The organism is Brevibacillus daliensis (assembly GCF_021245735.1).
Taxonomy (GTDB): domain Bacteria; phylum Bacillota; class Bacilli; order Brevibacillales; family Brevibacillaceae; genus Brevibacillus_B; species Brevibacillus_B daliensis.
This window is the reverse complement of the sequence record NZ_JAJISB010000022.1, coordinates 57672-115342: the sequence shown is the minus strand read 5'-3', so window position 1 is coordinate 115342 and position 57671 is coordinate 57672. Positions and strand designations below refer to the sequence as shown.

General features: G+C 40.9%; 63 protein-coding genes, 2 pseudogenes and 2 riboswitches. Of the genes and pseudogenes, 55 read left to right on the top strand and 10 right to left on the bottom strand.

What is annotated here, in order from left to right; genetic code table 11:
• Positions 1-1218 precede the first annotated feature (1218 nt).
• On the top strand, positions 1219-1560 hold the full coding sequence (locus tag LM917_RS16110) for a hypothetical protein (RefSeq protein WP_232698580.1): 342 nt from the start codon (positions 1219-1221) through the stop codon (positions 1558-1560).
• A 541-nt stretch (positions 1561-2101) separates the two neighbouring features.
• On the opposite strand, the gene LM917_RS16105 is transcribed toward LM917_RS16110, so the two are convergent.
• Positions 2102-2335, bottom strand: a complete 234-nt coding sequence (locus LM917_RS16105) for a hypothetical protein (protein WP_232698579.1) — start codon at positions 2333-2335, stop codon at positions 2102-2104.
• A 427-nt stretch (positions 2336-2762) separates the two neighbouring features.
• On the opposite strand from LM917_RS16105, the gene LM917_RS16100 reads away from it, so the two are divergent.
• Complete coding sequence (locus tag LM917_RS16100) at positions 2763-3017, top strand: hypothetical protein (RefSeq protein WP_232698578.1); 255 nt, start codon at positions 2763-2765, stop codon at positions 3015-3017.
• Between the two features lie 35 nt (positions 3018-3052).
• Here the strand turns inward: LM917_RS16100 and LM917_RS24450 are convergent, their stop codons facing one another.
• Complete coding sequence (locus LM917_RS24450; RefSeq protein ID WP_255668345.1) at positions 3053-3181, bottom strand: hypothetical protein; 129 nt, start codon at positions 3179-3181, stop codon at positions 3053-3055.
• Positions 3182-3357: 176 nt separating this feature from the next.
• On the opposite strand from LM917_RS24450, the gene LM917_RS16095 reads away from it, so the two are divergent.
• On the top strand, positions 3358-3747 hold the full coding sequence (locus LM917_RS16095) for a GNAT family N-acetyltransferase (RefSeq protein WP_232698576.1): 390 nt from the start codon (positions 3358-3360) through the stop codon (positions 3745-3747).
• A gap of 233 nt (positions 3748-3980) precedes the next feature.
• Here LM917_RS16095 and LM917_RS16090 read toward each other — a convergent pair whose 3' ends face one another.
• The 3 genes from LM917_RS16090 to LM917_RS16080 form a co-directional block, all read right to left on the bottom strand.
• Positions 3981-4118 (bottom strand): hypothetical protein, encoded by a 138-nt coding sequence (locus LM917_RS16090; protein ID WP_232698575.1) that lies wholly within the window; start codon positions 4116-4118, stop codon positions 3981-3983.
• A 720-nt stretch (positions 4119-4838) separates the two neighbouring features.
• A complete protein-coding gene (locus LM917_RS16085; protein ID WP_232698573.1) occupies positions 4839-5450 on the bottom strand; it encodes a hypothetical protein in 612 nt (203 codons plus the stop codon).
• A 465-nt stretch (positions 5451-5915) separates the two neighbouring features.
• Positions 5916-6941: an alpha/beta hydrolase gene (locus LM917_RS16080; protein WP_232698572.1), complete on the bottom strand. Its 1026-nt coding sequence runs from the start codon at positions 6939-6941 to the stop codon at positions 5916-5918.
• A 507-nt stretch (positions 6942-7448) separates the two neighbouring features.
• On the opposite strand from LM917_RS16080, the gene LM917_RS16075 reads away from it, so the two are divergent.
• The 5 genes from LM917_RS16075 (at position 7449) to LM917_RS16055 (ending at position 12462) form a co-directional block, all read left to right on the top strand.
• A complete protein-coding gene (locus tag LM917_RS16075) occupies positions 7449-8933 on the top strand; it encodes a pyridoxal phosphate-dependent decarboxylase family protein (protein ID WP_232698571.1) in 1485 nt (494 codons plus the stop codon).
• Between the two features lie 101 nt (positions 8934-9034).
• Complete coding sequence (locus LM917_RS16070; RefSeq protein ID WP_232698570.1) at positions 9035-9973, top strand: ABC transporter permease; 939 nt, start codon at positions 9035-9037, stop codon at positions 9971-9973.
• A gap of 5 nt (positions 9974-9978) precedes the next feature.
• Positions 9979-10773: an ABC transporter ATP-binding protein gene (locus tag LM917_RS16065; RefSeq protein ID WP_232698569.1), complete on the top strand. Its 795-nt coding sequence runs from the start codon at positions 9979-9981 to the stop codon at positions 10771-10773.
• 33 nt (positions 10774-10806) lie between these two features.
• Positions 10807-11817 carry an ABC transporter substrate-binding protein gene (locus LM917_RS16060; protein WP_232698568.1) on the top strand — a complete coding sequence of 337 codons (1011 nt, stop codon included), beginning with the start codon at positions 10807-10809 and terminating at the stop codon, positions 11815-11817.
• Between the two features lie 150 nt (positions 11818-11967).
• Positions 11968-12462: a MarR family winged helix-turn-helix transcriptional regulator gene (locus LM917_RS16055; RefSeq protein WP_232698567.1), complete on the top strand. Its 495-nt coding sequence runs from the start codon at positions 11968-11970 to the stop codon at positions 12460-12462.
• Positions 12463-12532: 70 nt separating this feature from the next.
• Here the strand turns inward: LM917_RS16055 and LM917_RS16050 are convergent, their stop codons facing one another.
• Positions 12533-13345, bottom strand: coding sequence for a fumarylacetoacetate hydrolase family protein (locus LM917_RS16050; RefSeq protein WP_232698566.1), 813 nt, complete (start codon positions 13343-13345; stop codon positions 12533-12535).
• A 35-nt stretch (positions 13346-13380) separates the two neighbouring features.
• Entirely contained in the window at positions 13381-14175 is a 795-nt protein-coding gene (locus LM917_RS16045; RefSeq protein ID WP_232698564.1) for an acetoacetate decarboxylase family protein, read from the bottom strand.
• A 225-nt stretch (positions 14176-14400) separates the two neighbouring features.
• Here LM917_RS16045 and LM917_RS16040 point away from each other — a divergent pair, with 225 nt between their 5' ends.
• The 8 genes and pseudogenes from LM917_RS16040 to LM917_RS16005 all read left to right on the top strand — a co-directional run bounded on the left by LM917_RS16040 (position 14401) and on the right by LM917_RS16005 (position 22059).
• Positions 14401-15879 (top strand): aldehyde dehydrogenase, encoded by a 1479-nt coding sequence (locus LM917_RS16040; RefSeq protein WP_232698562.1) that lies wholly within the window; start codon positions 14401-14403, stop codon positions 15877-15879.
• Positions 15880-15892: 13 nt separating this feature from the next.
• Complete coding sequence (locus LM917_RS16035) at positions 15893-16771, top strand: DODA-type extradiol aromatic ring-opening family dioxygenase (protein WP_232698561.1); 879 nt, start codon at positions 15893-15895, stop codon at positions 16769-16771.
• Positions 16772-16883: 112 nt separating this feature from the next.
• Positions 16884-18224, top strand: a complete 1341-nt coding sequence (locus LM917_RS16030) for a glutamine synthetase family protein (RefSeq protein WP_232698559.1) — start codon at positions 16884-16886, stop codon at positions 18222-18224.
• Entirely contained in the window at positions 18208-18996 is a 789-nt protein-coding gene (locus LM917_RS16025) for a gamma-glutamyl-gamma-aminobutyrate hydrolase family protein (protein WP_232698558.1), read from the top strand. Before LM917_RS16030 ends, LM917_RS16025 begins: the two co-directional genes overlap by 17 nt.
• Complete coding sequence (locus LM917_RS16020) at positions 18962-20455, top strand: aldehyde dehydrogenase family protein (RefSeq protein WP_373688796.1); 1494 nt, start codon at positions 18962-18964, stop codon at positions 20453-20455. Before LM917_RS16025 ends, LM917_RS16020 begins: the two co-directional genes overlap by 35 nt.
• 103 nt (positions 20456-20558) lie before the next feature.
• Entirely contained in the window at positions 20559-20864 is a 306-nt protein-coding gene (locus tag LM917_RS16015; protein WP_232698632.1) for an ArsR/SmtB family transcription factor, read from the top strand.
• A gap of 80 nt (positions 20865-20944) precedes the next feature.
• Positions 20945-21343, top strand: a pseudogene (locus tag LM917_RS16010) (DMT family transporter); the annotation flags it as partial.
• 434 nt (positions 21344-21777) lie between these two features.
• Positions 21778-22059 (top strand): EamA family transporter, encoded by a 282-nt coding sequence (locus LM917_RS16005; RefSeq protein WP_373688795.1) that lies wholly within the window; start codon positions 21778-21780, stop codon positions 22057-22059.
• Positions 22060-22168: 109 nt separating this feature from the next.
• A riboswitch (cobalamin riboswitch) is annotated at positions 22169-22355 on the top strand.
• Between the two features lie 335 nt (positions 22356-22690).
• Here the strand turns inward: LM917_RS16005 and LM917_RS16000 are convergent.
• Entirely contained in the window at positions 22691-23587 is an 897-nt protein-coding gene (locus tag LM917_RS16000) for a PocR ligand-binding domain-containing protein (protein ID WP_232698556.1), read from the bottom strand.
• Between the two features lie 421 nt (positions 23588-24008).
• On the opposite strand from LM917_RS16000, the gene pduA (LM917_RS15995) reads away from it, so the two are divergent.
• From pduA (LM917_RS15995) to LM917_RS15915, 18 genes are all read left to right on the top strand, one after another.
• Positions 24009-24290 (top strand): propanediol utilization microcompartment protein PduA, encoded by a 282-nt coding sequence (pduA, locus tag LM917_RS15995; protein WP_232698555.1) that lies wholly within the window; start codon positions 24009-24011, stop codon positions 24288-24290.
• Positions 24290-25096, top strand: a complete 807-nt coding sequence (pduB, locus tag LM917_RS15990; RefSeq protein WP_232698554.1) for a propanediol utilization microcompartment protein PduB — start codon at positions 24290-24292, stop codon at positions 25094-25096. Before pduA (LM917_RS15995) ends, pduB begins: the two co-directional genes overlap by 1 nt.
• Before the next feature lie 23 nt (positions 25097-25119).
• Positions 25120-26781, top strand: coding sequence for a propanediol/glycerol family dehydratase large subunit (locus LM917_RS15985; RefSeq protein WP_232698553.1), 1662 nt, complete (start codon positions 25120-25122; stop codon positions 26779-26781).
• Positions 26782-26798: 17 nt separating this feature from the next.
• Positions 26799-27461, top strand: coding sequence for a propanediol/glycerol family dehydratase medium subunit (locus LM917_RS15980; RefSeq protein WP_232698552.1), 663 nt, complete (start codon positions 26799-26801; stop codon positions 27459-27461).
• A gap of 13 nt (positions 27462-27474) precedes the next feature.
• Complete coding sequence (locus tag LM917_RS15975; RefSeq protein WP_232698551.1) at positions 27475-27981, top strand: diol dehydratase small subunit; 507 nt, start codon at positions 27475-27477, stop codon at positions 27979-27981.
• Positions 27982-28000: 19 nt separating this feature from the next.
• On the top strand, positions 28001-29827 hold the full coding sequence (locus LM917_RS15970; RefSeq protein ID WP_232698550.1) for a diol dehydratase reactivase subunit alpha: 1827 nt from the start codon (positions 28001-28003) through the stop codon (positions 29825-29827).
• A complete protein-coding gene (locus LM917_RS15965; RefSeq protein ID WP_232698549.1) occupies positions 29824-30171 on the top strand; it encodes a glycerol dehydratase reactivase beta/small subunit family protein in 348 nt (115 codons plus the stop codon). Before LM917_RS15970 ends, LM917_RS15965 begins: the two co-directional genes overlap by 4 nt.
• Before the next feature lie 41 nt (positions 30172-30212).
• Positions 30213-30665, top strand: a complete 453-nt coding sequence (locus LM917_RS15960; protein ID WP_232698547.1) for a BMC domain-containing protein — start codon at positions 30213-30215, stop codon at positions 30663-30665.
• Entirely contained in the window at positions 30658-30933 is a 276-nt protein-coding gene (gene pduA / locus LM917_RS15955; RefSeq protein ID WP_232698545.1) for a propanediol utilization microcompartment protein PduA, read from the top strand. Before LM917_RS15960 ends, pduA (LM917_RS15955) begins: the two co-directional genes overlap by 8 nt.
• A gap of 61 nt (positions 30934-30994) precedes the next feature.
• Positions 30995-31207: a PduL/EutD family phosphate acyltransferase gene (locus LM917_RS15950; RefSeq protein ID WP_309241955.1), complete on the top strand. Its 213-nt coding sequence runs from the start codon at positions 30995-30997 to the stop codon at positions 31205-31207.
• Between the two features lie 115 nt (positions 31208-31322).
• Positions 31323-32147: an ethanolamine utilization protein EutJ gene (gene eutJ, locus LM917_RS15945; RefSeq protein WP_232698543.1), complete on the top strand. Its 825-nt coding sequence runs from the start codon at positions 31323-31325 to the stop codon at positions 32145-32147.
• 11 nt (positions 32148-32158) lie between these two features.
• A complete protein-coding gene (locus LM917_RS15940) occupies positions 32159-32314 on the top strand; it encodes a hypothetical protein (protein WP_232698542.1) in 156 nt (51 codons plus the stop codon).
• Positions 32269-32421, top strand: a complete 153-nt coding sequence (pduM, locus tag LM917_RS24795) for a microcompartment protein PduM (protein ID WP_373688794.1) — start codon at positions 32269-32271, stop codon at positions 32419-32421. Before LM917_RS15940 ends, pduM begins: the two co-directional genes overlap by 46 nt.
• Before the next feature lie 5 nt (positions 32422-32426).
• Positions 32427-32687, top strand: coding sequence for a EutN/CcmL family microcompartment protein (locus LM917_RS15935; RefSeq protein ID WP_232698631.1), 261 nt, complete (start codon positions 32427-32429; stop codon positions 32685-32687).
• A gap of 17 nt (positions 32688-32704) precedes the next feature.
• Positions 32705-33688: a cob(I)yrinic acid a,c-diamide adenosyltransferase gene (locus LM917_RS15930; protein WP_232698541.1), complete on the top strand. Its 984-nt coding sequence runs from the start codon at positions 32705-32707 to the stop codon at positions 33686-33688.
• Positions 33689-33693: 5 nt separating this feature from the next.
• A complete protein-coding gene (locus LM917_RS15925) occupies positions 33694-35109 on the top strand; it encodes an aldehyde dehydrogenase family protein (RefSeq protein ID WP_232698540.1) in 1416 nt (471 codons plus the stop codon).
• Positions 35110-35117: 8 nt separating this feature from the next.
• Positions 35118-35375: an iron-containing alcohol dehydrogenase gene (locus LM917_RS15920; protein ID WP_232698539.1), complete on the top strand. Its 258-nt coding sequence runs from the start codon at positions 35118-35120 to the stop codon at positions 35373-35375.
• 100 nt (positions 35376-35475) lie between these two features.
• Positions 35476-36177, top strand: coding sequence for an MIP/aquaporin family protein (locus LM917_RS15915; protein ID WP_232698538.1), 702 nt, complete (start codon positions 35476-35478; stop codon positions 36175-36177).
• A gap of 152 nt (positions 36178-36329) precedes the next feature.
• Here LM917_RS15915 and LM917_RS15910 read toward each other — a convergent pair whose 3' ends face one another.
• Positions 36330-37709: a sensor histidine kinase gene (locus LM917_RS15910; RefSeq protein ID WP_232698537.1), complete on the bottom strand. Its 1380-nt coding sequence runs from the start codon at positions 37707-37709 to the stop codon at positions 36330-36332.
• Positions 37710-37712: 3 nt separating this feature from the next.
• A pseudogene (locus LM917_RS15905) lies at positions 37713-38427 on the bottom strand (response regulator transcription factor).
• A 177-nt stretch (positions 38428-38604) separates the two neighbouring features.
• Between LM917_RS15905 and LM917_RS15900 the strand changes: the two are divergent.
• The 21 genes from LM917_RS15900 (at position 38605) to LM917_RS15800 (ending at position 57657) form a co-directional block, all read left to right on the top strand.
• Positions 38605-39522: an ABC transporter ATP-binding protein gene (locus LM917_RS15900; protein ID WP_232698536.1), complete on the top strand. Its 918-nt coding sequence runs from the start codon at positions 38605-38607 to the stop codon at positions 39520-39522.
• Positions 39522-40271: an ABC transporter permease gene (locus LM917_RS15895; RefSeq protein WP_232698535.1), complete on the top strand. Its 750-nt coding sequence runs from the start codon at positions 39522-39524 to the stop codon at positions 40269-40271. Before LM917_RS15900 ends, LM917_RS15895 begins: the two co-directional genes overlap by 1 nt.
• Before the next feature lie 13 nt (positions 40272-40284).
• Entirely contained in the window at positions 40285-41016 is a 732-nt protein-coding gene (locus LM917_RS15890) for an ABC transporter permease (protein WP_232698533.1), read from the top strand.
• A gap of 148 nt (positions 41017-41164) precedes the next feature.
• Positions 41165-41315: riboswitch (adenosylcobalamin (AdoCbl) riboswitch) on the top strand.
• Between the two features lie 636 nt (positions 41316-41951).
• Positions 41952-43091, top strand: coding sequence for a 1-propanol dehydrogenase PduQ (locus LM917_RS15885; RefSeq protein ID WP_232698531.1), 1140 nt, complete (start codon positions 41952-41954; stop codon positions 43089-43091).
• A gap of 194 nt (positions 43092-43285) precedes the next feature.
• Positions 43286-43639: an ethanolamine utilization microcompartment protein EutS gene (gene eutS, locus LM917_RS15880; protein ID WP_232698523.1), complete on the top strand. Its 354-nt coding sequence runs from the start codon at positions 43286-43288 to the stop codon at positions 43637-43639.
• An 18-nt stretch (positions 43640-43657) separates the two neighbouring features.
• On the top strand, positions 43658-44089 hold the full coding sequence (locus LM917_RS15875) for a EutP/PduV family microcompartment system protein (RefSeq protein ID WP_232698522.1): 432 nt from the start codon (positions 43658-43660) through the stop codon (positions 44087-44089).
• An 81-nt stretch (positions 44090-44170) separates the two neighbouring features.
• The gene (locus LM917_RS15870; RefSeq protein ID WP_232698521.1) at positions 44171-44743 is read left to right on the top strand and encodes an ANTAR domain-containing response regulator; all 573 of its coding nucleotides are present in this window, start codon (positions 44171-44173) and stop codon (positions 44741-44743) included.
• Positions 44739-46154 carry a sensor histidine kinase gene (locus LM917_RS15865; RefSeq protein WP_232698630.1) on the top strand — a complete coding sequence of 472 codons (1416 nt, stop codon included), beginning with the start codon at positions 44739-44741 and terminating at the stop codon, positions 46152-46154. Before LM917_RS15870 ends, LM917_RS15865 begins: the two co-directional genes overlap by 5 nt.
• A 142-nt stretch (positions 46155-46296) precedes the next feature.
• Positions 46297-47727, top strand: coding sequence for an ethanolamine ammonia-lyase reactivating factor EutA (gene eutA / locus LM917_RS15860; protein WP_232698520.1), 1431 nt, complete (start codon positions 46297-46299; stop codon positions 47725-47727).
• Positions 47728-47756: 29 nt separating this feature from the next.
• Complete coding sequence (locus tag LM917_RS15855) at positions 47757-49121, top strand: ethanolamine ammonia-lyase subunit EutB (RefSeq protein WP_232698519.1); 1365 nt, start codon at positions 47757-47759, stop codon at positions 49119-49121.
• Positions 49122-49139: 18 nt separating this feature from the next.
• Positions 49140-50063, top strand: a complete 924-nt coding sequence (eutC, locus tag LM917_RS15850) for an ethanolamine ammonia-lyase subunit EutC (protein WP_232698517.1) — start codon at positions 49140-49142, stop codon at positions 50061-50063.
• Positions 50064-50082: 19 nt separating this feature from the next.
• Entirely contained in the window at positions 50083-50736 is a 654-nt protein-coding gene (eutL, locus tag LM917_RS15845; RefSeq protein WP_232698516.1) for an ethanolamine utilization microcompartment protein EutL, read from the top strand.
• 11 nt (positions 50737-50747) lie between these two features.
• Positions 50748-51419 carry a BMC domain-containing protein gene (locus LM917_RS15840; protein ID WP_232698514.1) on the top strand — a complete coding sequence of 224 codons (672 nt, stop codon included), beginning with the start codon at positions 50748-50750 and terminating at the stop codon, positions 51417-51419.
• 71 nt (positions 51420-51490) lie between these two features.
• On the top strand, positions 51491-52954 hold the full coding sequence (locus LM917_RS15835; RefSeq protein WP_232698628.1) for an acetaldehyde dehydrogenase (acetylating): 1464 nt from the start codon (positions 51491-51493) through the stop codon (positions 52952-52954).
• A 44-nt stretch (positions 52955-52998) separates the two neighbouring features.
• Positions 52999-53280 (top strand): BMC domain-containing protein, encoded by a 282-nt coding sequence (locus tag LM917_RS15830; protein WP_232698512.1) that lies wholly within the window; start codon positions 52999-53001, stop codon positions 53278-53280.
• A 168-nt stretch (positions 53281-53448) separates the two neighbouring features.
• Entirely contained in the window at positions 53449-54264 is an 816-nt protein-coding gene (locus LM917_RS15825) for a cobalamin adenosyltransferase family protein (protein WP_232698511.1), read from the top strand.
• A gap of 10 nt (positions 54265-54274) precedes the next feature.
• The gene (gene eutD, locus LM917_RS15820) at positions 54275-54910 is read left to right on the top strand and encodes an ethanolamine utilization phosphate acetyltransferase EutD (RefSeq protein ID WP_232698509.1); all 636 of its coding nucleotides are present in this window, start codon (positions 54275-54277) and stop codon (positions 54908-54910) included.
• A 12-nt stretch (positions 54911-54922) separates the two neighbouring features.
• Positions 54923-55666, top strand: a complete 744-nt coding sequence (locus LM917_RS15815; protein WP_232698507.1) for a TIGR02536 family ethanolamine utilization protein — start codon at positions 54923-54925, stop codon at positions 55664-55666.
• A gap of 12 nt (positions 55667-55678) precedes the next feature.
• Complete coding sequence (locus tag LM917_RS15810) at positions 55679-55957, top strand: EutN/CcmL family microcompartment protein (RefSeq protein ID WP_232698505.1); 279 nt, start codon at positions 55679-55681, stop codon at positions 55955-55957.
• A gap of 121 nt (positions 55958-56078) precedes the next feature.
• Positions 56079-57179, top strand: a complete 1101-nt coding sequence (gene eutH / locus LM917_RS15805) for an ethanolamine utilization protein EutH (protein WP_232698503.1) — start codon at positions 56079-56081, stop codon at positions 57177-57179.
• 13 nt (positions 57180-57192) lie between these two features.
• The gene (locus LM917_RS15800; protein ID WP_232698501.1) at positions 57193-57657 is read left to right on the top strand and encodes a EutQ-related cupin domain-containing protein; all 465 of its coding nucleotides are present in this window, start codon (positions 57193-57195) and stop codon (positions 57655-57657) included.
• Positions 57658-57671: the final 14 nt, after the last annotated feature.

The following is a 57671-nucleotide window of genomic DNA, read 5'->3' as shown; positions in this document are numbered from 1 at the left end:
AGATGACTAAATCAACAATTTGAAAAAACTGAAATCTACCCATATGCACAAATGCAGATAGGAAGTAAATACTCGTCAGAAGAGAGCGGCATTGCAAATTTGTTAGTAGTAAGAAGGAACTTATTGTTACAGAAGGGAGAAGAACAATGACGGAAAAAGAGATCATCGTAACGCTGGTAAATAAGGTGATGGTAGCCGTGAAATAGAAATTACTACGACGATGTTTGGATTGTGAAAATATCGAAGTGTGAGGAAATCGATAGCGAATTTGTTTTTGATCGAACTTACACAGCACATTCGGAGTACAAGTCATTGCCCGAAGCAATTTGTAAGGCAGCATATGAATTTGTTGCTTAACAAATCGGTAATTAATTTATCTAATTAAATAAAAAGCCCCCCAATAAGGGGGCCTTTGGTGCAATTAATGTTAATGTGAATGCATCATCTTCCTATGGTGATGCATCATCATTCTATGGTGATGCGCTCTCATGCGATGGAAATGTTCTCTTTCAGAAAACTCGTGATGCCTCATTCGGTCATGCCGATGCATCATACTTAAAGAGCGAAAGTGATCGGCATGCCTTAAATGATGGTGCATTCTCTCCTGATGGTGTTCAATAGGATCCATAAATCGATCCCCCTTCCTTACCATGATAGTTATGGTATGAGGGCAGCTTTAGAATTGATTATCCTGAAAACAAAAATGGGTTAATGTCGGTAACGTACATGCTAAAGCATTGCTTCTACAAGCAATAAAACAAAACACACGATTTGTAAAAGGGAAGGGAATTTACATGAAAGTTAACACAACGTACGATGTGATAAGGAAGATGTGGAATGACGTACAGCGTTACATCTATAAGTTGCCATAACATATTCGGAATCAAATATTTCGAGGTCCTTTTCACATGTGGAGCGAGTTTGAAGTTGGGACTAGATCCAAGCTATAAAACTTATAAAAAGGAAATGGATAACCGCCATTATGTTTCTATGAATCAAGCACCTTATGGAGCACAGACGCTTACTTATATAGGGTACACTTCATATAAGACAACTTTTACTGATCGTTTTTATTTTGATAGGGAGTATGACAACAAATTTATTGTAGTGAACGATCATTAGGCTACCACCAGTGGCGATGCGTATTTATATTTAGGTAGATCAGCATCAAGCCTATGGTATTTTACAGTAATTAATCCAAATTAGTAAGGAGAAAAAATGAAGCGAACCATTTTATTGTTGATAAGCTTTGTGGTGACGATAGTACTTTTATATTTTCTTCATTTCGTGCCACCGTTAGGTTTTGCTTATTTTATGAATATAGGTAACCTCGAGAGGTATCTATATGCTACTATGGTTTTTTTTCCTATTATTCTAATTGGTTATTTAATTGGTAAAAGCCTATTGTTGCCAACGTTTATTTGTTCATATTTTTATTATTATGCTGAAGTGGCTTTTGACATGTTATCTTCATATGTGTTAGCTGCAATTACAGCTGCTGTACTTGTATTTTTAGTAAAAATTTTATGTAAGAAAATATTTAAAATAAAAGGATTTTAGCTAATCGAATATTTAAACGAATATTTAAACTCCGAGTATTGTAAGAAATCAGTTGTTGAAAGGTAAAATATCTGTAGACAACATTAACAGAACCTATCCCATAAGGAATAGGTTCTATTTATATTTAGGCGGAACAACTAAGGCAGCAAAAGCTACCCCTTGTCTGACCTCACTTTCATCCCATGCCTAAAGGCGGACTAAAGTCCTGCATGGGCTTTCCCGTTCGGAAAATCTGTAAAAAGGCCAACTATTGTACTTACAAAGATAATTATTACAATGACGTTCACCCAAAGAGGGTTCTTTTTCATTTGGCACACCGATTTTCCTTTTTTTGTAAATTCTAACATAAGAATATATATGCATGTAAAAAAACGGAAACGGATGAGAGCAAAGACTTATTTGGAGCAAATAAATAAAAACGCAGAACAACTCCGACTAGCTGCATTAATAGACATTAATCAACATGTAGGAGATTAGCTTGCGAGTGGTGGAAAAGAAGACGAACCATACAGTGACCAAACACAAAACACGATTTGTATATTCATTTCTTTGGAGTCATGAAATAAACGGTGACAAATGCATCTTCATTGAATCCAAATTGACGTTTATCAATAATGTATAACGTACCATCCCTAAGCTCTAATTCATCCCCGGGGGATAAAGTTGGTAGAGAGAAAGAGGTTTCTTGTTCGAAGATACATTCTGTTCTAACAAAAAATCTAGTAAGGAAGAGAGTGATAGATGGATATTCAGGTTCATGATAGCGGAATTCCATGAATGTACACCTCACTTTCGAATACGTCCATTATATGTTCGAAGGCAGTTAATTAACAGTATGTATCAAAACATTACGATAGTTACTCAGAAAATATCTTCTTACGTTTAATATCCACAAGTGTTCCTATCACTCCAACTAAGCCGCACAAAGTAAACAAGATAGGGACGAATGATACTGGTTCTGTTAAAAGACGATAAACGCCATTGATAGATATAATTAAGCCGCTGATCAATAGGAGAATTAGTCTCATTTTTGTTTTCATCATGTGAACACCTCAGAATGATTGTATCACATTTGAAGGGAAGGGACTTAGGGATGCAAGAAGGATGTAAATTTGATGCTAAAGTTGCGAAGTGTTTAGGGTGGAAAGTAAAAGACGAGTCAGTCTACATTAACGAAAGAGTGGGAGGACTGGCTTGATAAATTGATATTTTCAACAACAGGTGATGGCATGCTTCAGATGATGGAAGAATCCAAGAAACGAGATAATTATCTTTGTATGAGACCAACAATAGGCGGTTACAACTATTGGGCAGAGAGTATATTGGACCTTTGGGACAGAGGATCATCGAGAGGAATGATAGTAGCTGAAAGAGGATACGAATCTGCACCGACTAGTGTAACACTAACATTTCTAAAAGCCAAAGCCGTGGATATTACTGCTTATATGGAGAAATAAGAAAAGCCCCCGCTAGGAGGCAATTCTCTCAATAACTAATTTGGTATACAGCAAGGTCCCCATGGTCCTTTGCAACAACCACTTGGTTCATTAGCAGCAGATGCAGCACCAGAAATAGACATAACCATCATAACTGCAAATGCTATAGCCAAAAACTTTTTCATAATCTCACCTCCAAAAATAAGAATTTATAGAATGTTATGACAATAATATAACATATTTGTAATTCTTTGGGAATATATGAAAATAAAAAAGTATCCAAGGTACAGTAGGTTAGTCGAAGAAGGAATATGGTTTATTTTTATTGAACTCTATTGATCTTGAAGAAATGAGGGATTAGATGAAATATGAAGTTATTATTAATATGCCAATATGTAATCACGAAGTACCAGATTTAAGAGAACTTGTTGGATGGGGAAGACGTGATAAAGAATATCCTACTTTATTTGAGCGTTGCAATTTCTGGGCAGGGGTTAGAGACGCTGATAATAAACTAATAGCATTTGGATATGTTTGTGGAATGGGCTTAGAACATGGATACATGGAAGATATTATCGTTCATCCCGATTATCAAAAGAAGGGAATCGGAGTTGAATTGGTAAAAGAATTATTACGAGAATCTGAACGGTTTGGCTTAGGGATTGTAACCGTTTCATATGAGGAGCACAATACTAATTTTTATAGAACTTGTGGCTTTTCTTCTTCCTCAGGAGGAGTATGGCAAATATAGATTAAAAGATTTTTTATTGAACTATTGTGGACAATAGCAGAACAAGGCTGTCATTAGGCAGTCTTGTTCTTATGCAACAAAAAGGGCAGGTTAATCAGAAATGAGCGAACTTTTCTAGAAAAGAATCATTCATTTAACAGAGAAGGAGCATGTGTTGCTTAATCTTTTTCAAAACACGTTCTTTCTGTTTGTATATTTATTAAGGTTATTAGTATTGTTTTGATCAAACTTTTTTATAAAGCTACAGCAGCATTCGTTACAGCAAAGCTTCCAGACATATAGGGAAGGATAGCAACAATAGCAGCCATTCTTTCGAAGTTGTCAGCTACATCTTTTTGCATGTCCGGCATGACATGACTAAAAACGTCCATTGTGACTCCAACTCTACTATGACCTAACCGTTCCGATACGATTTTAGGGTGCTCACCAAGCTGATATATAGCATTATTGCATGTGTGTCTTAAATCATAAAAAGTGGAGGGGTGGTCTCCCTCCACTTTTTATGTAATCGTATTAAATCATTCAGGAATAGGTCGCATAGATGTGGTGAACTGGGTTCAAATTCGACAAATAATTCAGCATAGTTTTCTGATGATTCCTCAAGAACAGTTGCATTAAAGTTGTTGAGGGACGAATTCGGCGAGGACTGAATAACTTCATGTTATTTTTGAGAGGGTGAACTACTGCTAAACCGTGATCAGCAAAGACTATCGGTCTAAGCCTCTTGTTGAGCAATTTCTTAATAATGTACTTAATGGTGTTCCAGTATTGGGGAGCCAGCAAGCGGCAGCGTTAAAGTGAATGAAGAGACACATGCGAAGGATTTTTATTTGAGGAAAAGGCTAAATTATTGTGTGTTTCAAAAAGAAATGTACAAGCAATGGTGACTAGAGCACAGAAAAAAATTGCAAATTGTGTAGCGACGAACCTATTCCTTGTGGGATAGGCTCGTCTGTCTAAGAAAAAACTCTTAAATGCAAGAGAAATTACTTAGATTATGAAATTTGGCTCTCAGACATTGTGACTAGGCAAAATGACATTCGAATTTGTGTAGCTAGGAGATATGCTTTCTAGGGTAGATTTATTTTTAATTATCTTCTGAACAAGTTATACCAACCTAGTGTAGCAATATCATCAACTTTTGATGAAATAGCCTCTTGTTGTAACTTTATGTTTCGTAATTCTCTCATTCTTGCATAGTGCTGCTCTTCATGTTCAAAGAGATTTATACATTCTTTAAGAGAGTCAGCACGATTATTGTTAATGTATTTCTTCATTTTTTCGAGAGCATATAAGTACCAATAGTCCTCTGGAATGTCGCTTTTAGATTTAAGCTCTTGAAATAATTTCTTTTGTAGGATAGGTATTTCTTGTATCCTTTTTGCATATTTTCTTTTCTTTGCTACTATTGCATTTCTATTAATAATGAAAATAGATAGTGGGTAGATCACAAGGAAAAAGAATGAAAATAAATCGGGTAGCACATCAAAGATAAATTTTCCATCCTTACGTCCAAATATTATTAAAGTAATGATAGCAGTGACTAACGGAAGTGCAATAAAAATTTTAATATGATCATTAAATCTAAGGTTTATTGGTTTTTTAAAGTAATAATTTAATTCATCTTGGAGCTTGTGCCAATCTTTAATTAAAGATTCTGTAAAATCTAAGTTTAGTAGAGTATATTTTTTTTCTGATGACAAACTTCTCTCCTCCTTAAAATATGAAAGAAAATAATAATTGATCCTAATTTACTATTATAACTCCCTCTATATAGTAAAAATATCTTATATTTAATTTAATATAAATATAATAATTTGTAAATTTTTTTAGAGTAAACATTATTTATGAGAAAAATATTTGAATAGTTTATATATTATTTCAAACTGATTTCAAATAAAATAATGTTGCTTGATTATAATAGATTGCTAATTTATTTTGAATATTTCCCCATGTAAAACGATTTGGTCCAGAGCCAGTTAATCGATAATAGATGGAGCCCTCTGACGATAATAATCCGTTAGAGGGCCTTCCTGTTATAAGTTATTCTGCTGACTTAATAAATTTGAAATAGTATATAGGCTTTTTAAAACTTGTATGTTTTGTTTGATTCGCTAAGGCGTCCCCTTAGCAGAAAAGAAGCTGGTAGATTTTAAGTTATATTAATCTCATAAACCATTGCTATGCTTATGTAAAAACTCAATTGTTCTCCCTAACGTCTTTTCTGCATGTGATGAGGAAAAATCAAATTGATACTCATGTCCTAATTCAGATTTGGTTCCATCAAATAAAACACTCTCCACTTCCACGTTATTTCTTTCGAGAGCCTCTATAAGATCTGTTGAGTGCGGGGCCAAAGGGTCAGCATCTCCAACTGTCAAAAAGACAGGTGGATAATTAGGTGTTATCTGTTTAACTGTTGATATTTCATCTATTTTAGGGAATGATTTGATATCTTTTTCTCCTGTGTATGACCAAAACATTGTATCAACAAAAAACTTTCCTAATGTAGATGCTTGATGCTCTTCAAATCGATACATGTTATAAGGCCCGCAAAACAAGAGTAGGCCTTTTATTTGTTTGTTATCAATATGAGGCTGTATATTCATAGCTTTTGCTAGTTTTTCATTAGAGATGACTGCTGCAGTTTGACTGGCAATTTGAGCCCCAGCGGAATCGCCACCTATAAATAATCTATTCATATCGCCACCATATATTGCGATATTACTCTGAAGGTATTTCAGAGCCTGATTAGCTTGGATGACTGGACCGGGGTATTTTTGTCCAGGTGCAATGGCATAGTTTATATTTGCCACTACATATCCTTCATTAGCTAGTGCCATTCCATATTCCTGCGTTTGTTCCTTGCTACCTGACACGAACCCTCCTCCATGTATCCACATAATAACAGGAAGGATTTTATTAGCGTTTTTCGGATAGTAAATATCTAAAATACTATTTTCAAGTCCATCCTCGTCATAAACAACATCTTTTTTTACAACAACTTGCTTTTTAATCGTTTCAATGTTTTTAGGTGATGCAAACGGTTTTGCTTCGAATAATTGTTTGATTACAAAAGCCCTAAATGTAGGCGTAAACTGATTAATAATGGGTATAAGTAAAATAGGAATGACAATGATAGAAATCGGAATCATCCATCTTTTTTTTTGATAAAACTTTTTCTTTGTTGTCAATTGTGTTTCACCCCTTCTTTGTTAGTTATTATCTTCCACGTATCCGCCAAACATGTACAGTCTGTAGGAACAAGGAGATAGAAGAAGATGAAAGCCCCATCAAATACTGATGGGGTAATTCTTTTACCTTTTGATTATATAGCTGAGTACTTATCTACCGCTTAATCCAACAAGCTATTCAGTGGTGAACCGCCGTATACCGATCGGTACGTACGGTGGTGTGAGAGGACGGGGGCTAGTCACCCCCTTCTACTCGATTGCGCCTAGCAAGGGAGCAGAGTTCTTTTTCCTTCGGGAGCGATGGTTGAAACTACTTGACAGTGTGCAAAGTATGCACTAATCTTATCGTATCAAACATTTAATATCAAACAATTCACACTATTCTCTAAATTAAAAAATATTAATTCAGGGAGGGGCATGGTGACAGGATTATAATGAAGAAATGAACGGAAGAAGGATTTCGAGAGTAACGAATCTACTAATTGATTGAATAAGAGGTGACGTCATATGGACAAGATCAAAAACAGAATTACGGATCGATCTCCACTAGATTTGGATTATGACACCATGAAGGAAATGGGTTATCAAGTTACCGATATCGTTGCCAAGCATCTGTCAAGCCTACGATCACAGCCTGTATACGTCACGATGCCACGTGATGAAGCGGAAAAATTGATGCCAAAGGAACCGCCAATGGAAGGCTCCTCATTTGACGCTATTATGCAAACATTGAACCATGATGTTTTACCAAATACGGCACGAGAGCCTCATCCTGGTTATATTGCTTATGTTCCGAGCTGTCCGACTTTTCCTGCCGTGCTGGGGGATTGGTTCGTATCCGGTTTTAACTTCTTTACGGGACTTTGGGATATGGCGGCCGGCATCAATCAGATGGAGCTTGTTGTGATTGATTGGTTTCGACAATGGTTTGGGATGCCCCAAGGTACCGGAGGACTTATGACGCCTGGGGGATCTGCAGCAACTCACACCGCTGTTGTTGCAGCCAGACATCATGTCCTCGGAACAGATTATGCAGACATTACTCGCCTTGTCATTTATGCCTCGGATCAAGCGCACTCTTCTGTCATGAAAGCAGCGTGGATGGCTGGGATACCTCGCTCGCAGGTAAGAAAAATTTCGGTGGATGATCAGTTCAAAATGAAGGTAGAGGAACTCATCACTACTATTCATCAAGATCGGGAATCAGGATTACTGCCACTCATGGTAGTTGCTAGTGCTGGGACAACCAATACCGGGACGGTTGATCCTTTGCACGAAATTGCCGATTTCTGTGAGAATGAGAAAATTTGGCTTCATATAGACGCAGCCTATGCGGGATTTTCTATTCTTACAGAACGTGGAAAACAAGCACTGAGCGGGATAGAGAGGGCAGACAGTATCACGATCGATCCCCATAAATGGCTGTTTGTTCCGTTTGAATGCGGCTGTTTATTGGCACGAGATCCAAGTCTTCTAAGGGACGCCTTTCAAGTCAACCCGGAATATCTTAAGGATGCCGCTGCATCACAGTCCAAAGTGAATTTTTCTGAATACGGCGAGCAGCTGACAAGAGCATCTCGCGCGTTAAAAATATGGATGTCCGTGAACTACTTTGGGATGCAGGCGATTACCGAGGCCATTGACCGAGCGATGGATCTTACTCTGTTTGCAGAAGAATTGATGAAGGAAAATCCGGACTTTGAAATATTATCTCCTGCCCAATTCGGAATTCTTTGCTTCCGTATTCATCCAAAAGGAATGGACCATTCCAGCGAATTAGAAACGTTAAATCAAGAAATTTGTAACCGTGTTGTTGCTGAAGGTTCTTATCTCATTGCAACTACCCGTCTGCGCGGAGAATTAGCGCTGCGCATCTGTATTTTAGGATTTAGAACCGGCAAAGAAGATGTTGAGGGAGTCGTAAGCAGTGTCGTATCGAATGCGAAAGCGATTCTCGCTGAGTCGAGAGTAGTTGCTGATCATTCCTTGTAGAAAAAATAGAGGTCACTGAAGTAGCAGTGATCTCCATACACCTTTAATTTACGGAAAATTCAGATTTATTGTTAGCAACAAAACATGAAGGGGTGTCTTCATTGTATAACGCTTTAATCGGTTCTTTAGAAGCTGGTTTAATCTTTAGCATCATGGCGCTTGGGGTGTATCTTACTTTTCGGATATTAGATTTTCCCGATTTGACGGTGGACGGGAGTTTTACAACAGGAGGGGCAGTGGCAGCTGCGATGATCACCAGTGGGCTTTCTCCGCTGTTAAGTACAGTAACTGCCATCGTTATTGGATGCCTTGCAGGAGTTTTTACAGGCATTCTGCATACGAAGGGAAAAATAAATGCGTTACTTGCCGGGATATTAACCGCTATTGCGCTGTATTCGATCAATTTAAGAATCATGGGAAAAGCAAATATCCCCTTACTCAATCAGGAAACGATTCTTTCACAAATGAACGCTCTATCCCAATCCCTGTTTTCCACGGAGTCGTTTGCTATTCTAATTGGCATTGGTGTTCTGGTGCTTTTGGCAAAATTATTCATAGACTGGTTCTTGCGTACTGAAATCGGCTTGTGTATCCGGGCTACTGGTAATAACCCGCGGATGATCCGAAGTTTTTCGGTTAACACGGACAATATGATTATTTTGGGACTTGCTATATCCAATGGTTTTGTTGCACTTGGGGGGGCTTTATGGGCTCAGTATCAAGGGTTCGCTGATATATCGATGGGGATTGGTACGATCATTGTTGCTCTTGCCTCCGTGATTATCGGTGAAGTATTATTCGGCAGCCGGAGCATTGCTGTGGCAACCCTTGCAGCCATTGGCGGAGCGATTGTTTATCGTATTGTTGTGGCTATTGCCTTACGGGTAGGTTTGAATCCTTCAGACATGAAGCTGATGACCGCTTCGATTGTCATTCTTGCCCTGATTGCGCCAAAATTAATTGCTATTATCAGAAAAAAAAGAAAAAAGAAGTACAGAAGCGTAATAAGCAATGTTAATTCTAAAATGGAAGCGAAGTGACTCCCATGCTGAAACTATCTATGATTCATAAATCTTTTAATCAAGGAACTGTAGATGAAAGAGTAGCTTTAAACAACATACAGTTGCAATTAGCAGAGGGGGACTTCGTAACCGTTATTGGAAGCAATGGAGCAGGTAAGTCCACCTTGATGAATATCATTTCCGGTGTGTTGCAGCCTGATGAAGGTACGATTGAGATAGATGGTCGGGTGACGAACCGCATGCCAGAGTATGACAGGGGTAGATTGATCGGACGTGTGTTCCAAGATCCGATGGCAGGCACATCTCCTGCCATGACGATCGAAGAAAACATGGCGATCGCTTACGGTCGGGATAAGCAGCGTACCGTAAGAATTGGTGTTAATCGTAAACGAAGAGAAATGTTCAAGGAGACATTAGAAACACTGCATCTGGGGCTTGAAAATCGATTATCCGCAAAAGTAGGATTACTGTCTGGAGGTGAACGGCAGGCATTAAGCCTTGTCATGGCAACCTTCACGAAACCAAAAGTATTACTGCTGGATGAACATACCGCTGCATTGGATCCTTCAAGGGAACAGATTATTACGAAGCTGACCAAAGAAATTGTTGAGAGGGACAAACTGACTACCTTAATGATCACCCATAATATGCAGCAAGCTTTGGATCTGGGAAACAGGCTGATCATGATGGACAGTGGGACGATCATTCTTGACGTTCCTCAAGAGAAGAAACAAAACCTGACGATTCAAGGGCTTATTAATGAATTTTCGCGGATTCGCGGGGCAAATTTCGTATCTGATCGAACAGTGTTAGCTTAGCATGTACATACCAAATTAGAGGGGGCGTTTGATTTGAAAAGCAAAGGTTTCATTTTCATGTTGCTGATCGCAATCGTTTTACTAGTGACAGCTTGTGGGACAGATACTACTACTACGACGACAACGACAGAAAAGAAAATCGTTCAAATCGGAATCACGCAAATTGTTGAGCATCCTGCACTCGACGCGGAACGAGAAGGATTTATCCAAGCGTTTATAGATGCCGGCTATATGAAAGATCAAGATATCGTCTTTGATGTTCAAAGTGCTCAAGGCGATATGAACAACAACAAGCTTATCGCCCAGAAGTTTGCGCAAGATAATAAGGATCTGATCTTTGCGATAGCGACCCCCACTGCACAGGCGATAGCAAATGAAACAACTACTATCCCGATTCTCTTCGGGGCAGTGACAGATCCAGTAGGTGCGGGCCTCGTTAAAGATCTGAACAAACCGGAAAAAAATGTAACAGGCTCATCGGATTCGTATCCTGAAGCAATCGAGAAAACAATGACAACAATCAAAGAATTTTTTCCACAAGCAAAAAGTGTAGGTATTATCTTTAATACCGGAGAGCAAAATTCAATCGTGCAGGTGGAACAAGCCAAAAAAGTATTAGAAACACTAGGATTAACTACGATTGAAGCAACTGCCACCAACAGTTCAGAAGTAAAGCAAGCGGCTGAATCGCTTGTAGGAAGAGTGGATGTGTTTTATGTTCCACTGGATAATACGGCTGCGTCTGCATTAGATTCCATTATAAAAGTCGCAAACAATAGTCGTATTCCTGTTATCGGAGCAGATACGGACTATGCGAAGAAAGGAGTTTTTGCAGCTTATGGAGTTGATTATCATGCATTAGGCTACCAGACTGGAACACTCGCTCTGGATATTATCAAAAACGGGAAAAAACCTGGTGAGATTGCCATTCATTTTCCGAAAGATGGGAGCCTTGTGATCAATGAAAGTGCAGCCGCCGCTCAAGGTGTAGATATTCAGAGTTTGCCAAAAGAAATCGTAGATAAGGCGCAGATCATTAAATAAGTGTTGAGTGACCAAACAAAAGACTCTCTATAACTGGAGGGTCTTTTGTTTACTTAAAGGGCCTCCTCAATAATTTCTGATTATCATGCACATTTATGCTATGATCGTATTATAGCTAACGATTAAGAAAATTAGAAATGAGGAGGTACCATGAATATTTTTGAAGAAGATTTGCTGCCTGAGGAAGTCGATACACTTAAACGATTAACCGACTTCCCGATTGATTTTGCCGCGATGAGCATTTGTTCAAATATTTATCGTGCAGCTCAGCGACTAAGAGTAACTATGGAGCGGGATCTCCTTGCCAATTATTCGCTTTCTTGGACAGGCTTTGACTTGCTGCATAATTTATGGATATGGGAATGGATGGAGTCGAGAGGGTTAGCAAAATCCATGGGCGTGACCGTTGCGACAATCAGTAGTATCTCAAACACGCTGGAACGAAAGAATTTAGTGCAACGTAGAGTAAATCCGAGAGATCGACGATTGGTAGAGTTGGGAATTACCGATCAAGGAAGACAAGTGATGGAAGATCTGTTCCCGAAATTTAATCAGGGAGAAGTGGACATGATTAAAGGATTAACGGAAGAGGAGCAGAAAAAACTGCTGAAATTGTTAAGACGTGTGATTAAGAATATTGAATAATTCAGCGTAATGGAATAGCATCAAACCAAAAGCCCATCTGGATCAAACTAGATGGGCTTACCTATCACCATTATTCAATTTCAAAAGCGGTGTTTCTTGCGTTATCGGAATCCTCAGGTTGAGCGCCATAATCCCCGAAGTCTACTTCACTTTCGACGACTGTGGTCGTCAAGCGACCATGACCTACGATTTCCACCTCCACAACATCTCCTGGCTCTACAGGTCGGGAATTAGCTGGTGTGCCTGTCATGATGACATCCCCTGGTTCAAGAGTTATGAGCCTGGACAAATCAGCAATTAACACGTCAAAGGGAAACATGAGTGTGCTGGTATTGTCTTCTTGTACGACTTCTCCGTTTACATAGGTTTTTATCGTCAGATTAGTAGGATCAACGTCTTTTGCTGGAATCAATGCAGGGCCGATTGGACAAAATCCGTCTTGCCCTTTTACGCGCAGCATGGAACCTGCATCTGAGGTGCGAAAATCGTGGAGGCCATAATCAATGGCAGGGCTGTATCCTGCAATGTAGCTCCAAGCATCTTCTCTGGAGACATTTTTTGCCCTTTTGCCAATGACAAGCGCAATTTCACCTTCGTAGTTCAGATATAAGGTATTGCGAGGTTTCGCTACTTGGGCACGATGCCCGGAGAGTGAGGACAACGGTTTCATGAAATAAGATGGCCATCTTGGAGTTTTCGCGCCAAAAGCGTGCAGACGGCTCGGATAGTTTAAGTGGACAGCGATGATTTTAGTCGGTTCAACGGGTTCCAGGAAATGAGCCTCAGATTCAGGTATTCTTTCTCCATTTTCTAAATGAAGCATCTCTTCGTTCATATACCCTTTTACAATTTGATCGTCGCGTTTTACACGTACGAATTGCATCTTTTGTTTCCTCCTAACATTTTTGGAATGACTGTTTAGCGTTTTTGTTGTTGAATCACTTTTCCACCATGCAGGGTATAGCCAAAGGAATGGTAGTAAGCACCTAGGATCTCCTTGGGTTCCAATGATTTCAATTCCTCAATCGGTGAATCAAAAATATTGATCTCAGCGGTTCCTTCCCAAACTGGACTAAATTCTTTATCTACTCCAGCAACATTGACCAATTCATAGACAGCAGGTTCCAAGCTGTCCCATCTCGGAAAATAGCGGCTGTTATACAGGGGCGGAGCACTTACTTGTGGTCCCTTTTCAGAAAGTCCTGTCAAGGTTACTTTTCCTTCAACTAAGCGTCTTCCTCCAACTGACAACGTACCTGCAAAAGTCTCACCAGGGGCTAAGCGAGGACCGGCTTTACCCACTGTAACAGGTCGTGACATCCATACATCTCCATGTTTTTTAGGAAACCCTTGAACCCATCCACGCACCATTGCAAAATCTTTATCCACCCAGATGTAGACACAACGGCTAACCGGTTCTCCCTTATACTTTGCTCCTACAAAAACTATTAATTCTTTATATTGCGAATAATAAGGGTCTAGCAGTTCTTGTCCGCCATCCGTGCAAGATTGCCAATCGGCAAAGACGACGGAAACAGCGCCAGGATCTTCGGCAGGTTCCAATTCGTCAGGTAATAAAGCAATGACCGCATCGGGATTGGTACGATATTCAATATGAAGCATATCCCCTGAATAGTGCCAAGGTGGTGCAGGTAATAAATTCGCTTTTCCTTCAGGTGAGAGGGGGAGTGAAAAACCTTGTAGTCTTGCCATGAATGACCACTAACCTTTCTAGTTTGATTTTTGCTTTTTTCGTTGCTTGACAGAGCACTAAGTTGTGTACTAATCTTATCATATCAAACGTTTAATATCAAATGATTTAATCTATTGTTTAAATTCAGAAAATTCTATTATTACAAGGTGGTGAATCGATCCACACCTGAATTTTCAGCTGAAGTTTCTTTAGATAAACGCCTCGAGGCAAAAGGGGAGCTAGTAGTGAGTATTCTATCAAGCGAGAAAATACTTGTCGCGAATGTACCAGTTTCACCACAGCATTACATTGATGGTAAGCGTGTAAACTCGGCAAATAGTTTTGAAGTGATTTCGCCAATCGATGAAACGAGTCTAGGATCTGTAGCAGCTGGCGGGGCTGATGAGGTTCATGCCGCAGTAGCAGCTGCGAAGAGAGCATTTCCTGAGTGGGCAGCGCTAGGTCCAAAAGGACGAGGAGTCTATTTACGAAGATTGGCTGACGTGATCGAATCTCATATTGAAGAACTTGCGATTGTTGAAACCACGAATAACGGTTCTTTGCTGGAGGCGAGCCGTCTGCGCGTGATGAAACGGGGAGCCCATAATATTCGTTTCTTTGCAGAGTGGGCAGAAAAGCTGGAAGGCGAATGCTGGGAATCGAACGGAGTTCAGTACCAGGTAAAATATCAACCTACTGGTGTGTCAGCACTGATTACACCTTGGAATGCACCGTTCATGCTTACCACGTGGAAGGTAGGTCCAGCTTTAGCGGCAGGGAACACGATTGTGATCAAACCACCAGAATGGGCGCCTTTCACATGTTCGTTGCTAGCTGATTTTGCGGAAGAAGCAGGTTTACCGCCAGGGGTCCTTAATGTTGTCCAGGGAATTGGGGAAGAAGCAGGAGCAGCTCTTACTCAACATCCCGATGTTGCGAGAATTTCGTTCACAGGCTCTAGTGAAACGGGACGAATTATTGGCAAAGTGGCAGCGGAACGAGTAGTTCCTGTTAGTTTTGAATTAGGGGGGAAATCACCTCTTGTTGTCTTTGCGGATAGTAATTTTGATCTGGCAGTACGTACTGCTGTTGGGCAATACGACAATGCTGGCCAGGTTTGTCTGGCAGGTACCCGTATTCTTGTGCAAGAGGAAATCGCAGATACATTCCTAGAAGCATTAAAAAACGCAGCAAATAATCTTATACTTGGTGATCCACGAAAACCTGAAACGAATGTAGGACCACTGATTACACGTGAGCATATGGAGCGTGTGAAAGGATTTGTAGAACGGGCAAAAGCAGAAGGGGCAACAGTTGCCTATGGAGGAAATGTTTCTGAAGATGTAGGTGGTCTATATTTTGAACCCACGCTATTTGTTGATATCCCTGCGCATGCAGAAATTCTGAAGGAAGAAGTGTTTGGGCCTGTCCTGACATTGCAGACATTCCGGACGGAAGAAGAAGCCATTGCGATGGCAAATGATACGGAATATGGTTTGGCAGCAACGGTATTTACAGGCTGTGAAGAGCGGGCCGCCAGAGTCGGTTCTGCGATCCATGCGGGAACCGTTTGGATCAATACATTTTTCGCTCGCGACCTGAAAGCTCCATTTGGCGGCAGTAAGAAGTCAGGTATTGGGCGAGAAGGTGGCAATTGGAGCTTTGAATTCTTTTGTGACATTACCACAATATCAAGCCGAGTAGGGTCCTTTACCAAAAAATAAGGAGGTTTTTCAAATGGGCGAAATTATTGGAGCAGGTTTAGTTTCTCACGTTCCAACAATTATGTTGTCAGAGCAGATAAGACGTGAACTTAACCATGGAAAAGATACGACACTGGTCCCTGGTCTTCATCAAATAAGATCAGAAATTTTAGATGAGTTAAAGCCTGATACGATTGTTATCTTTGATACGCATTGGCATACAACATTTGAGCATGTGGTGGATGGGCGAGATCACTATAAAGGGTTCCATACATCGGATGAGCTGCCACGAAGCTTGCGTGACGTTCCGTACGAATATGATGGAGATCCTGAGCTGGGTCTATTAATCGAAGAGGAAGCTTCAAAGCGAACGGATACTTGGGTCCATGTAAGCAGAAATGCTCATCTTCCCATTCATTACGGAACGGTCAACCTCGTTCATTATTTGCATCGCGGAGAAAAAATTCTCTCTGTGAGTACGGCACAAACAGGGGAACCACATGACTTTTTGAAGTTTGGTGAGATTCTGCAAGAAGCGATTAAAAGGATGGACGGAAGGGTTGTACTTTTGGCTTCTGGAGGATTGTCACATCGATTCTGGCCGCTTAGTACGATTAGAGATCACGAAGCGACAGATTTATCGCATGTATTTACACAAGAGGCAAGAGAAATGGATGAAAAAGTGATCAGCCTTTTACTCGAAGGAAAACACGCGGAAGTCATTGCATTGATGCCTGAATATCGAAAGCACGCACCCGAAGGCAGATTTGGCCACTATCTCATGATGGCTGCGGCATTGGGCGGAGAAGCATGGACAGCCCCGGGAAGAAAAATGTCGGAGTACGAAGCTTCCGTTGGTACTGGACAAGTGCATATCTGGTTCGATAAACCTGCTGCTGGTTGGAATGCATAATAGATCATTGTTATTTCGGTTGCTGGCAAAGCCTAAACGATTTTGGTTATGCCAGCTTCTAAAAAAAATCACGTAACCCAGCAATACATAGATGAGCTTGGGGGAGGTCCACATGTCAGTAAATGAGGAATTAATACGACAATTGCAAGATAGTGGAGTAGAATTTGTCCGCATTACCTATAGCGATATGCATGGGTATCCACGCGGAAAAGATATTCCTCTGGAATATTTCAAAGACGTCATAGAAGACGGACAGGCATTTTGTATCGCCAATATTGTCGATGGTCTGGCTAGCAATCCATTACATGCACCCGGTTTGGCTCCAGATCGCGGGTATCCTGATATGCGAGCTATTCCAGATTTGACGACAATCGCTCCAGTTCCGTGGGAAAAAAATACGGTTCAATGCATGGTGGATCTATTGGATAGCAGCAATGGAGCACCGGTGAGTATTTCACCTAGACAATTCTTGAAGAGGGCTACAGAACTGGTGAAAAGCAGCCTTCATCTAACACCCGTTTTTGCACATGAATTGGAGTTTTACCTTCTTCAGAAAACGGAATCGGGCTTTGCACGATACAGCGACCATCGCTCTATGCAGTATACCGTGGGACGTCGCTCTGATGAGTTGGGGGTCATGCATCATATTCTCCAAGCGGGGAAAACGATGGGGCTTGGTTTGACTGCAGCCAATCATGAGTTTAGCGGAGGTCAATTTGAAGTCAATATGCTTCACGGTGAGGCTGTTCAATCTGCAGATCGAGCGTTTCGTTTCAAAAACATGGTGAAAGAGGTTTCCGCCAGTCATGGGTTACTTGCTACTTTCATGGGTAAACCTTTTAGCGATCATGCTGGATCAGGGTTTCATCTACACGTAAGTCTCATAGATCAGGAAAACCAAAATGTATTTCATGATCAGTCCCAAACGGACGGTTTAAGCAAACTTGCCAGGCATTTCATGGCGGGTATTCTCCATCATGGACCAGCTCTCATGGCCTTTATTGCTCCTACCATAAATGCATACAAAAGATTTGTTCCAGAAAGCTTGGTTCCTCTGGCCTCGAATTGGGGATACGATAACCGCACGACTTTTATCAGGATACCAGGAGAAAGAGGTTCCGGCACCCGATTGGAATTACGAGCTGGAGATGCTTCCGCGAATCCTTATTTAATTTCTGCCGTCTCTCTATTGGCTGGATATAACGGTATCGTACAAGAGATGGAACTTCCTTCTCCTATATCGGGAGACATTTCTCTTAAGGCAGGGCATGGAGCTGATTTGCCTTTGACTCTTGAACAAAGCATAAATACTCTCCTTTCTGACGAGAGTTTATGCGAACTGATCGGCACTCCCATGATAAATGCCTATACTGCGATGAAACGAGTGGAACTTGAACGCTTCCGAACCTATGTGACAGATTGGGAGATGAATGAATATGTCTACCATTTATAAGAAACCCAGGATCGGCATTACCACCTGGAGACGTGATTTGCCAACGTTTTTGGGAGAAAAGACCGATCTGTATACATTAGGTGAAGAGTATGTACGCTGTGTAATCGAAGCTGGGGGGTTACCCATCCTTTTGCCACATGGTCCTGCGGATAATATCATGGCCTATCTGGATCTCTTGGATGGATTGATCGTTTCGGGTGGTGGAGATATCGACCCGCTTAGCTATGGAGAACAGGATCAGGGTAAATCTTATGATGTGAGACGTAGTGCAGATTATTTTGAAATCAATTTGGTGCAGGAAGCTAGTAAAAGAGCCATGCCAACGATGGGGATTTGCCGCGGATTCCAATTACTCCAAGCGGCATTTGGTGGAAAACTTGCTCAAGATCTTCACGCTATTTATCCAGAACATCCCAAAAATGAGGGAGATGCTGCGTATATTCTTGGTCAAAAGCACCGTGTTGATCTGGAAGAAGATTCGATCCTAGCTGAAATATACGGAAGCACGCAGCGGCAAGTGAATACCATTCATCATCAATGTGTAACAAAGGCAGGAGACGGGTTTAAGGAAATTGGTTGGAGTGAAGACGGGATGATAGAGGCCGTTCAATCCCAATCGGATTGGTTTGCTTTTGGCATGCAGTGGCATCCGGAAAAAATGGAAGATCCTACGGAACAGAAGGTATTTGATTACTTTATCCGTTATGTAGGAGATCAAGTTTTGAGGGGGGATCGCGGTGGAGACAAGAGCTATTTCCGCAACGGTTGCTAGATTTTTGCTAGAGTCTAAAAAACTTTTAATCAATGGCGAATGGATGGAATCTTCATCATCAGACTTACTCCCCGTTATGAATCCTGCTACAGGTGAGAGGCTAACGTACATCGCTGCAGGGAATGAGGAAGATGTTGATCGTGCGGTTGCAGCTGCCAGAGCCGCTCTTGAAAAAGGGGATTGGAAGAAAATGACCCCGATGGACCGAAGCAAGCTGCTTTGGAAAATCGCCGATCTCATCGATTTACATGCAGATGAACTAGCTGAGCTGGAGACCTTGGATAATGGAAAGCCTATTTCGATCTCAAGAAATGGTGATGTCAAAGCATCAAGCAATGTTTTCCGATACTATGCTGGTTGGCCTACGAAGATTGTGGGAGAAACCAATCCTGTTTCGAACGGAAACTATCTGAACTATACAGTGCGTGAACCAGTTGGGGTAGTAGGTCAGATTATTCCTTGGAATTATCCGCTCATGATGGCTGCGTGGAAGCTTGCGCCTGCATTGGCTGTGGGAGCGACAGTCATTCTCAAACCAGCCGAACAAACATCACTTACGGCCATTCGCCTGGGAGAACTGTTGATCGAGGCAGGAGTACCGGCTGGCGTGGTCAATATAGTGACAGGTACAGGTAAAAAAGCGGGAGCCGCAATTGCAAACCATCCTCGCATTGACAAAGTAGCTTTCACAGGCTCAACGGAAGTGGGACGACACATCATGCAAGCGGGAGCTGTGAATATAAAAAGAACCTCTCTGGAATTAGGTGGGAAATCTCCAAATATTATTTTTGCAGATGCCGACTTGGAAGCGGCTTCGCTGGGTGCCAGTGAAGGGGTTTTTTACAACATGGGCCAGGATTGTACGGCAGGCTCACGCGTTTTTGTACAAAGACAGGTATATGAACAGGTTCTGGAGAGAATCGTACAATATGCTGAGAACTTGCGAGTGGGCAATGGTTTGGACCCTCTAACGGATATTGGACCCATCGTTTCCGAAGAACAAGTAGAACGGATTTCTTCCTATGTTGAGATTGGATTGGAAGAAGGGGCGACTCTCATGAGCGGCGGCAAGCGGGTAACAGACGGAGTGTTGAAGCATGGTCATTTCATCCAGCCCACTGTCTTCGCCAATGCTCGCAATGACTCACGCATCGCACAAGAAGAGATTTTTGGGCCTTTTGTATCCGTCATTCCATTCGACGATGCCGAAGAAGTGATTTCTCTAGCGAATGATTCAATTTACGGACTTGGAGCGGGGATCTGGACAAGAGATATAGGTAGAGCCCATAGTATGGCAAAATCTATCAAGTCCGGCATGATCTGGATTAATTCCTACGGTGCAGTAGATCCTGCCTCACCATTTGGAGGATATAAAATGAGTGGCTACGGAAGAGAAATGGGAGCTTATGCGATTGACCTTTACACAGAGACAAAGACAGTCTGGGTAAAAATGGATTAATGGAATACACCGCAAAAAAGTCGGGAGAGATACTGTTCATCTCCCAGTCAAGTAGACTTAACTAAAAAGACACCTTATGTAGCAACCGTTTTCCGGTATAAAACTGGGGAATGGTTGCTGCATTTCTGGAATTGATTCTGGTCCTTTCAGGGAAAACATAAATTTGGGAGATATTAATCGTCAACAAATTATTATGATTTTGCTTGAAAATGATACCCTCAATGTTAATCAGTTAACAGAAAAAATGGATATTTCAAGACCAGCTGTGTCTCACCATCTGAAAATATTAAAACTGGCAGGTTTAATTATCTCTAATAAGAATGGAAAAGAAATGTATTATTCATTAAGTACTATGGAGTTTCTAAAACATATAAAGGAATTAATTTCAACAATCGAAGCAGGTTACTAATTTTTTTGATCAACAGGTTTACAAGTTTAAACCTATAAACTCGAATGATAAAAAAGAAGAATAAAATGGGAGATTGGAAAATGGAGAATAATAATAAAGCAAACAGTATGTATGTATTAATGTTAGCAGTGCCATTATTTTGGGGCGGATCTTTTTCAACAGCAGAGCATGTAGTTACAGAAATACCACCTCTTGTGGCAGCGACACTTCGTTTTGGGATAGCAGGAATCATTTTAATGATGTATGTTTCGATTAAATCTGAATGGGACATAGGGGCTTTAAAAAAACGATGGAAGGGTTTATTACTTGTTTCATTGACTAGTATTTTTGGATACAATGCACTTTTCTTTTTTGGTCTCACTTATACTTCTGCAATTAATGGTTCATTAATTATTGCAACAATGCCTGTGTTTGTTGCATTAGGGGCAATCCTATTTTTAAAAGAAACATGGAGTAGTAAAATAGGCGTCAGTTGTCTGAAATATGCTACAATTAAGATAGGACAAGGATACAAGTCCCTAACACCCGTCATGCAAAAGACGTTAAAACGATATGTGTTCATTGAAAATTGGATATAGTATGAGGTTGCACGGACTAAATCGCTTCGTGCGTAAAACTATATGTGTCGTCAAGAACAAGACGTTAAAACATTTAGAACACTCAACTAGCTAACTCGTTTGGTAAAAGAACGAGTGCCGTATCTGCTATATGCACTGGATACGGAGGGGTAATGGCATACCCCAATCTTGCACGTCAACCGTAGCAGAAATGCACTCGGTCTTTGGTAGCAAGAATCCCACAGACGTTAGTCTGCTTGCCCCTTTAGGGATGGGAGTGTCAAAAAAGGTTCGTTAGATTTACTTCTTTCCTTATCATTTAATAAGGGGGATTTATTATTCCTTGCAGCCTTAGCATGTGGAGTTCTTTATGGCTTATTTGGAAAATCGGTGATGAAAGATGTATCACTCTAGTTGGGTATATTATTTTTAATAAAGGGGTTGAACAATTAGGAGCAAGTAAGGCAAGTATTTATTTAAATCTCACTCCAATTGTTACTACATTAATTTCTGTTTTATTATATAGCTCGACTATGACATGGAAACAAACAATAGGAATGTGTATGGTATTGATAGGAGTTTATATTGCTACAACAAATACGACGAGTAAAAACGAAAATATAGCATTGCATGAGTAAAATATGAAACAATACCTACTCCAGATAAATGTACAAATAATCGCCATGATATCAATTATCTTTATAAAAAAATGAAACGGTTGTATGCTATGATAGTAGAAGGAAAATTGAATAATTATCTTTTACTGTGTTAAAGCTTTGTAGCTTATTATGAGGAAATCGGTGTAATGCCGATACTGCCCCCGCAACTGTATGGTTGACTGTTGTTAGAAATGCCACTGTACTTTGAAGTATGGGAAGGCCTAACAAGTAGAATGATGCCAAGTCAGTATACTCACCAGTAAAAGAAAGCAACTCTTTTTCGGGGACTAGAAAGCGTTTGCGAGTTCATTATATGTAGGTGGGGATAAGTTCTTCATCGTGTTGACTCTCATTCGTTTTTGAATGAGTGTTTTTGTCGTTGTCATGATAAAAAACTACTTGATGTTGGAATTATTATATTACGGTAGACGGTAATCCGACACGTCTATCTACCTAAAGTTTAGAAGCGTAGGAAATACATTACAAAATATATTCTAGCATACCACCAGATAATCTTAGGCGACCGCTACTAGTTTAATACCATAAAGCGATCGCCGTATACGAATCAGTTTTATTATTGTCTATTTGACGGGGGTAAGACCATCTCAAATTATAGCGAAGTATTTTTTTGTAATAGATCACGATAATGATTTGGAGTTATATGGAACTCTTTTCGAAACACTTTGCAGAAGTAACTGGTTTGTGTATAGCCTAGGCTTTTGGAGATCGTTTCTATTGACCAGCCTGGATTTCGTAATAATTCTTTCGCTCGCTCCATCTTCTTTTGATTTACATACGTGATGAAATTCACATTCATTTCCTGCTTAAAAAGCTTACTAAAGTAATATGGACTGAGATATACATAATTCGAAATTTCTTCCAGTGTAATTTGGCTGTTTAAATTTTTATCAATATATTTAAGAGCTTTTTTAATTTCCTTATTACCTTCTAAAGGTACTTTATTTACGTGCGCTTGAGTAATTAGTTTTTTCTCTTGTTGCTGTTTCTGTTCCATTTCTGTTTTCAGATAGTAATTTGAAATAATAGTTAATAATTCAGCAGCAGACTCGACTTGTTTGGATGGAATAGATGGGAGATTCCGATATGCTGCCATTAACTCTTTATTATTGTGCCAGGATGTTTGATTATCTTGAATGAAAGTAATAGATTCATCATTGTCACTGAGAACTTGTCCACTTAATAAGAAGCCGATCAATTGATTTTGCACAACGATTGGAACAGAAAAATCAGTCAAACCAGCATGACAACGGTAAATGACAGGCTTACCAAATTTTGAAGCTTCCAAACCACCAAAAAGGTCGCATTTCTGGCAAAGTGATCGATATTCAGGGTTTGAGCGAATTAATTGGCAAAAGGGAGTAAAATTACAATGGCGCGTTACTTCGATACCTTGAATGTCGACAACAACAGAAGCTAACTGTGTTGCTGCTGAAAACTCATCAATCACTCTATCTAGTAATAGGGCGGTTGATTTAGAAGCGAGCATATAAAGACCTCCTTACCCAGGTATGTTGATTAGCCAAATTATGTAACCCAAATAACCCCGCAGGTGTTGTCTAACTGAATCATTACAACTCATTAAATCGGTAGTCTATTATGACAAAATAAACTTTTTCAAGAATCAGAACGGATAGTGTAACAAGTATATATTACTATAATACACCAGCATGAAGAATATATTGATTTTTTAATAACAATATATTCATATCGTCCATTCGTAATAGTATTAAGTGAAACTATTATCAATACACGCTTGATTTGTCGTTAATTCAAAAGCGGTAACAAAAATGTGCTAAGAAGGCATTTTTGTTACCGCTTTTTTTATAGTAATATAGCAATTTTTTAAAAAGTGATTTACCTATACTGAGAAATGAGAAGAGAGTTTGAAATTGAAGGAGGAACATCCTATGCAGGAAGCCTTGGGCCTTGTAGAAACAAAAGGGCTTGTTGGAGCAATTGAAGCAGCAGATGCTATGGTGAAGTCTGCCAATGTTACTCTAGTGGGTTACGAGAAAATTGGTTCTGGACTGGTAACAGTTATGGTTAGAGGTGATGTTGGTGCTGTCAAAGCAGCAACAGAAGCAGGAGCATCAGCTAGTAGAAATGTTGGTGAGGTTGTTTCTACACACGTCATCCCACGTCCTCATACAGATGTGGAGAAAATTCTACCTCGTAAAGGAGAATCTTGATGAGTGATAAGGAAAAGCTGATTGAAGAAATTATGGCGAAGTTCACAAAAATGTCGGCTAATTCAACTCCAGAAAAAAATGATAAGGACGGAGAAATAATGCGAATGAGTGAAAAAACTTGCCCATTGACAGAATTTGTTGGGACAGCTATTGGCGACACGATCGGATTAGTCATTGCAAATGTAGATAGTCATTTATTAGAAGCGATGAAGTTAGAAAAGAAATATCGTTCCATCGGTATCCTCGGTGCAAGAACAGGTGCAGGTCCACATATTATGGCGGCTGATGAAGCGGTTAAAGCAACAAATACTGAAATAGTAAAAATTGAATTACCACGCGATACAAAAGGCGGAGCAGGGCATGGATCTCTCATTATTTTTGGTGGTAATGATGTGTCAGACGTAAAACGTGCGGTAGAAGTGGCACTGAATGAATTAGATCGAACCTTTGGCGATGTATATGGAAATGAAGCGGGTCACCTTGAATTTCAATATACAGCACGTGCTAGCTATGCGTTACATACAGCTTTTGGAGCTCCTGTTGGAAACGCATTTGGTCTTATTTGTGGGGGCCCTGCAGCGATTGGTGTTGTAATGGCTGATACAGCCATGAAATCAGCAAATGTCGAGGTTGTTGCTTATTCATCTCCAACAAGTGGAACAAGCTTTTCTAATGAAGTAATCCTTTGTATTTCTGGGGATTCTGGAGCAGTTCGCCAAGCAGTTATTTCAGCTAAAGAAGTTGGTAAAAAATTATTGGGAGCATTAGGAGAAGAACCTACAAACGATCGACCATCTTATATTTAGAACGGAACGGAGGGTTACATCCTATGAAATCGAAACGTTTTGAAGTATTAGCTAACCGCCCTGTAAATCAGGATGGTTTCGTAAAAGAGTGGATTGAAGAAGGCTTAATCGCAATGGAAAGTCCAAAAGACCCTAAGCCAAGTATTCAGATAGTAAATGGTGAAGTAGTTGAACTGGATGGCAAAGCGAAAGCAGATTTTGATTTAATCGATCATTTTATTGCTAGATACGGTATTAATTTGGAACGTGCAGAAGAAGTAATAAAAATGAATTCATGTGAACTAGCGAAGATGTTGGTAGATCCTAATGTTCCGCGTCGTGAAATTGTTACATTAACAACTTCAATGACACCAGCAAAAATCGTAGAAGTTGTATCGCATATGAACGTAGTAGAAATGATGATGGCGATGCAAAAAATGCGCTCTCGTAAAAGACCAACGACACAAGCTCACGTAACAAATTTGCGTGATAATCCTGTACAAATCGCAGCAGATGCTGCTGAAGCGGCGATTCGTGGGTTTGACGAACAAGAAACAACAGTTGCGGTTGTACGTTATGCACCATTTAACGCACTAAGCTTGCTGGTTGGTTCCCAAACTGGACGTGGTGGCGTATTAACACAATGTTCTCTAGAGGAAGCTACAGAGCTTGATCTTGGTATGCGCGGCTTAACCTGCTATGCAGAAACAATATCTGTATACGGTACGGACCCTGTATTTACAGACGGTGACGATACGCCTTGGTCAAAAGGATTCTTGGCAAGTGCTTATGCATCTCGTGGGTTAAAAATGCGATTCACTTCAGGAACAGGGTCTGAGGTTCAAATGGGTTATGCAGAAGGAAAATCAATGTTGTATCTTGAAGCTCGCTGTATTTTCATTACAAAAGCTGCAGGTGTACAAGGGTTACAAAACGGTTCCATTAGCTGTATTGGTATTCCAGGATCTGTGCCATCAGGTATTCGGGCAGTACTTGCAGAAAACTTGATTACTACCATGCTAGATTTGGAAGTTGCTTCTGGTAATGATCAAACGTTCTCACACTCTGATATTCGTCGTACAGCAAGATTGCTCATGCAATTCTTACCTGGAACAGATTATATTTCTTCTGGTTATAGTGCGACTCCAAACTATGACAATATGTTTGCTGGTTCTAACTTTGATGCAGAGGATTTTGATGATTACAACATTTTGCAACGTGACTTGAAGGTAGATGGCGGTTTGAATCCAGTAACAGAAGAAGAGGTAGTTACTGTCCGAAATAAAGCTGCGCGTGCTCTACAACAAGTATTTGAAAAGCTTGGTTTACCACCAATTACAGACGAGGAAGTAACAGCAGCTACATATGCACATGGTAGTAAAGATATGCCAGAACGTAACATGGTAGAAGATATCAAAGCTGCTGGAGAAATGATGGAAAGAGGCATTACAGGTCTGGATGTAGTTAAGGCGCTTTCTGATGGTGGCTTTACAGATGTAGCGCAAAGTGTACTAAATATGCTGAAACAGCGTGTTTCTGGTGATTACTTGCATACATCATCCATTATCGATAAAGATTGGAATGTTATTTCAGCTATTAATGATCAAAATGATTATGCTGGTCCAGGTACAGGTTACCGCTTGGAAGGCGAACGTTGGGAAAAATTAAAGAACATTGCTGTAGCGATAGATGGCAACGAATTATAGTAAGGGAGGGATAAAATATGGTCGAAATTAACGAGAAATTATTACGAGGAATTATCGAAGATTTACTTGAGGAAATGCAAGTGAAAGAAGAAGCTGTTTCTTTTAAAACAGAAAAAACGAGTGAAGAATGCGAGAGTAATGAATTTTTAACAGAAATAGGTGAAGCAAAACAAGGGACATCAAAGGATGAAGTTGTTATTGCTCTGGCCCCAGCATTTGGAAAATACCAAACAAAAAGTATTGTAGATGTACCACATAAGCAGATTTTACGTGAAATCATTGCAGGTATAGAAGAAGAAGGCTTAAAAGCACGTGTTATCAGAGTGTTCCGTTCTTCCGACGTTGCGTTTGTTGCAGTAGAAGCAGATCGGTTAAGTGGCTCAGGTGTAGCTATTGGGATTCAATCACGAGGTACAGCTCTCATTCACCAAAAAGATTTACAGCCATTATCCAATCTTGAATTGTTTCCACAGGCACCACTTATTACGTTGGAAACATATCGGGCGATGGGAAAAAATGCTGCTAAATATGCGAAAGGTGAATCACCAAACCCAGTGCCAATGGTAAATGACCAAATGGCTCGTCCAAAATTTCAGGCGAAAGCAGCCTTGCTTCATATTAAGGAAACAAAGCATGTTGTAACAGGTAAAAATGCGGTTGAATTAAAAGTTAATTTCTAGTGAGGTGAAAAGAATGAATCAGGAATTAATAGAAAAAATGGTACGAGACATTTTACAGGAAAAGAATAGTGTCGCAGGAACAGTATCCGCTGAAAAATCGGGAGTTACATTAACGGTGGCTGATTATCCACTTGTAAATAAGCGTCCGGAATTAGTAAAAACAACAACTAAGAAGACCCTTGAAGAAATCACGCTAGAAAAAGTAATGGATGGTACGATTACGCCAGCCGACGTACGAGTGACAGCAGATACATTGATCTTACAAGCACAAATTGCGAGAGATGCAGGACGTACGACATTAGCCAAAAACTTTGAACGTGCAGCTGAAATGACAAAAGTACCGGATGATCGCATTTTGGAAATATATAATGCATTACGCCCTTATCGTTCATCCAAAGAGGAATTAGAATCAATTGCTAATGAGTTAGAGAATCAATACGGAGCGGTAATTTGTGCGAACTTTGTTCGTGAAGCTGCTGAACTATACGCTCGGCGCAAAAAGTTAAAAGGTGATAACTAAGAAAAGCGGTGACAAGTACATGCAGTATATTGCTGGTGTAGATATTGGCAATTCCACTACTGAAGTATCACTGGCTAAGAGTTTTGGGAATGGAAATGTGGAATTTATCACAAGTTCAATTGTTGATACAACAGGCATTAAGGGAACAAAAAGGAATTTGCATGGTATATACAAAGCGCTGCAAATCGCTCTAGATGAAGCGGGTATTAGGAAATCAGATTTGTCTTTGATAAGAATTAATGAAGCGACTCCTGTTATTGGGGATGTTGCAATGGAAACAATTACGGAAACGATTATTACAGAATCAACGATGATTGGTCATAATCCTAAAACACCCGGTGGTCTAGGACTTGGTGCTGGAATCACAGTTCTTTTTGAAGAACTGCCTCAATGTAAGAAAGAGCAAAAATATATCGTCGTTATTCCAAAAACAGTCGATTTTGAAGCTGCTGCAGCTGACATTAATAAAGCAACAGCTGCTGGATTACAAATTACCGCAGCAATTATTCAAGGTGATGATGGGGTTCTCATAAATAACCGTCTTCATCATAAAATACCGATTGTTGATGAAGTTGGCTACATTGAAAAAGTACCGCTTGGAATGCTTGCGGCTGTTGAAGTGGCGGCACCAGGTAAAGTGATCGATTCGCTTTCCAATCCTTATGGTATTGCAACAGTTTTTGATTTAACTTCTGATGAAACGAAAAACATAATACCTGTAGCTCGTGCTCTTATTGGAAATCGCTCTGCGGTTGTTATTAAGACACCAAAAGGGGATGTAAAGGCACGAACTATTCCCGCTGGACATATCGAGCTGCAAGGCAAGACTCGTACAACACGTATCAATGTTGCTGATGGGTCACAAAAAATCATGGATGCAATCGCTGGATTAGCTCAGTTGGATAATGCAGTTGGAGAGCCAGGTACAAACATTGGAGGTATGCTTGAGAAAGTACGCCAAACCATGGCTCAATTGACGGAAAAAAATCCAGGAGAAATCTTCATTCAAGATTTACTAGCTGTGGATACTTTTGTACCAGTAAATGTAAAAGGTGGATTAGCTGGAGAATTCTCGATGGAGCAAGCAGTTGGTATTGCTTCCATGGTAAAATCGGATCACTTACAAATGACGGTAATTGCTGAGGAAATTCAGAAAGTGTTAGAAGTTCCTGTACGAATTGGTGGGGCGGAAGCTGAAGCGGCTATTCTAGGTGCGTTAACTACACCTGGAACAAACACGCCAATGGCTGTTCTGGATTTGGGGGCAGGGTCTACGGACGCCTCCATCATTACCAGTAAGGGTGAAATAATTGCTACACATTTAGCCGGTGCAGGTGACATGGTAACAATGATTATCCAATCAGAGATGGGTTTGGAGGATCGCTATTTAGCAGAAGATATCAAGAAATATCCACTGGCAAAAGTGGAAAGTATCTTCCATATTCGGCATGAAGATGGCACTGTACAATTTTTTGATGATCCTCTTTCTCCCTATCTTTTTGCCAAAGTTGTCATTGTAAAAGAACTGGGATTTATACCAATACCAGGTGATGTATCTATTGAAAAAATCAAATGGATACGGCGCTCTGCAAAGGAACGTGTTTTTGTAACAAATGCTATTCGTGCGTTACAAATGGTTAGTTCGACGGGAAATATTCGTGATATTCCATTCGTGGTTATTGTTGGAGGTTCAGCATTAGATTTTGAAATACCTCAATTAATTACGGATGCACTATCTCATTATGCGTTGGTAGCTGGACGTGGGAATATCCGTGGTGTTGAAGGACCTCGAAATGCTGTTGCAACAGGTTTGATTTTAACCAGTATGAGAGGGGAAAAGTCATGATTCCAGTTGCAGTAAAGCCATCCATTACTATTACGTTGGACAGGACAATTGATGAAACAATGATAGTGGCTGTACTTCATGGTTTAGAAGAAGAAGGAATACCGTACCAATTGGATACAGATAAAGTTGAAGATATTGTTGCTTCAGCATACATGGCTTCTACTCAGTCACCGTTAAGCGTTGGATTAGCCGTTTTTCGAGACGAATTAGTTATCCATTATAAGAATTTGCCATCCCACTCCCCGCTTTTTTATATAAGGAGATTGGGAGCGCTACCTGAAGAAGAAAAACGGAAATTAGGCTGTAATGCTGCACGATTGGTGAAGGGTATTCCGTTTGCGTAAGCATATTTCCTTCGAGTGAATGAGTGGAGGTGAGGAAGTACATGCATCAATCAATAGGTCTTATCGAAATTAAAGGCTTGGCGGCTGCCATTATGGTAGCGGATACAATGGCGAAAGTAGCTACGATACAAATCAATGGGTTAGAAAAAACGAAAGGTGCTGGTTGGATTACCATCAAAATTGAAGGTGATGTAGCATCAGTGACCGCAGCCGTAGAAGCAGGAGAACAAGTTGCACGAGAAGATTTTATTACAAAGAAGGTAATAGCACGTCCTGCTGATGACATTTGGACAACTTTTTTTCCGAAAGAAGAAGTTGTAACGATCGAAGTAGAGCAATCCAGTACGATAGCCAAGCAGCAAGAGGTGGCTGAGGAAAGCGAATTGATTTGTAACTTATGTCATGATCTGGCATGCACGCGAAAAAAAGGCGATCCTCGTCAAAATTGCTTACATTTTGAAGAAAAGAAAGTAGGAGGAGAAAATAATGAATAACGCACTAGGAATGATTGAAACAAAAGGCTTGGTCGGAGCAATTGAAGCGGCAGATGCCATGGTGAAAGCTGCAAATGTAACATTGATCGGCTATGAAAAAATAGGTGCCGGTTTAGTAACAGTAATGGTTCGCGGGGATGTTGGTGCTGTAAAAGCAGCAACTGATGCTGGTGCAGCAGCAGCGGAAAAAGTAGGACAAGTACAATCCATTCACGTAATTCCAAGACCTCATACTGATGTGGAATCTCTTTTGCCAAAAGGTGTGTAATACATGGATCGTGAGGAAGTAAAAGCAGAGTGGCGAATTTGCTGCTGAACAAACAGTTACCATCGTTGGAAAGAAGGGGAAGATAAATAATGTTCGTAGACTAGGTGTAGAGCATGGTGATGAAGTGATGGTTCGAATTGTTTCCGAGAGTCGACCAGTTATTTTTGAGAAATGTAGTGCTCGTGTTGGCAAGAATCTAGTGTTAGAATTACATATCGATACCGATGAAGCAAATGCTGGTGATATAGGGCAGATGCAAAAGCGCAAATCGTAACATAAAACGGTCATGACCGTTTTGTTGGACCGCAAGCGGTCACATCCAATTTTATGAAAAACGTCGAGACCTTTTTCATAGAAAAAAATAGATGCAAGTAACGGAGGAAACAAAAATGGAATTATTGACATCAGCTAATAAACAACTAGAACAATTGCAAGCTATTATGAACACGGATACGGTTATGAACTTATCGAAAGATACGTCACTAAAAGTTGGCGTTGATCTAGGGACATCTTCCATTGTACTGGTTGTATTAGATCAAAATGACCGACCTGTATTTGGTGCTTTTGAATATGCTAATGCTGTTCGTGATGGGCTGGTAGTCAATTATCGTGAATCAGTAGATGTAGTGAAACGCCTAAAAGAACGGGCTGAAAATTGTCTAGGTAGAACGTTAGTAAAAGCAGCTGGAGCTGTACCCCCCGGGACTATCGGAAATAACAAAAGAGTAGTCGAAAATGTCATTGAAAGTGCAGAAATGGAATCTGGCGCAATTATTGACGAACCAACTGCCGCTGCTTCCCTAATAGGATTGCAAGAGGGAGCCGTGGTCGATGTTGGTGGGGGAACAACTGGTATTAGCGTGTTTAAAAAGGGTGAGGTCATCTATACAGCTGATGAACCTACAGGCGGAACACATATGACACTTGTGTTAGCTGGCTATTACGGGATATCTGTAGCGGATGCTGAGAAACAAAAGCGCCTGCAAGTAGACGCTTCTAGCAACTTTCTTATTATGAGACCAGTTGTTGAGAAGATGGCAGAAATAACAAGACGTCATCTCGTTGAGTGCCCATCTACGCCGATTTATATCGTTGGAGGAGCTACTGCTTACACGCAATTCTTGGAAACATTCCGCTCTTACCTGAAAGCAGATGTTTTCCAACCCGTTTTCCCTCAATATGTAACACCGATGGGGATTGCGATGAATGGTTAGGAGGGCAAAAAATGATGGAGGAGATAATCAAAAAAATATGGCAACGCTTGAAACAGCGTAGTGAACAGAGCGTTCGTATTTCTGTTTTCCGTTTAGGTTTTATAGCTATACTGGTGACAGATTGGTTTATGTACCAAAGAGGGTTATCTGCTTTCAAAATGTCGTGATTTTGCCAGATCATTCTTGTCTTGTTACGGATACGTGGCAGATGATTACACCGCTTGCTAAGGAAACGCTTGTTAAGAAAAACATGATGCAGTTGGAGAGGCTGTGAGTGGTTTGTTTATGGCCAAAGTAACCGGCAGTATTGTTTCAACGAAAAAGGATGATTCTCTCGTAGGTAAAAAGCTGATGGTTGTTCAACCGATTGACAGGGAGCTACAGCATGTTAGACATGAAGAAATAGCTGTTGATTTTGTTGGTGCTGGTGTTGGTGATTACGTGTTACTAACACATGGCACTGCTGCTCGATCGGTCTTTGAACAACCAAATGTAGCGATCGATGCGACCATAATCGCAATTATTGATAGTTTTGACTAATGAGAGGCTGATGTTGAATGAGCATATACACCAAATCAGGTGATAAAGGAACAACAGCACTATTTGATGGTAGCCGAGTGAAAAAGTACGATCTCCGTGTTGATACGTATGGCACGTTTGATGAACTGAATGCTCAAATTAGTGTAGCAGCCAAATTCGTAACGTCGGAAGAAAATTGTAAATTACTGAAACAGCTGGAGCGGAAACTATTTTATTTGTGTGCAGAATTAGCAACGGAAAAGGTTGAAGTAGACAAAAAAACCATTCGTATTTCAGCAGGTGATGTAAAGGATTTGGAAAACACGATAGATACATATCTTGCTAGATTGCCAAAAGTAAAGAGTTTTATCTTACCAGGATCTAGTAAAGCTGGTGCATTCCTTCATGTAGCAAGAACCGTTGCGCGACGAGGAGAACGATTATTGGTTCAATTGGCTGATCAAGCTCCAATTCGTAAAGAACTGTTACAATTTGTCAATCGTTTATCTGATTTTCTCTATACGTTGGCAAGAGAAGAGGATGTACGTCAGATGATCGATACAGTAACAAAAGCGGTAACCAATCGGTATCTGCAACATGTAGGACAATCAACCATAAAGCTAGATCTACCATTTTTTAATCAGCTTGCCGAGTTTGTTGTGGAAGAAGCACATAAAGAGCAAGTTCCAGTAACGATGGCTGTGGTTGATCGAAGTGGTACGTTAGTTTTTTCTTATAGGATGCCGGATGCACTTCTTGTAAGCGGGAGTTTAGCCGAAAAAAAAGCATATACTGCTGTCGCGATGAAGAGCGAGACGCATTTGTTGAGCAGTGAAATTCAACCTGGGGAATCACTATATCAATTAGAAACGTCAATGGAAGGAAAAATTGTGACATTTGGTGGAGGATTTCTAATTAAGAACGGAGATAGAATCATCGGTGCTCTTGGAATTAGTGGAGGCTCTGTCGAACAGGATATTGAGATTGGTCGAAATGTGCTATCACGGATAGAAAAGAGGTAACGTACATGGAAGCAAAAACGTTAGAAAATCTTGTCAAACAGTTGGTCATGGAAAAACTGACAGAAAGTCTTGAGACGAAACGTGAAAGTATTGTGAAATCAATAGGTAGCGTTAGTGGAGTGTTTGACACAGTGGACGAAGCTGTTGCGGCAGCAGTGCGAGCGCAGACAGAATATTCTGGAAAAACATTAGCTTGTCGACGTAAAGTTGTTGAAGCAATTCGAACTGGTTTAACTCCTTATATCGAGGATATGGCAATGCGTGCATTCGAAGAAACAGGTATGGGGAATGTGAATGATAAAATTCAAAAAAACAGACTAGCCATTAATCAAACACCTGGTGTAGAAGACCTTGTGACTGATGTCGCAACCGGTGACAATGGAATGACGTTATATGAGCTTTCTCCATACGGTGTGATCGGGGCTGTAGCTCCAAGCACCAATCCAAGTGAAACAGTAATTTGTAACACGATCGGCATGTTAGCTGCTGGAAATGCTGTTTTTTTCAGCCCACATCCCGGAGCTAAAAAGATCTCATTATGGTTAATAGATCGTTTGAATACGATTGTCCGAGAAGCATGTGGCATAGATAATCTGGTTGTTACAGTTGCTAATCCCTCGATTGAAGCAGCACAAGAAATGATGAATCATCCCAAGATCGCACTCCTAGTTGTTACTGGTGGACCAGGTGTAGTGAGTCAAGCCATGCGAAGTGGAAAAAAAGTAATTGGAGCAGGGGCAGGAAATCCCCCTTCCATAGTAGATGAGACAGCTAATATTGAAAAGGCAGCATCAGATATAGTAGACGGCGCTTCTTTTGATCATAACATTCTTTGTATTGCTGAGAAAAATGTGGTCGCTGTGGACAGTATAGCTGATTATCTGATTTTTAATATGGAAAAGGTTGGAGCGTTGTTAGTTAGAGATCCAGAGGATGTTTCCAAGCTAGAGAAAGTAGCTGTTACTCCCGAAGGTCATACGAACAAGCAATTAGTAGGAAAAAGTCCATCTGAGATATTAGATGCTGCAGGGATCACATGTGAATTTGATCCACGATTAATCATTGTTGAAACAGACAAAAATCATCCATTTGCTGTAATAGAATTGCTTATGCCAATCGTACCGATTGTACGTGTTGCTGATTTTGAAACAGGATTAGAAACAGCTTTAGAGTTAGAGCAAGGATTGCATCATACTGCTACCATGCATTCGCAAAATATTACTAGATTAAATAAGGCAGCACGTCAGCTGCAAACTTCTATTTTCGTAAAAAATGGTCCTTCATTCGCAGGATTAGGTTTCCGAGGTGAAGGTAGCACAACATTTACTATTGCTACGCCAACTGGTGAAGGTACAACAACTAGTCGACACTTCGCCAAGCGCCGTCGCTGCGTGTTAACGGATGGTTTCTCTATTCGCTAAAGGAGGCCTTGGCTCGGATAGTAGGACTAGTTTCTCAACAAGCCTCAGATAAAGATGCAGTGAGTGCATTAACTACAAAAATATCAGAAATGATGCGCAGTATGAATATGCCGCAAGCTTTATCTGAACTAGGAATAGGTCAGAGTAAAGTATGTGAAATAAATAACAAAGTTGCTGATCATGCGCTACGTGATGCATGCTTGCCAACTAATCCAGTACAACCATCACGTGAGCACATTAAACAAGTATTGCATGAGATTTTATAGCAGCAGATGGTATTACTTTGGTGCTAGTATGATTAGTCACTTAGGAAATATCTTCCTATCAACCACTTGGATCAGGCTTTTAGAATAAGGAGGACCATGTATGGGAGCTTATACGGCTGAGTTTATTGGAACAATGATTATCATTTTGTTTGGGGCGGGTATTAACAGCGGTTTAACATTAAATAAAACACTTAATCAAGGAGCGAACTGGGTGATTGTTACCTTTGGTTGGGGATTTGCGGTTATGCTTGGCGTGTATGCATCCGCTCCTATAAGTGGTGGACACTTAAATCCAGCTCTGACAATTGCTTTTGCTATACAAGGAACGTTTCCCTGGGCTGATGTACTCCCATATATCATTTGTCAAACTGCGGGTGCTTTTGTGGGAGCGACTATTGTAGCTGCCCATTACTATATTCATTTTAAAGCAACGCCGAAAGATATTAATACACGTGGAATTTTCGCGACAGGTCCAGCAATTGATAATCCGCCATTCAACTTACTCAGTGAAATTATTGCGACATTTGCTTTCACGTTTGCATTATTGTTAATGGGAATTAATAATTTTGCAGATGGGTTAAACCCTTTAATCATCGGATTTTTAATAGTTGTTATTGGTATGGCATTTGGTCCTACAACTGGTTATGCAATTAATCCAGCTCGTGATTTAGGTCCTCGTCTTGCTTATTTTATCCTGCCAATCCCAAATAAAAGCGGAGCCAACTGGAATTATGCATGGATTCCAATTGTAGGACCTATTATCGGGGCAGTTTTAGCAATAGGTGTCCATACGATTTTATAAAAGTGAAATCGACTCTCCTCCCAGTTATACTAATAAATCTGAAATAGCTCATGCTGAGATAGTATGAGCAAAGCGTGTAGACAAAGTACGAAAAGGTACAGAGGTCTGCACGCTTTTTAGTTTATTTCCCAAGCTACTTGATGTTCTCGATATCATCCGGTTGGAAGTTCTATAATGGCCCGAAGACCTTTGCCAGCATTGCTCTTTAGTATAAGCCTGCCTTGATGTGCTTTAGTAATTCTCGCAACCATCGGCAAGCCTAGTCCATGTCCGTTATGAATAGTTCTTTTTCTGCCTGATGAATAGGGGAGCTCCATCAGATCAGAATATTCCTCCTGAGGGATTCCTCTGCCGTGATCTGAAACAATAAATTGGCATGTCAAATGATCTGATGACAAGCTTGTTTCTAGAAAAATTTCGCAACCTTCTGGATTATGGCTAATACTATTTTGCACCAAATTGGTAATAGCACGAAGCAATAATTTTTCATCAGCCTTGACTTTGATGCTTTCATCAGAAATATGTAAATGAATGATATAAGTATCATCCAGTCCATTATTCAGAAACTCCGACACAACCTGCCGTGCAATCACAGATAGTCGAATGACCTTTACGTTCAACGGTTGCATTTCATATTCGAGCATAGATACAAGGTTTAAATCATTGATAAGGGAGCGAAGCTTTTCTCCCTGACGACGGATAATGCCAGCTTGCAGTCGCTGCTCACCGGGCACAGCTGTATTTTCTTCCAATTCACTTGCATATCCAAGCACCATGGAAAGTGGGGTACGAATATCGTGAGAAATCCCGGCAATCCAGTTCGAACGAGCCTCATCACGTGCTTTGAGCTTACCATTTTTGACCTGAATGATATCGGAAGTATAATTGATGCTGTTAGCAAGGTCATTCAAAATACCCTTTGATTCAACATATACCGCTTCTTCCCTGCCAAGGGCATGGATTCCCGACACAAGCGGTTTGATGGATTTGATAAGTCGTGTACCGATGAGGATGGTTAATAGCAAAACCAATGCAATATTTCCGATTAACAAGAAAACAACCCGCAGTGGCAATGATTTTATCCAACTAATGAGAAAATAAAATTGATACTTGGCATAGCTGTTTTTAGGATATCCCACAACAATCAGACCGTCACGATGCTCCCAAATAAAGACGGGATAATCGGCAAGGTAATTTCGCGAAAACTTGGCCACTTCGGTCAAAGTATAGGAACGTGGTAGGTCTTTTGGCAATAGATAATCCCACGTTACTTTCCCTTGGTTGTCTACAAGCATGGCCCATGCTTGATTTTGTGACAAGAGTTTCTCTGCCTCCTCACCTAATTCATAACTTGTGTTCGTTCGGCTAAGGGTGGAGGCTACGTTTTGTACTACCAATTTTGGAGATTGTTCCTCGTTTCTCTCTTTAAATATCAGGGTGCTTAGCATAACGATATTAAGTACAAACAAGAACGCACAGATCAAAATGGTTAAACCAATAAAACGCCGCAATATTCGGATGATACCATCCATTTATTATTGCTCCTTTACTAGTAGCTTATACCCTAATCCTCTCACAGTAAGTAGACTCAATGGTTTGGAGGGGTCTGCTTCGATTTTCTCCCGGATTCGCCGTATATGCACCATCAAAGTATTTTCATAGCCATAGGAGTCATCCCCCCAAACTGCTTGGCATAAAGCATCGCTAGTAACAATACGTCCTTGATTTTCATACAGCTTTAACAGGAGTGCATGCTCCTTCGCAGTCAACGGTTGTTCCTCTGTATTTCGATGTACAATAGCACTCTCTAAATCTACGATATACTCTCCCAATTTAAAGGCCGGCAATCGTTCGGGTGCTGATGACGAATAATACATACGTTTAAGTATTGCCATTAGTCGTAAGACCAGCTCACGGGGCAAAAAGGGTTTAACGATGTAATCATCTGCACCTAGCCCCAAGTCCTATTAAACGATCTTCATCCTCGCCTCTGGCAGATAGAAAAAGGACAGGCATGGTAGAAAACTGGCGGATGGAAGAAAGCAATGCAAATCCGTCCTGATCAGGTAGCATAACATCCAGTATGGCAATGTCAGGCTTGTCAGAACGGCAAATTGCCAGTGCTGTCTCACAGTTGGCAGCAGAATATATTCGGAAAAACCCCTCTTTTCGTAAAATTGCTTCTATCATGGTCCGGAGTTCGGAATCATCATCCACAAGGAGTATTTTTTTGTTTCTCAATTTTTCCATCTATCATCACCTTACTATTATTATACATGACATCCAGTAATCGTTTTGCAGATGACTTACGTAAGTCTTGAATTTAAGGTTGTCGTAAGGTCCTCTTCAGCTTAATGAAAGGTGAAAAAATTATGGTGGTAGTAAGGAAGTGAAATCGTGTGAAAATAGAATGGAGTTGAAATTCGTATGAATACACCTGCAATTCTGGCAACAAATCATTTGTCCAAATACTACAATAACGTTTGTCGGGTGAATAAAGTAAATATGGCTGTACACGAAGGGGAGATATATGGTTTCCTCGGACCTAACGGAGCGGGTAAGACCACTACTCTTAAAATGCTGTTGGGATTAACCAAACCCACAGAAGGAAGCGTCTCCATTTTCGGAAAAGAATGTAGCAAAAACCGCCAGTTCATTCTAAGTCATATTGGCTCGCTGATCGAGTCTCCCTCCTATTATGGACATCTGACAGGGTTGGAAAATATGCGTGTCATGCAAAAACTGCGTGAGATACCGGACAAAAATATACAAGAGGCATTACATATCGTTCGCTTGGAAAAGCAGAAGCATAAAAAAGTAGAACAATATTCACTAGGTATGAAACAGCGACTCGGTATTGCCATGGCACTCATCTCTTTTCCCAGGCTTCTAATACTGGATGAACCTACCAATGGTCTTGATCCTGCTGGAATTGGTGAAATTCGTGAGCTAATCAAGTCACTACCCAAGCGTTATGGAATGACTATTCTTCTTTCCAGCCATCTTCTTACGGAAATTGAACAAATCGCTACTTCTGTGGGAATTATCAGTGATGGAAACCTGCTGTTTCAAGGGGATATGGAGATACTTCAAGCAAGGAACAAAGCTTCTATTTGTATAAAAACCCAAGATGATGCCTCGGCTGAACGAGTATTGCTTACCTATGGATATATGCCTGTACACCAGCATGGTCACTTGCATTTTGAAAATATGAGTGATTTACAGGTGGCTCAGGTCAACAAAATACTTGTAGAGGCAGGTTTCAATGTTATTCGTATTGAGGAACACAAAAAGAGCCTGGAGGATATTTTCCTAGAGCTTACGGGGAAGGAGCGGAGTCTGTAATGAAAGCTCTGGCCTTGGAATTTTTTAAATTACGTCGAAAGTGGATTCTTGTCATGACTACCCTGTTTTTAGGTGCAGAGATGTTTTGGGCTTTTATGTCTATCAGTAAATCCATGGCCCGAAATCCCGACAGTACAGGATGGGAGGCCATTATCGTAACAATCGCTTCCATGAATGGGCTTTTCTTACCTATTATTTCAGCAATTGTAGTTTCTCGTATTTGTGACATGGAGCATAAGGGGAATACGTGGAAACTTCTGATATCGACAGATGTAAAGCGCAATCACATCTACATGGCCAAATACGTATGTGCTACTACCGTGCTGCTATATTACATTGTCCTGCAAACCATTGCCATTGCCGTGTATGGCATCGTAGTAGGTATTGCGAGCCCTCTTCCTCCTTCTCTAATGATCCAATTTATTGGAGGGGGGATAGTTACGAACTTTGCAATCGTGGCATTGCAGCAATGGGTATCTCTATCCATTAAAAATCAAGCGTTTGCCTTAAGCCTGGGGATGGTGGGAGGATTTATGGGGATGACTTCAGACCTTTTTCCTGTGATCCTACGCCGTATCTTCATATGGTCGTACTATTCAGGGTTAAGCCCAGTAAGCTATCATTTTACCAATCATTCGATGGAATACGTAATACAGCCAATGGGAGCTGGTGCGTTGGCTATCGTATTGTTCATGTCCATCATTTTTTATTTTGCTGGTAGCTTTCACGTTACGCGGCAGGAAGTGTAAGGGGGGTACTTGAGTGAAAAAAAGTATTTCAGCGGAATGGCTCAAATTGCGGCATTCTCGTATAGGACTTATCCTGATTGTCATGCCCATCCTCAGCTTGTTGATTGGTAGTGCCAATTATTATTTCAATCAGGGTGCTTTGCAGCATGGATGGTACAGTCTTTGGGTACAAATCAGCTTGTTTTATGGTGAGTTCTTTTTGCCTCTGTTAATTGCTATTTGCTGTGCATATGTGTGCAGATTGGAACATTTGAACCGAAACTGGAATGTAGTCATGACGGCTCCGGTATCCGTTGCAAGTCTGTTTTTGGCTAAACTGGCTGTGGTTAGTGTTCTGATTTTTATCGTACAGGTTTTTTTTATCATATTATATTTTGTTGCAGGCCAACTATTAGGCTTGTCCTCAACCTTTCCAATCGAAGCGTTCGGATGGAGCCTGCGGGGCTGGATCGCCTCGATATCCATTGCTGCCATGCAGCTAGGGCTTTCCATTCGTATTCGCAGCTTTGCAGCTCCCATAGGTATTAGTCTTTCTGCAGTCTTTCTAGGTTTGGGGATGTATGTAACGAATATGGGGATGTTTTTCCCCTACTCGCTTTTGACCATCGGCATTGGCGCTTTGAGTCAAGAAAGTCTTACAGGTGTTGAAAATAGTCTATTTCTCATTATGAACCTTATATTTATCAGTGCATTTTCTTCCTTCGCGATTTATCGATTACAGAAAAACGATGTTATACAGACCTGATATAAAGAGTATGGGAAGGGGGTTATTTACTTTTTCGAAAAGAAAAGTATTTATCCCTCTCACCATTGCCTTTCCCACATACTATGCTATAATAAAAATTGTGAGAGTCCTCCTATCCTCACAGATGGTCACTAACTCATAACTTGTATAACAATCGAAAAAGCAACAGGTAAAGGAAGTTTGGTGAAAATCCAACGCGGTCCCGCCACTGTGATAGTCTGGTTTACAGACTTAAGTCAGGTCGTTTGCCTAGTAGCTTTGAACAGCCACCCATTTCGAGGCGAGAATGGATGGTTTAGTAGTCTAGTAAGGGTTCTTGCCTCGCTAGGCTTTTTTTGTTTTCATGCAAAATAAAGGTACCTGGCTTTTTTTGCAACAGGGTAAATATCCACACAGAAGTGGGTGTAAACCCGATGTTCGCCTTCAGTAAAGGTACAAATAATTACAGCGAAGTCCAACGAAGAAAAAGTTAGACTTGTAAAGTATTTCCTGAGAGGTATAGAACGTACACAGATGTACAACAAGTAACATAACAGGTAGTTACTTCGAGGTAGAAGGAACTTGGTACACAATGGCGTGTACCTTTTTTTCTGTATCAGAACTTACCTGATTAATAACTTGACGTTATATAGTTAAAATAGTAAACTGATGATACTTATTGACCCATTAATTATATAAGCAATGTACACAATGGCGTGTACTTCGCATACCATGCATAAAAGCAAAGAGGCTTTTAAAAGGATATTATTCTTTTAAAGGTCTCTTTTTTTATGGGAACGACCGAGAAGATTAACTCCCTCTTGGTCCGTATAAGCATGACTAATGCTTTCAAGTAGACCTGGGAAGCCGAGTCTACGAATCTACTCTAGTTTTTCTTTGTTAAGATAGACTTTGTGAAAAAGTCTACTTACGTTATACTTCAGGAGGTGCCGGACTTGGACAAAATTTCTTTTAAAACAGACATCTACATGGGAACTGGGGCACTTGACCATCTCATGGACCTACGTAACAGACGAGTTTTTATTGTAACAGATCCGTTTATGATTAAATCAGGCATGATCCACCATCTGTTTGAACGATTGCACTCAAGCAATGAGCAGTATGTATTTAGTAATATCGTACCTGATCCGCCAGTAGAAATCGTAACAGAAGGTGTAGAAAAGCTTGGTGCTTTTGAAGCTGATATGATTATTGCACTTGGTGGAGGCTCTGCGATTGATGCAGCCAAGGCGATGATGATTTTTGCTAAAAAAATCTTGAATGTAGAAAAAATTCCTTTTATTGCAATCCCAACAACAAGTGGGACAGGATCAGAAGTAACATCTTTTTCTGTTATTAGCGACAAAGAAAAAAATATTAAGTATCCACTTGTCTCTGATGAGATGTTGCCACTAGAGGCAATTCTGGATCCCTTATTGGTAAAAAGCGTCCCTAATTTCATCACGGCTGATACAGGTATGGATGTGTTGACGCATGCGATTGAAGCATATGTATCTACGAAAGCTAACGACCTTACAGACGCTTTAGCAGAAAAAGCAATCAGATTAGTATTTGAGTTCTTGCCTAGAGCATATAACGATGGAAACGATCTGGTAGCTCGCGAGAAAATGCATAATGCTTCCTTCATGGCAGGTATGGCTTTTAACATTACCTCTCTAGGATTAAATCATGGTATCGCACATGTGGCGGGAGCTAAGTTCCATATTCCACACGGACGTATGAATGCTATCTTACTACCGCATATCATTCAATTTAATGCTAATGTTGAACCTGGTAATGTGAAAGTAGAGGCAACTCCTACCGCTGAGCGTTATGCAGCTATTGCCAAAACACTAGGTTTACCAGCTTCTACCACAAGAAGTGGCGTTCAAAGTCTGGTAAAATCAATTAAACAACTTATGAAACAATTACAGATGCCACAAACGCTCAAAGAGTGCAACATTTCCCAACAAACACTGGATGAGATGAAGGATGAGATCGCTGAAGGAGCACTTAAAGATGGGTGCACGGCGACGAATCCTCGCGTTCCAACCAAATCTGATGTTATTGAAATTATGAACAAAATGTTTCAATAGCGGAAAAAATAGATTTGTAACTGTTTGTATTGTTGACAACATAATTAACATAAAATATAGTAAAAGTAACACAATGACGTGTTAATTATGAATGTGAGCAATGGGGCTTCATAAAAAATCTGAATTGGATTTTTTATAGAGGTCTTTCTGTTATTAAAACGTTTTTGATTGGTTTTTATAGATAGGGTGATTATATGAATCAACAAAATGATAAACAACGTGTCATTCAGGAGTATGTTCCTGGTAAACAAGTAACACTAGCTCATATTATTGCTAACCCGAACCCAGATCTCTACAAGAAACTAGGATTGGTAGCTGAAACAAGGGATGCTATTGGGATTATGACCATTACTCCGAGTGAAGCATCGATTATATCAGCTGACATTGCGACGAAAGCTGCTAGTGTTCAGATTGGTTTTGTAGATCGGTTCAGTGGTTCGCTAGTAATTACAGGCGATGTTTCATCCGTTGAGTCCGCAATTAACGAGGTTCTACTCGGATTGCAAGATATCCTCGGATTTTCTGCTGCGAGAATTACGCGAACCTAGGTTGTAAGGGAGCCAGCTATGAAAAAGATAATTGTTGTTGGCAGCACTGGTTCTGGAAAGACCACATTGTGTCAGCGTTTACATGGTCAAGTAATTAGCTACAAAAAAACACAAGCGATCGAAACCTTTGAACAAGCAATCGATACGCCAGGTGAATGTATTGAAAATCGTTTTTTGTACAAAATGCTGCTCGTAACAAGTGTAGAAGCAGATGTGATAGGCCTTGTGCAAGATTGCACGAAGGAGGAAAGTTACTTTCCACCAGGTTTTGCCTCCGCATTTGCCAAACCTGTTATAGGCATCGTTACCAAGGTTGATTTGGCAACATCTGAGGAAGATGTCAAACAAGCTGGAATCTATCTTCGAGAAGCAGGTGCTTCCGAGATTTTCGAGATATCCTCGATGAAAGATCTTGGAATGGATAAGCTAACAGCTTACTTAGAAGATTAGGGCAATCAGGTACTTGATGATCGGTAGTGGTGTAACAAGATACGAGAGCAAATTTCAAGTAAACAATGAGGTGCGTGAGACATGAATAGAAGAATTGTAATAGTCGATGATGAACCTATTACAAGAATGGATATTCGTGAGATGCTGCAAGAAGCCAACTACGATGTAGTAGGGGAAGCTTCTGATGGTTTTGAAGCCATTGAATTATGCAAAAAGCATCAGCCAGATTTGGTCATCATGGATATTCAAATGCCTCTTTTGGATGGATTGAAGGCGGGCAAGCGAATCATTTCTGAACAGCTAGCGGGAGGGATTATCCTTCTCACCGCATTCAGTGACAAACAGACGATAGAAAAAGCTACCTCAATTGGTGCACTTGGTTATCTGGTGAAACCACTCGATGAGAAATCCTTGGTACCTATGGTTGAAGTAACGATTGCCAAGGGTAAAGAGATTAATAAGCTAGAAAAGGATTTAACCAAGGCTACACAAAAGCTAGAAGAACGCAAGACTATTGAAAAAGCAAAAGGCATATTGATGAAGGAAAATGGTTTTTCTGAAGATGATGCGTATCAGATGATTCGACGATTAAGTATGGATAGACGGTGTCCCATGATTGAGATTGCTTCTACCATCGTCATTTCCTATGATTGAAGAACAGATTAGGCATCTGTGTAGATTGCATACTGATCTATCGACTTCAGATATTACCAGAATCATAGAAGTTGCTGAATCTATTGAATGTTCCAGTGAAGTAGATGATATCTTCATCGATGTTCTATCCAAATATGCAAGTGAAGCGATTGTTGTTTATCATCGTAGACCCAGTAATGGGAAATCGCTGTACAAGCGATCGGTGGTAAGCGAAAAGGCACTTCGCGAAAATGAGCCTGGAGCACTGCGGACCTTAGAAACGGGAATCATGTCGCAGGGACTCATTGCCAATACACAAGAGAATCATCTTGTAAGACAATCTACTTATCCGATTTTAAATAATGATAAAGTCATTTGCGTCGTTATTTACGAAAGGAAAGTAAACGAAGAGATACAATCAGACTTTAATGTGACAATACCGTCGTTACAAAGTGAGGAAATTCCTTCTAGTCTGACAGCTGCACTTGGCTTTAATGAGAAGGTTATTAATCAGCTTGATGACGCGATTCTGATCTTTGATAAAGATGGGTTCGTCAAATTAAAGAATAAAAAGGCAGATATATACTACCAACGTCTCGGCTATTTAGAAGACATTCAGGGACTACATTATGATAATCTATCTCTAGATCGAACTACCTTTTTACAAGTCATGAGAGAAGAATCCGATTTTCCAAATGGTCAAAAAGGTAAAGAGACGCAGATGGGTGATAGATTTTATAAGGTGAAACGCCTCTATGTCAGGGAGCGTGGGTTACGGTTGGTGGTCATTTTGCAAGATATGACGGAGATAAAGATGAAGGAAGCTGAGATTGTCTCCAAGTCAGTCGTCATTCGTGAAATTCATCATCGTGTGAAAAACAACTTGCAAACGGTAGCATCTCTTCTTCGCATTCAAAGTAGGCAAGTGGAAAGCCCCGAAGCAAAGAAAAGTTTGAATGATAGTGTTAGTCGCGTTCTGGCAATCGCAGCAACCCATGAATTGTTATCGATGGAGGTTGAGGCGCAGGTTAATTTACTGGAAGTGATCCATATTATTGCAACGAACATACAGCGATGCTTTGTGAATTGCAATAACGTTCAGGTTGAGATGAAAACGAATCACCCCATTTGTCTGGACAGTGATCGTACAGTAGCGATTGCACTAATCGTCAACGAGTTAATGCAGAATTGCTATGAGCATGCATTCGGCGATTGTATGGAAGGGAAAATTGTTGTTAGTCTGTTACTAGAAAATGGCTATGTGACGTTGAAAGTAATGGATGATGGAAAGGGATTTTCCGTCAAGAATACAACTCGTAAAAGTTTAGGAATGTCCATTGTTCATAGCTATGTGAAGGACAAGCTGAAGGGTAAGTTCGATATAGAATCCAGCTCCAACGGTACGACAGCAAGATTCACTTTTAAAATGTAAATAGATTGGACTACAAGGTCGTAGTTCTATAAGCAATGAGGCTTAATGTTACCATCCTGTTTTTATTTATGGGATTGGTTATAACGTTAAGCCTTTTTGTTTTCGAACCTGCATAATTCAGAAGCGATGGGGGGGAGACAAGATGAGAGAAGAGTTACTGAGCGTCGGCATTGATATGGGGACATCGACAACTCAGCTTGTTTTATCCAAACTGCATATTGAAAATATGGCTTCTAGCTTCACTGTTCCACGCATTGTGATAACAGATAAAGAAGTGGTCTTTCGAAGCGATATCTGCTTTACTCCGATGCTTGAGGATAACCGAATTGATGCTCAGAAAATCAAGGCTTTTGTAGAAGAGCAGTATGAGAAGGCTGGCATCAAGAAGGATGAGATTCAGACAGGTGCCGTAATCATCACGGGTGAAACTGCACGTAAGGAGAACGCCAATGAAGTACTTCTTACCCTAAGTGGTTTTGCGGGAGATTTTGTGGTAGCGACAGCTGGTCCTGACCTTGAGAGTATCATTTCAGCCAAGGGAGCTGGAGCTCATACCTATTCCAAAGAGCATTCCACCAGGATCGTAAACATTGATATTGGTGGTGGTACGAGTAATCTGGCCCTGTTTTCTAGCGCCGATTTAATCGATACCGGGTGCTTGGATATTGGTGGCAGGCTGATTAAGCTAGACCAGCAGACGCATCAAATCACATACATCGCACCAAAGATCAAGCAACTTATTGATCTGAAAGGACTGGGGTTATCACTTGGTCAGCGTGTAACTCCAGATGATCTGCAACCTGTGGTGCAAGAGATGGTACACCTGCTGGAAGAAAGCGTTGGAATCCGTCCGCAAAGTGAGTTCTACAACACGATTGTAACAAACAAGGGTCTTAAACTAGACAGACCGATTCCATGCATTTCATTCTCTGGTGGAGTAGCGGATTATATCTACAACGAGGCGACAGGAGATGTGTTCCAGTATGGGGACGTCGGGATTTTACTCGGCAGAGCAATAGCTGAATCCCCGTTATTTGGACAGATGACCATAGTTCGTTCTGTAGAGACAATTCGTGCCACAGTAGTTGGAGCAGGTTCGCATACGACTGAAATCAGTGGTAGTACGATCACCTACACGGAAGAAAGTTTTCCACTGAAAAATGTTCCGATTCTGAAGCTTGCATGGTCGGATGAAGAAGGTAGCGAACAACATTTGGCCAAGGCCATCTCTGACAAACTGAATTGGTTCAAGTTAAACAATGATTTACAAAGGGTGGCAGTCGCCATCGAAGGTAAGAAAAACCTAAGCTTTCAAGAAGTACAGAAGTATGCGCGTGGCTTGCATGCGGGCATGGCGGAACTGATTGAACGTGAGTATCCGTTAATTATTATCGTACGCCATGACATGGCCAAAGTTCTTGGTCAAACGCTTTACGCACTTCTCAACTATGAGAAAGATGTGGTTTGTATCGACAGCGTACTGGTTGACAACGGTGATTATATCGATATTGGGAAACCAATAGCCAACGGCAAGGTATTACCCGTTGTAATCAAGACGCTCGTGTTTAATTGAGTGAGTGACAACTGGAAGGAGGAGCTTTTGTGATCTTAAAAACAAAGTTATTTGGTCGTGTTTATCAATTTGGAACGCTAATGGAAGTTATGGCGAAAGCTAATGAGGAAAAGTCGGGGGATACACTAGCAGGTCTTGCTGCAACCTCGGCGGAAGAGCGGGTAGCCGCAAAGGTTGTCCTGTCTAATATCAGCCTTAGCGATTTGCGTAATAATCCAGCAGTTCCTTATGAGCTTGATGAGGTAACTCGTATTATTCAAGACCAGGTTAATGAAAGAATTTATGATGAGATTAAAAACTGGACTGTAGAAGAATTGCGTGAGTGGATCTTGAGTGATACCACAACAGAACTAGATATTAAACGCATTTCTCGTGGTTTAACTTCTGAAATGGTAGCTGCTGTTGCCAAAATCATGTCTAACCTAGACTTGATCTATGGTGCAAGCAAAATCCGCATTACAGCTACAGCTAATACAACAATCGGTAAACGTGGAACGTTGTCAGCTCGTCTGCAACCGAATCACCCAACCGACGATCCAGATGGTATCATGGCTTCCTTGATGGAAGGTCTGACTTTTGGTATCGGTGACGCTGTACTTGGACTTAACCCGGTTGATGACTCCGTGGAAAGCGTAACGCGTGTACTTAACCGTTTTGAAGAGTTCAGAACAAAATGGGATATCCCAACTCAAACTTGCGTACTTGCTCACGTAACTACTCAAATGGAAGCAGTTAAGAGAGGCGCTCCTACAGGTCTGATCTTCCAATCCATCGCTGGTTCTGAAAAAGGTAACACAGCATTCGGATTTAACGCTGCTACTATTCAAGAAGCACAAGATCTTGCTCGTAAACAAGGACAAGTATCTGGTCCTGATGTGATGTACTTCGAAACTGGTCAAGGTTCCGAGTTATCCTCAGAGGCTCACCACGGTATTGACCAAGTAACGATGGAAGCACGCTGCTATGGTTTTGCTAAGAAGTTCAATCCATACCTGGTTAACACAGTAGTTGGATTTATTGGACCAGAGTATCTGTACGATGCTAAACAAGTTATCCGTGCTGGTCTAGAAGATCACTTCATGGGTAAATTAACTGGTATTTCTATGGGGTGTGACGCTTGCTACACGAACCACATGAAAGCTGACCAAAACGATCTAGAGAACTTGGCAGTTGTATTATCTACAGCAGGATGTAACTTCTTCATGGGTATCCCACATGGTGACGACGTTATGTTGAACTACCAAACAACTGGATACCATGAAACGGCAACTCTTCGTCAAATGCTAGGTCTTCGTCCAATCCCTGAATTCGAACAATGGTTGGAAAAAATGGGCTTCATGGAGAATGGCAAACTGACTAAGAAAGCCGGAGACGCATCTGTGTTTCTTAAGTAAGGAAAGGAGGAGACTTTCATGAACGAAAAAGATCTAAAAAGCATGATTGAATCAATTTTAGCCGATATGGTTGGCGATAAGGTGAAAGAAACAGCACAAGCTCCACAAGTGGCTGCGACCCCTCAACCGGTTACTACAGCGCCAGCTCAACCTGTTGCTAGCGCAACAGTAGTTAGCGATGAAATTCTGGATGATATCACTGAGATTGATCTTCGTAAACTTCTGTTAGTAGAAGATCCAGAGGACCGTGAAGGCTACTTAAAAATGAAGGAAAAAACACCAGCACGTCTTGGTGTAGGCCGTGCAGGTACTCGTTACAAAACGATTACGTCTCTTCGTTTCCGCGCAGACCATGCTGCTGCTCAGGATGCAGTTTTCTCTTATGTATCCGAAGAGTTCATTAAGGAAATGAATCTTGTACCAGTTCAAACCCTTTGCGTTGACAAAGATCAATATATCACTCGTCCTGACTTGGGACGTCAATTCTCTGATGAGACTATCGCTACGATCAAAGCAAACACTCAGAACAAGGCGAAAGTACAAATCATGGTAGGGGACGGACTTAGCTCTGCAGCTATCGAAGCTAACCTGCGCAACATCATTCCAGCTATTACGCAAGGTTTGAAAATGTACGGGTTAGAAACTGGCAACATCTTGTTTGTTAAGCATTGCCGTGTTCCAGCTATGGACGTAATTGGCGATGTGACTGAGGCAGATGTAGTGTGTCTACTAGTAGGTGAGCGTCCAGGATTGGTTACTGCAGAATCCATGAGTGCTTATATCGCATACAAACCAACAGTAGGAATGCCAGAAGCAAGACGTTCTGTAATCTCCAATATTCACTCTGGTGGAACACCAGCAGTTGAAGCAGGAGCACACATTGCGGAAATGATCAAAAACATGCTAGAACGCAAAGCTTCTGGTATCGATCTCAAAAACTAAGGAAACGAAGGTGGCTCCTATGAAGAACGCACCAGTTCGTGCAAAAGTGCTAGGAATAAAGATCATATCTAATGTAAGTCCTGATATGGCTGAAAAACTGGAACTGAAACCTCATCATAAAAGCCTTGGTATTATCACTGCTGATATTGATGATGTAACTTACGTAGCGTTGGATGAAGCGACAAAAGCATCCGATGTAGATGTAGTTTATGCAAAAAGTATGTACGCTGGTTCAGCAAATGCTTCCACGAAGCTGGCGGGCGAAGTGATTGGAATTCTCGCTGGTCCAAGCCCAGCAGAAGTGCGCAGTGGTATGAATGCTGCTGTTGATCATATTGAAACTGGTGCACACTTCGTTTCTGCTAACGAAGATGACAGCATCGCATATTTCGCTCATTGTGTATCACGCACAGGATCATATTTGTCTGAAACAGCTGGTATTAAAGAAGGCGAAGCGATTGCTTATCTGATTGCTCCACCGCTTGAAGCGATGTATGCATTAGATGCTGCGCTTAAAGCAGCTGACGTAACTATCGCAGCTTTCTTCGGTCCGCCATCTGAAACCAACTTTGGTGGTGCTTTGCTAACAGGTAGCCAATCTGCATGTAAAGCTGCATGTGACGCTTTTGCTGATGCTGTTAAGTTTGTTGCAGATAATCCTACGTCTTACTAAGGATGAGAGCTATGATAAATAGTGCGCTCGGCTTAATAGAAGTAAGAGGGTATCTTGGTGCAGTAGTCTCAGCTGATGTCGCGTTAAAAGCTGCAAATGTGTCGTGCATCGAGCTTGAGATTATGAAAGGTAGTGGACTAGTAACAGTTAAGCTAGTTGGAGATGTTAGTGCAGTTCGTGCTGCTGTTGATGCAGGAGCACAGGTTGCAACTGATCTAAACGTGCTTTTGACAAGCCATGTCATTGCTAAGATGCATGAGGAGACTGTTTCCATAGTAGCACCAAGAAAAAAAGGTAATCCGCCTGCGAACGATGCAAAAGGGAAAAAGATAGCAGTTGAAAAGGTAGATACAAAGGAAGCTGTGGTAACAGAAAAACCTGTAGTTACAGAAAAGCCTGTAGCTAAAGAGGAACCTGTAGTTACAGAAAAACCTGTAGCTAAAGTAGAGCCTGTAGTTACAGAAAAACCTGTAGTTACGAAAGAGCCAGTAACTTCCAAAATGCCAGCTAGCAACGAAGCACCAGCATTTGAACATTTACCACCAACTAGCCAATTTAGCCTGGCACCAGAAGCAGGTAAGGAACCTGCTAAGTCTCAGACGCCAATTAAACAGAGTGGCAGCGTTCAACCGAAGAAAACTCTAGCATCAAAAGCAAGCAAACGAACAAAAAAAACAAAATAATGCTGGTTCATATCAGATAATTGCTAACTTGGCTCAGCTAGAAGTAGTAGGGAAAGAAGGATGATGTAATGATGGAAACTTTGGATAAAGATCTAAGATCCATTCAGGAAGTTCGTACGCTTATTAAAAAATCAAAAGAAGCACAAGTCAAACTAGCAGCTATGTCACAAGAGCAAATCGATGCAATTGTGAAAGCTATTGCAGATGCTGGATACAAGAATCGTGTAAAACTGGCGAAAATGGCGAATGAAGAAACAGGCTTTGGTCGTTGGGAAGATAAAATCATCAAGAACGCCTTTGCTTCCAAGCATGTTTATGAGTCTATCAAAGATATGAAAACTGTAGGGATCCTTAGTGAAGATAAGGTGAACAAGGTAATGGAAGTTGGTGTACCAGTAGGTGTAATTGCTGCTCTAATTCCTTCTACTAACCCAACATCTACTGTTATCTATAAAGCAATGATCTCTCTTAAAGCTGGAAACAGTATTGTGTTCTCTCCACACCCAAATGCACTGAAATGCATTATGGAGACAACAAGACTTATCAATGAAGCAGCTATGGCAGCAGGATGTCCAGAAGGAGCTATCGCTTGCATCTCCGTACCAAGCATTCAAGGTACAGATCAACTGATGAAGCATAAAGATACTGCTCTAATCCTGGCTACTGGCGGTACACCAATGGTGAAAGCAGCTTATTCATCTGGTACACCAGCAATTGGGGTAGGTCCTGGTAATGGTCCTGCGTTCATTGAAAAGAGTGCTGATTTCGCATTAGCTGTAAAGCGTATCATTGATTCCAAGACTTTTGATAACGGAACAATCTGCGCGTCTGAACAATCCATTGTGGTTGAAAAATGCAGCAAGGATGCTGTTATGGCTGAATTGACAAAGCAAGGTGCTTACTTCCTATCAACTGAAGAAGCAGACAAGCTAGGTAAATTCATCATGCGTCCAAATGGATCAATGAATCCACAAATCGTAGGAAAGAGCGTAGAACACATTGCCAGCCTGGCAAATCTACAAATTCCTGCTGGGACACGTGTTCTGATTGCACATGAAACACGTGTAGGACATAACGTTCCTTATTCCCGTGAAAAGCTTGGACCAATTCTTGCTTTCTATGTGGAAGAAGATTGGAAAGCAGCTAGCGAACGTTGTGCAGAGATCCTTCATTCTGAGGGTGCTGGTCACACTATGACGATTCATTCTGAGAATGATGAGATCATCCGCTACTTCGGTCTACACATGCCAGTTTCTCGCCTGTTGGTTAATACACCAGGTACTCTAGGCGGAATTGGAGCATCTACTGCTATTGCACCAGCATTAACACTTGGTTGCGGTGCTATTGGTGGGGGTTCCACTTCTGATAACGTTAGTCCACTTCACCTGATGAACACCAGAAAAGTGACTTTCGGCTTACGTGAATTGGAAGACTTGAAAGAAGAGCCTGCTCAAGACAACACATCAACAATCAGCAATCTTGATAAAGAACAATTGATTAGCGCGATTGTGAAAAGAATTTTGGAAGAAATGTAAGTAAACCAAACTAATTTACACACATACTGAGGAGGAATTTTATTATGGCAAACGCAAACGCATTGGGAATGGTAGAAACTAAAGGTCTTGTAGGTGCAATCGAAGCAGCTGACGCAATGGTTAAAGCAGCTAACGTAACTTTGATTGGTAAAGAACAAATCGGTGCAGGTCTAGTAACTGTAATGGTACGCGGTGACGTAGGTGCTGTTAAAGCAGCTACTGATGCAGGTGCAGCAGCAGCAGAACGCGTTGGTGAATTACTATCTGTACACGTAATTCCAAGACCACATGCTGAAGTAGACGCTATTCTTCCTAAAAACGTTTAATACAGCTGAATAAGAACATCATCTAGTAGGAACTGATGGATGCGGCACAGGTCCGCATCCATCTTTCTACCTGTGATCTCTTATCCATATGAAGTGCACTTCGGGGGAATGCCGGTGGAACAAGCGTCGTGAGCGACTGGAACACCGGACGCAAAAGGATGTGAAAAGATGGCTGTAATTACAGAGAGTGATTTGCGCAAGTACTTTAAGAATCAAAAGCTAAGAGATGTTAGTGAGTACGAGGCTCCAAAGGGAACAATTTTGACTCCGTCTGCCAAAAGCTTTTTAACAGATAATCAAATTGAGCTGAAATATAGCGTGGCAAAAAAGGAAGCAGAACCTGAGAAAAGTGATGCTACTGAAACATCAAAGCAGCAAGAAAATACGCAAGTCACTAAACATGTAACCACACCGGAAGCTACTGAAGGAAAAGGGCGATATGAAACCATTTATGGTGGTTTTATGGATACGAAGCCGGAACATATGACTCATTTGCATGGAAATATGTTGGTATATAAAGATCATCCCCGCATTGAATTGCGAGGTAAGCTTGATTCACTGGAGAGCAAGATTTTGGAAGCACAAAACATGTGTTCAAAAGTGAAAATGATCAAACTTGTTAATGATTTGGAAGAAATTCTGCTTTTTATACGCCAGATTATGCGTAGTGAAGTGTTAAATGAAAAAATTGGTGATTTTCTTTTACTCGGGATGACGCCCGCGGAATTACGAGAACAATCTCATCATCCCAAGAGATATTTTGGAATGGATCATTTTCAACCTAGCTATGAAATGGGCGAAGCGGTTGTTGTTATAAATGCATTACGCACAAAGACGAGAGAGACAGAACTGACTGCCTACCAAGCTTTTAAACAAGAATACGGTAGCGTGGAACGTGAAGACATCATTCGAGGGTTAAATCGCCTTTCTTCGTTATTCTGGATCATCATGTTCAGAATTCGTGCAGGACAGTATGACTCATGAGGTGAGAATAATGAATCAACAATTAGTTGAAAACATCGTAAGTGAAGTAATTAAAAAAGTACAGGACGAAATGTGCGTGGAGATCGAAGCATCTGGCAAGCACGTTCACCTGAGCCGCGGGGCAATCGACGCTTTGTTTGGTGAAGGATATCAATTGACCAAAGCAAAAGAATTGTCCCAACCAGGACAATATGCTTGCAAAGAGCGTGTAACATTAATCGGTCCTAAAGGAAGCCTGCATAATGTAGTCGTACTTGGACCGGAGCGTAAGGCTTCACAGGTAGAAGTATCTCTTACGGATGCTCTATCTTTAGGTATCAAAGTACCTGTTCGTGAAAGCGGAAAAATTGAAGGCACACCAGGTGTGATCATTGCTTCTGACAAGAATATGATCCGACTAGATAAAGGTCTGATCGCAGCAAAACGTCATATCCACATGACACCTGATGATGCTAAGAAATTCAACGTGCAAAACGGTGAAGTGGTACAAGTTAAGGTATTTAGCCAACGCCCACTGATTTTTGATGATGTACTTGTTCGTGTAAGTCCATCCTTCGAAACTTATATGCATATTGATTATGATGAAGCTAACGCATGTGGTTTTTCTAAAGCAACCAAGGGAAAAATTATCAAGCTTGGCAAGTAGGAGTGTGAAGATATGAACGGGAATCTTGTTCATCTGGAAGCTCTCATTCAGGCTGTGACTGATGAAGTATATAACAAACTGAAACAGCAACAGGCTATCAAGGCAGATCGGAAAAAACTGGTCATCATGTCTGGTGAGTCTGAATCAGAAATCGAGGCAAAACTGGGTAAGCATTTTGACATTGCGTATTATAACGAGCAGACAAGGGATTGCGATGTGATTGTAATTCCAACCATCTGCATTCAGTTATTATCCAATTTGGCAAATGGTATCAGTGCCGGAAGTAGAGAGCGTTTTATTTTGACCATGCTCTTGAAAGGGAAAAAAGTTATTGCCTTGGACGAGGGATTGAAGTACCGGAAATATAAGAGTACCGCCCCTGTGTTGCTATATAACATGTATACTTCCTACACAGAAAAAATTATGAACTACGGTATTCAGATTATCCGTGAATCAGACCTGTTACATTCTTGCCTGCAAGATGGCAGAGAGGCTGCAACTGCGGGAGCAACACAGAGCTCAATCGTAGAAACAATTCAAGCAACAAGCCAACCTGTGGAAAAAGTTCGAGCTATTGAACCGGACAAGCAGCAAGTATCTCAGGAAATTCTCACCAAAAAAGTGATTACCGAAGCAGATTTGAAAAAGTTTTACTTAAAACAAATCAGCGAAATTGTTATTGATAAAAAAAGCATTATCACACCACTTGCACAAGATTATGTGAGAACGCAACAGATGATTGTGCACAGAAGATAGCGAGGTAAACCTATGATCGTGGGGACAGTAGTGGGAAGCTTGTGGGCGACCCGAAAGGACGTCAAGCTGAATGGTCTGACTTTTTTGGTTGTGAAACCACACTCGTATGGAAAAGACGGACAGGATAAATACTTTGTCGCTGCAGATAATGCAGGAGCTGGCATAGGTGACACTGTTCTCGTAACCAAAGGCAGCGCAGCACGAACCTCTATCTCCAACCAACAGGCACCAATTGATGCTGTCATAGTAGGAATCGTGGATTCACTCGATATGTGTGATGATACAGAGTAGTTGCGATTGAAAAAGCTTTAACCTTAGAACGGGGACTGGCACATACATAGGTTATGCCTTCCCCGACTAAGGAACGAAACAATAAAATAAAATCACTTCCAGTGAGAATGGAGTAGCATCCATGGGAATTAATGAAATTATTATTTACTTAATGGTTATTTTTATGGTTTTGGGAGCTATTGATAAATGTCTAAACAATAAGTTTGGACTAGGAGAGCAATTTGAAGAAGGTATTATGGCGATGGGGGCGCTCACGCTGGCAATGGTGGGGATTGTCTCCTTGGCTCCGGTACTTGCAAAAGTACTTAGCCCGATTGTCGTTCCTGTGTACACAGCATTAGGTGCTGACCCAGCAATGTTTGCAACAACCCTTTTAGCTAATGACATGGGTGGATTCGCTCTTGCTCAGGAATTGGCTCAAACGCCAGAAGCAGGTTTATTCGCAGGTGCAATCCTTGGCGCTATGTTTGGACCTACACTTGTGTTCATTATTCCAGTTGCACTTGGTATCATCAAAAAAGACGATCACAAATTTTTGGCTACAGGTGTATTGGCAGGTTTAATCACTATTCCACTAGGTTGCTTGATTGGTGGATTAGTAGCAGGTTTCCCAATCTCTATGATCTTGGCTAACTTGGTACCAATTATTTTGGTTGCCGTATTGATTGCACTTGGTCTATGGAAGTTCCCACAAGGAATGATTAAAGGATTCACCGTATTTGGTCAGTTCGTTGTTATCGTAGCAACATTAGGTTTGGCATTAGCTATCGTTGAAAAGTTGACAGGACTTGTAATTATTCCTGGTATGGCTCCGATCGATGAAGGAATTCAGATCGTTGGAGATATCGCGATCGTACTAGCTGGAGCTTTCGCTTTGGTATTCGTTATCACGAAGTTCTTCAACAAACCATTGATGAAAATGGGTAAAGTGCTAGGTATGAATGAAATTGCTGCAGCAGGTATGGTTGCTACACTTGCTAACGTAATTCCAATGTTCGGTATGTTAAAAGATATGGATACAAGAGGTAAAGTAATCAACATCGCTTTTGCTGTATCCGCGGCGTTTGTTCTAGGTGACCACCTTGGCTTCACAGCAGGTGTGGCAAAAGAAATGATTTTCCCAATGATCGTGGGTAAACTAGTCGGTGGTATCTCAGCTGTCTTCGTTGCAATCTTCCTTTCTAAGAAAATGATGGAAGGTAAAGTAGAAGAAGGAAAATAGGAGGCTTAATATAATGGAAAATATCGATCGTAAATTACTTGAAGAAGTAGTACGCAAAATCATCACTGAAAAATTGGGTGATACAGCTTCACAAAACGCAGTGATGCACCGTGATCCAAGTGGTGTCGCTTCTGTGAAACTACAACAGGTAGCCGTAGACGAATCTAACCGTTTGGACACTGGTAAAAGTGGTGATGTTGTCTACACGAAAGACATATTTACATTAGAAGAAAGTCCACGTCTTGGTTGCGGTATTATGGAAATGCGTGCTACTACGTTTGACTGGACGCTTAACTATGACGAGGTCGATTATATTATCGAAGGTCGTCTAGAGATCATCATTGATGGTCGCAAAGTAAGCGCAGAAGCAGGCGAGGTCATTTTTATTCCGAAAAATAGTACGATCCAATTCTGTGTTCCTGAGTACGCACGTTTCTTATATGTAACATATCCGGCTGATTGGGCTAATCAGGCTTAATTAAATGGAATCAA

Coding starts and splice junctions, on each gene's coding strand:
- LM917_RS16110 (WP_232698580.1), top strand. CDS start 1,219: ATGAAGCGAACCATTTTATTGTTGATAAGCTTTGTGGTGACGATAGTA.
- LM917_RS15930 (WP_232698541.1), top strand. CDS start 32,705: ATGAGCATATACACCAAATCAGGTGATAAAGGAACAACAGCACTATTT.
- LM917_RS15830 (WP_232698512.1), top strand. CDS start 52,999: ATGGCAAACGCAAACGCATTGGGAATGGTAGAAACTAAAGGTCTTGTA.
- LM917_RS16030 (WP_232698559.1), top strand. CDS start 16,884: ATGTCAGTAAATGAGGAATTAATACGACAATTGCAAGATAGTGGAGTA.
- LM917_RS15815 (WP_232698507.1), top strand. CDS start 54,923: ATGAACGGGAATCTTGTTCATCTGGAAGCTCTCATTCAGGCTGTGACT.
- eutL (WP_232698516.1), top strand. CDS start 50,083: ATGAAGAACGCACCAGTTCGTGCAAAAGTGCTAGGAATAAAGATCATA.
- LM917_RS16045 (WP_232698564.1), bottom strand. CDS start 14,175: ATGGCAAGACTACAAGGTTTTTCACTCCCCCTCTCACCTGAAGGAAAA.
- LM917_RS16005 (WP_373688795.1), top strand. CDS start 21,778: ATGTGGAGTTCTTTATGGCTTATTTGGAAAATCGGTGATGAAAGATGT.
- LM917_RS15825 (WP_232698511.1), top strand. CDS start 53,449: ATGGCTGTAATTACAGAGAGTGATTTGCGCAAGTACTTTAAGAATCAA.
- eutC (WP_232698517.1), top strand. CDS start 49,140: ATGAACGAAAAAGATCTAAAAAGCATGATTGAATCAATTTTAGCCGAT.
- LM917_RS15895 (WP_232698535.1), top strand. CDS start 39,522: ATGAAAGCTCTGGCCTTGGAATTTTTTAAATTACGTCGAAAGTGGATT.
- eutH (WP_232698503.1), top strand. CDS start 56,079: ATGGGAATTAATGAAATTATTATTTACTTAATGGTTATTTTTATGGTT.
- LM917_RS15925 (WP_232698540.1), top strand. CDS start 33,694: ATGGAAGCAAAAACGTTAGAAAATCTTGTCAAACAGTTGGTCATGGAA.
- LM917_RS16065 (WP_232698569.1), top strand. CDS start 9,979: ATGCTGAAACTATCTATGATTCATAAATCTTTTAATCAAGGAACTGTA.
- LM917_RS16050 (WP_232698566.1), bottom strand. CDS start 13,345: ATGCAATTCGTACGTGTAAAACGCGACGATCAAATTGTAAAAGGGTAT.
- pduA (WP_232698555.1), top strand. CDS start 24,009: ATGCAGGAAGCCTTGGGCCTTGTAGAAACAAAAGGGCTTGTTGGAGCA.
- LM917_RS15980 (WP_232698552.1), top strand. CDS start 26,799: ATGGTCGAAATTAACGAGAAATTATTACGAGGAATTATCGAAGATTTA.
- LM917_RS16095 (WP_232698576.1), top strand. CDS start 3,358: ATGAAATATGAAGTTATTATTAATATGCCAATATGTAATCACGAAGTA.
- LM917_RS16000 (WP_232698556.1), bottom strand. CDS start 23,587: ATGCTCGCTTCTAAATCAACCGCCCTATTACTAGATAGAGTGATTGAT.
- pduA (WP_232698545.1), top strand. CDS start 30,658: ATGAATAACGCACTAGGAATGATTGAAACAAAAGGCTTGGTCGGAGCA.
- LM917_RS16055 (WP_232698567.1), top strand. CDS start 11,968: ATGAATATTTTTGAAGAAGATTTGCTGCCTGAGGAAGTCGATACACTT.
- eutA (WP_232698520.1), top strand. CDS start 46,297: ATGAGAGAAGAGTTACTGAGCGTCGGCATTGATATGGGGACATCGACA.
- LM917_RS15940 (WP_232698542.1), top strand. CDS start 32,159: ATGATGGAGGAGATAATCAAAAAAATATGGCAACGCTTGAAACAGCGT.
- LM917_RS15975 (WP_232698551.1), top strand. CDS start 27,475: ATGAATCAGGAATTAATAGAAAAAATGGTACGAGACATTTTACAGGAA.
- LM917_RS15870 (WP_232698521.1), top strand. CDS start 44,171: ATGAATAGAAGAATTGTAATAGTCGATGATGAACCTATTACAAGAATG.
- LM917_RS15985 (WP_232698553.1), top strand. CDS start 25,120: ATGAAATCGAAACGTTTTGAAGTATTAGCTAACCGCCCTGTAAATCAG.
- LM917_RS16090 (WP_232698575.1), bottom strand. CDS start 4,118: ATGGACGTTTTTAGTCATGTCATGCCGGACATGCAAAAAGATGTAGCT.
- eutD (WP_232698509.1), top strand. CDS start 54,275: ATGAATCAACAATTAGTTGAAAACATCGTAAGTGAAGTAATTAAAAAA.
- LM917_RS16075 (WP_232698571.1), top strand. CDS start 7,449: ATGGACAAGATCAAAAACAGAATTACGGATCGATCTCCACTAGATTTG.
- eutS (WP_232698523.1), top strand. CDS start 43,286: ATGAATCAACAAAATGATAAACAACGTGTCATTCAGGAGTATGTTCCT.
- eutJ (WP_232698543.1), top strand. CDS start 31,323: ATGGAATTATTGACATCAGCTAATAAACAACTAGAACAATTGCAAGCT.
- LM917_RS15915 (WP_232698538.1), top strand. CDS start 35,476: ATGGGAGCTTATACGGCTGAGTTTATTGGAACAATGATTATCATTTTG.
- LM917_RS15910 (WP_232698537.1), bottom strand. CDS start 37,709: ATGGATGGTATCATCCGAATATTGCGGCGTTTTATTGGTTTAACCATT.
- LM917_RS15840 (WP_232698514.1), top strand. CDS start 50,748: ATGATAAATAGTGCGCTCGGCTTAATAGAAGTAAGAGGGTATCTTGGT.
- LM917_RS15835 (WP_232698628.1), top strand. CDS start 51,491: ATGGAAACTTTGGATAAAGATCTAAGATCCATTCAGGAAGTTCGTACG.
- LM917_RS15960 (WP_232698547.1), top strand. CDS start 30,213: ATGCATCAATCAATAGGTCTTATCGAAATTAAAGGCTTGGCGGCTGCC.
- LM917_RS15800 (WP_232698501.1), top strand. CDS start 57,193: ATGGAAAATATCGATCGTAAATTACTTGAAGAAGTAGTACGCAAAATC.
- LM917_RS16035 (WP_232698561.1), top strand. CDS start 15,893: ATGGGCGAAATTATTGGAGCAGGTTTAGTTTCTCACGTTCCAACAATT.
- pduB (WP_232698554.1), top strand. CDS start 24,290: ATGAGTGATAAGGAAAAGCTGATTGAAGAAATTATGGCGAAGTTCACA.
- LM917_RS24450 (WP_255668345.1), bottom strand. CDS start 3,181: ATGAAAAAGTTTTTGGCTATAGCATTTGCAGTTATGATGGTTATGTCT.
- LM917_RS16025 (WP_232698558.1), top strand. CDS start 18,208: ATGTCTACCATTTATAAGAAACCCAGGATCGGCATTACCACCTGGAGA.
- LM917_RS16105 (WP_232698579.1), bottom strand. CDS start 2,335: ATGGAATTCCGCTATCATGAACCTGAATATCCATCTATCACTCTCTTC.
- LM917_RS15810 (WP_232698505.1), top strand. CDS start 55,679: ATGATCGTGGGGACAGTAGTGGGAAGCTTGTGGGCGACCCGAAAGGAC.
- LM917_RS15965 (WP_232698549.1), top strand. CDS start 29,824: ATGATTCCAGTTGCAGTAAAGCCATCCATTACTATTACGTTGGACAGG.
- LM917_RS15875 (WP_232698522.1), top strand. CDS start 43,658: ATGAAAAAGATAATTGTTGTTGGCAGCACTGGTTCTGGAAAGACCACA.
- LM917_RS15900 (WP_232698536.1), top strand. CDS start 38,605: ATGAATACACCTGCAATTCTGGCAACAAATCATTTGTCCAAATACTAC.
- LM917_RS15970 (WP_232698550.1), top strand. CDS start 28,001: ATGCAGTATATTGCTGGTGTAGATATTGGCAATTCCACTACTGAAGTA.